The sequence below is a fragment of the Mesorhizobium sp. WSM4312 genome, from assembly GCF_002294875.1.
GTDB lineage: Bacteria > Pseudomonadota > Alphaproteobacteria > Rhizobiales > Rhizobiaceae > Mesorhizobium.
Genome location: NZ_NSFU01000007.1, coordinates 112,084 through 165,386, shown reverse-complemented (window position 1 = coordinate 165,386; position 53,303 = coordinate 112,084). Strand labels below are relative to the sequence as shown.

65 protein-coding genes and 2 pseudogenes (1 of these 67 running past the window's edge) are annotated in these 53,303 nt (G+C 63.0%); 34 read left to right on the top strand and 33 right to left on the bottom strand.

Translation table 11 applies throughout. The features are described from left to right. Positions 1 to 65, top strand: the final stretch of a protein-coding gene (locus tag CK228_RS13390; RefSeq protein ID WP_095788141.1) for an acyltransferase. Its footprint begins 1,048 nt before the window's first position; 65 of the gene's 1,113 nt are visible here — the last part of the coding sequence; its start codon lies off the left edge, out of view; its stop codon occupies positions 63 to 65. Positions 66 to 161: 96 nt separating this feature from the next. Here the strand turns inward: CK228_RS13390 and CK228_RS13385 are convergent, their stop codons facing one another. The 4 genes from CK228_RS13385 to CK228_RS35270 form a co-directional block, all read right to left on the bottom strand. After that, the gene (locus CK228_RS13385; protein WP_095788140.1) at positions 162 to 683 is read right to left on the bottom strand and encodes a hypothetical protein; all 522 of its coding nucleotides are present in this window, start codon (positions 681 to 683) and stop codon (positions 162 to 164) included. A 43-nt stretch (positions 684 to 726) separates the two neighbouring features. Next, positions 727 to 1,698: a DUF3592 domain-containing protein gene (locus CK228_RS13380; RefSeq protein ID WP_179295897.1), complete on the bottom strand. Its 972-nt coding sequence runs from the start codon at positions 1,696 to 1,698 to the stop codon at positions 727 to 729. Between the two features lie 145 nt (positions 1,699 to 1,843). Then, positions 1,844 to 2,452, bottom strand: a complete 609-nt coding sequence (locus CK228_RS13375; RefSeq protein ID WP_095788266.1) for a methyltransferase — start codon at positions 2,450 to 2,452, stop codon at positions 1,844 to 1,846. Positions 2,453 to 2,492: 40 nt separating this feature from the next. Further along, positions 2,493 to 2,660 (bottom strand): hypothetical protein, encoded by a 168-nt coding sequence (locus CK228_RS35270; RefSeq protein WP_179295896.1) that lies wholly within the window; start codon positions 2,658 to 2,660, stop codon positions 2,493 to 2,495. 104 nt (positions 2,661 to 2,764) lie between these two features. Here CK228_RS35270 and CK228_RS13370 point away from each other — a divergent pair, with 104 nt between their 5' ends. The 3 genes from CK228_RS13370 (at position 2,765) to CK228_RS13360 (ending at position 4,684) form a co-directional block, all read left to right on the top strand. Next, positions 2,765 to 3,676: a LysR substrate-binding domain-containing protein gene (locus tag CK228_RS13370; RefSeq protein WP_095788139.1), complete on the top strand. Its 912-nt coding sequence runs from the start codon at positions 2,765 to 2,767 to the stop codon at positions 3,674 to 3,676. A gap of 32 nt (positions 3,677 to 3,708) precedes the next feature. Beyond that, positions 3,709 to 4,116, top strand: coding sequence for a VOC family protein (locus CK228_RS13365; RefSeq protein ID WP_095788138.1), 408 nt, complete (start codon positions 3,709 to 3,711; stop codon positions 4,114 to 4,116). A 379-nt stretch (positions 4,117 to 4,495) separates the two neighbouring features. Next, a complete protein-coding gene (locus CK228_RS13360) occupies positions 4,496 to 4,684 on the top strand; it encodes a hypothetical protein (RefSeq protein WP_095770320.1) in 189 nt (62 codons plus the stop codon). A 33-nt stretch (positions 4,685 to 4,717) separates the two neighbouring features. Here the strand turns inward: CK228_RS13360 and CK228_RS13355 are convergent, their stop codons facing one another. Next, entirely contained in the window at positions 4,718 to 5,791 is a 1,074-nt protein-coding gene (locus CK228_RS13355; RefSeq protein WP_095770321.1) for a GH25 family lysozyme, read from the bottom strand. Between the two features lie 240 nt (positions 5,792 to 6,031). Here CK228_RS13355 and CK228_RS13350 point away from each other — a divergent pair. Both CK228_RS13350 and CK228_RS13345 read left to right on the top strand, forming a co-directional pair. Then, a pseudogene (locus tag CK228_RS13350) lies at positions 6,032 to 6,127 on the top strand (DUF1402 family protein); the annotation flags it as partial. 25 nt (positions 6,128 to 6,152) lie between these two features. After that, positions 6,153 to 6,782 (top strand): DedA family protein, encoded by a 630-nt coding sequence (locus CK228_RS13345; RefSeq protein ID WP_095788137.1) that lies wholly within the window; start codon positions 6,153 to 6,155, stop codon positions 6,780 to 6,782. Here CK228_RS13345 and CK228_RS13340 read toward each other — a convergent pair. From CK228_RS13340 to CK228_RS13330, 3 genes are all read right to left on the bottom strand, one after another. Then, positions 6,779 to 7,570, bottom strand: a complete 792-nt coding sequence (locus tag CK228_RS13340; RefSeq protein ID WP_095788136.1) for a phosphodiester glycosidase family protein — start codon at positions 7,568 to 7,570, stop codon at positions 6,779 to 6,781. The genes CK228_RS13345 and CK228_RS13340 overlap by 4 nt on opposite strands. 125 nt (positions 7,571 to 7,695) lie before the next feature. Beyond that, entirely contained in the window at positions 7,696 to 8,316 is a 621-nt protein-coding gene (locus CK228_RS13335) for a transglutaminase-like cysteine peptidase (RefSeq protein ID WP_095788135.1), read from the bottom strand. Between the two features lie 134 nt (positions 8,317 to 8,450). Beyond that, positions 8,451 to 9,323: an undecaprenyl-diphosphate phosphatase gene (locus CK228_RS13330; RefSeq protein ID WP_095788134.1), complete on the bottom strand. Its 873-nt coding sequence runs from the start codon at positions 9,321 to 9,323 to the stop codon at positions 8,451 to 8,453. 170 nt (positions 9,324 to 9,493) lie between these two features. On the opposite strand from CK228_RS13330, the gene CK228_RS13325 reads away from it, so the two are divergent. After that, the gene (locus tag CK228_RS13325; RefSeq protein WP_095788133.1) at positions 9,494 to 10,399 is read left to right on the top strand and encodes a hypothetical protein; all 906 of its coding nucleotides are present in this window, start codon (positions 9,494 to 9,496) and stop codon (positions 10,397 to 10,399) included. Between the two features lie 6 nt (positions 10,400 to 10,405). Here CK228_RS13325 and CK228_RS13320 read toward each other — a convergent pair whose 3' ends face one another. Both CK228_RS13320 and CK228_RS13315 read right to left on the bottom strand, forming a co-directional pair. Beyond that, the gene (locus CK228_RS13320; protein WP_095770326.1) at positions 10,406 to 10,618 is read right to left on the bottom strand and encodes a hypothetical protein; all 213 of its coding nucleotides are present in this window, start codon (positions 10,616 to 10,618) and stop codon (positions 10,406 to 10,408) included. A gap of 151 nt (positions 10,619 to 10,769) precedes the next feature. Then, positions 10,770 to 11,168, bottom strand: coding sequence for a GFA family protein (locus CK228_RS13315; protein WP_095788265.1), 399 nt, complete (start codon positions 11,166 to 11,168; stop codon positions 10,770 to 10,772). 108 nt (positions 11,169 to 11,276) lie between these two features. Between CK228_RS13315 and CK228_RS13310 the strand changes: the two genes are divergently transcribed. Then, positions 11,277 to 12,305: a 2OG-Fe(II) oxygenase family protein gene (locus CK228_RS13310; RefSeq protein ID WP_095788132.1), complete on the top strand. Its 1,029-nt coding sequence runs from the start codon at positions 11,277 to 11,279 to the stop codon at positions 12,303 to 12,305. Between the two features lie 34 nt (positions 12,306 to 12,339). Here the strand turns inward: CK228_RS13310 and CK228_RS13305 are convergent, their stop codons facing one another. After that, the gene (locus tag CK228_RS13305) at positions 12,340 to 12,825 is read right to left on the bottom strand and encodes an SRPBCC family protein (RefSeq protein WP_095770328.1); all 486 of its coding nucleotides are present in this window, start codon (positions 12,823 to 12,825) and stop codon (positions 12,340 to 12,342) included. A gap of 119 nt (positions 12,826 to 12,944) precedes the next feature. After that, on the bottom strand, positions 12,945 to 13,193 hold the full coding sequence (locus tag CK228_RS13300; RefSeq protein ID WP_095770329.1) for a ParB N-terminal domain-containing protein: 249 nt from the start codon (positions 13,191 to 13,193) through the stop codon (positions 12,945 to 12,947). Between the two features lie 155 nt (positions 13,194 to 13,348). Between CK228_RS13300 and CK228_RS13295 the strand changes: the two genes are divergently transcribed. From CK228_RS13295 to CK228_RS13275, 5 genes are read left to right on the top strand one after another with little or no spacing between them, the layout of a single operon-like run. Next, a complete protein-coding gene (locus CK228_RS13295; protein ID WP_095788131.1) occupies positions 13,349 to 14,989 on the top strand; it encodes a N,N-dimethylformamidase beta subunit family domain-containing protein in 1,641 nt (546 codons plus the stop codon). A 1-nt stretch (position 14,990) separates the two neighbouring features. Continuing rightward, on the top strand, positions 14,991 to 16,376 hold the full coding sequence (locus CK228_RS13290) for an aspartate aminotransferase family protein (RefSeq protein WP_095788130.1): 1,386 nt from the start codon (positions 14,991 to 14,993) through the stop codon (positions 16,374 to 16,376). Between the two features lie 3 nt (positions 16,377 to 16,379). Then, positions 16,380 to 17,309 carry a 3-keto-5-aminohexanoate cleavage protein gene (locus tag CK228_RS13285; protein WP_095788129.1) on the top strand — a complete coding sequence of 310 codons (930 nt, stop codon included), beginning with the start codon at positions 16,380 to 16,382 and terminating at the stop codon, positions 17,307 to 17,309. A 9-nt stretch (positions 17,310 to 17,318) separates the two neighbouring features. Continuing rightward, on the top strand, positions 17,319 to 17,831 hold the full coding sequence (locus CK228_RS13280; protein WP_095788128.1) for a GNAT family N-acetyltransferase: 513 nt from the start codon (positions 17,319 to 17,321) through the stop codon (positions 17,829 to 17,831). Then, positions 17,828 to 18,856 carry a histone deacetylase family protein gene (locus CK228_RS13275; RefSeq protein WP_095770334.1) on the top strand — a complete coding sequence of 343 codons (1,029 nt, stop codon included), beginning with the start codon at positions 17,828 to 17,830 and terminating at the stop codon, positions 18,854 to 18,856. Before CK228_RS13280 ends, CK228_RS13275 begins: the two co-directional genes overlap by 4 nt. Positions 18,857 to 18,871: 15 nt before the next feature. Here the strand turns inward: CK228_RS13275 and CK228_RS13270 are convergent, their stop codons facing one another. From CK228_RS13270 to CK228_RS13260, 3 genes are all read right to left on the bottom strand, one after another. After that, entirely contained in the window at positions 18,872 to 20,140 is a 1,269-nt protein-coding gene (locus CK228_RS13270; RefSeq protein ID WP_095770335.1) for a cysteine desulfurase-like protein, read from the bottom strand. A 45-nt stretch (positions 20,141 to 20,185) separates the two neighbouring features. Then, positions 20,186 to 21,253, bottom strand: a complete 1,068-nt coding sequence (locus CK228_RS13265) for an aldo/keto reductase (RefSeq protein WP_095788127.1) — start codon at positions 21,251 to 21,253, stop codon at positions 20,186 to 20,188. 115 nt (positions 21,254 to 21,368) lie between these two features. Beyond that, complete coding sequence (locus tag CK228_RS13260) at positions 21,369 to 21,902, bottom strand: hypothetical protein (RefSeq protein WP_245438020.1); 534 nt, start codon at positions 21,900 to 21,902, stop codon at positions 21,369 to 21,371. 312 nt (positions 21,903 to 22,214) lie between these two features. Between CK228_RS13260 and CK228_RS13255 the strand changes: the two genes are divergently transcribed. Then, a complete protein-coding gene (locus tag CK228_RS13255; protein ID WP_080511763.1) occupies positions 22,215 to 22,379 on the top strand; it encodes a hypothetical protein in 165 nt (54 codons plus the stop codon). Positions 22,380 to 22,434: 55 nt separating this feature from the next. On the opposite strand, the gene CK228_RS13250 is transcribed toward CK228_RS13255, so the two are convergent. Next, on the bottom strand, positions 22,435 to 22,941 hold the full coding sequence (locus CK228_RS13250; protein WP_095770875.1) for a DUF1993 family protein: 507 nt from the start codon (positions 22,939 to 22,941) through the stop codon (positions 22,435 to 22,437). Between the two features lie 140 nt (positions 22,942 to 23,081). Here CK228_RS13250 and CK228_RS13245 point away from each other — a divergent pair, with 140 nt between their 5' ends. Then, positions 23,082 to 24,134: a DUF1176 domain-containing protein gene (locus tag CK228_RS13245; RefSeq protein WP_095788126.1), complete on the top strand. Its 1,053-nt coding sequence runs from the start codon at positions 23,082 to 23,084 to the stop codon at positions 24,132 to 24,134. Positions 24,135 to 24,155: 21 nt separating this feature from the next. Here CK228_RS13245 and CK228_RS13240 read toward each other — a convergent pair whose 3' ends face one another. The 7 genes from CK228_RS13240 to CK228_RS13210 are packed head-to-tail and all read right to left on the bottom strand — an operon-like array spanning position 24,156 to position 30,502. Then, the gene (locus CK228_RS13240; RefSeq protein WP_095770338.1) at positions 24,156 to 25,055 is read right to left on the bottom strand and encodes a phospholipase; all 900 of its coding nucleotides are present in this window, start codon (positions 25,053 to 25,055) and stop codon (positions 24,156 to 24,158) included. A gap of 32 nt (positions 25,056 to 25,087) precedes the next feature. Further along, positions 25,088 to 26,698: a molybdopterin-binding/glycosyltransferase family 2 protein gene (locus tag CK228_RS13235; RefSeq protein WP_095770339.1), complete on the bottom strand. Its 1,611-nt coding sequence runs from the start codon at positions 26,696 to 26,698 to the stop codon at positions 25,088 to 25,090. After that, positions 26,695 to 27,399, bottom strand: a complete 705-nt coding sequence (locus CK228_RS13230; protein WP_095788125.1) for an XdhC family protein — start codon at positions 27,397 to 27,399, stop codon at positions 26,695 to 26,697. Before CK228_RS13230 ends, CK228_RS13235 begins: the two co-directional genes overlap by 4 nt. 6 nt (positions 27,400 to 27,405) lie before the next feature. Beyond that, complete coding sequence (locus tag CK228_RS13225; RefSeq protein ID WP_095770876.1) at positions 27,406 to 27,744, bottom strand: XdhC family protein; 339 nt, start codon at positions 27,742 to 27,744, stop codon at positions 27,406 to 27,408. Between the two features lie 49 nt (positions 27,745 to 27,793). Continuing rightward, on the bottom strand, positions 27,794 to 29,044 hold the full coding sequence (locus tag CK228_RS13220; RefSeq protein WP_095788124.1) for a VWA domain-containing protein: 1,251 nt from the start codon (positions 29,042 to 29,044) through the stop codon (positions 27,794 to 27,796). 4 nt (positions 29,045 to 29,048) lie between these two features. Then, positions 29,049 to 29,978 carry a MoxR family ATPase gene (locus CK228_RS13215; RefSeq protein ID WP_095770342.1) on the bottom strand — a complete coding sequence of 310 codons (930 nt, stop codon included), beginning with the start codon at positions 29,976 to 29,978 and terminating at the stop codon, positions 29,049 to 29,051. Further along, a complete protein-coding gene (locus tag CK228_RS13210; RefSeq protein WP_095788123.1) occupies positions 29,975 to 30,502 on the bottom strand; it encodes a flavin reductase in 528 nt (175 codons plus the stop codon). Before CK228_RS13210 ends, CK228_RS13215 begins: the two co-directional genes overlap by 4 nt. Positions 30,503 to 30,683: 181 nt before the next feature. On the opposite strand from CK228_RS13210, the gene CK228_RS13205 reads away from it, so the two are divergent. Together CK228_RS13205 and CK228_RS13200 are read left to right on the top strand one after the other, a co-directional pair. After that, positions 30,684 to 31,751 carry an ABC transporter substrate-binding protein gene (locus CK228_RS13205; RefSeq protein ID WP_095788122.1) on the top strand — a complete coding sequence of 356 codons (1,068 nt, stop codon included), beginning with the start codon at positions 30,684 to 30,686 and terminating at the stop codon, positions 31,749 to 31,751. Further along, the gene (locus CK228_RS13200) at positions 31,751 to 32,776 is read left to right on the top strand and encodes a P1 family peptidase (RefSeq protein ID WP_095788121.1); all 1,026 of its coding nucleotides are present in this window, start codon (positions 31,751 to 31,753) and stop codon (positions 32,774 to 32,776) included. Before CK228_RS13205 ends, CK228_RS13200 begins: the two co-directional genes overlap by 1 nt. Before the next feature lie 9 nt (positions 32,777 to 32,785). Here CK228_RS13200 and CK228_RS13195 read toward each other — a convergent pair whose 3' ends face one another. After that, the gene (locus tag CK228_RS13195) at positions 32,786 to 33,040 is read right to left on the bottom strand and encodes a DUF2171 domain-containing protein (protein WP_095788120.1); all 255 of its coding nucleotides are present in this window, start codon (positions 33,038 to 33,040) and stop codon (positions 32,786 to 32,788) included. A 132-nt stretch (positions 33,041 to 33,172) separates the two neighbouring features. Here CK228_RS13195 and CK228_RS13190 point away from each other — a divergent pair, with 132 nt between their 5' ends. From CK228_RS13190 to purB, 3 genes are read left to right on the top strand one after another with little or no spacing between them, the layout of a single operon-like run. Beyond that, entirely contained in the window at positions 33,173 to 33,898 is a 726-nt protein-coding gene (locus CK228_RS13190; protein ID WP_095788119.1) for a DUF2259 domain-containing protein, read from the top strand. Then, entirely contained in the window at positions 33,895 to 34,413 is a 519-nt protein-coding gene (locus CK228_RS13185) for a hypothetical protein (protein ID WP_095788118.1), read from the top strand. Before CK228_RS13190 ends, CK228_RS13185 begins: the two co-directional genes overlap by 4 nt. A 59-nt stretch (positions 34,414 to 34,472) precedes the next feature. Beyond that, positions 34,473 to 35,780 (top strand): adenylosuccinate lyase, encoded by a 1,308-nt coding sequence (gene purB / locus CK228_RS13180; RefSeq protein WP_038646437.1) that lies wholly within the window; start codon positions 34,473 to 34,475, stop codon positions 35,778 to 35,780. A gap of 47 nt (positions 35,781 to 35,827) precedes the next feature. Here purB and CK228_RS13175 read toward each other — a convergent pair whose 3' ends face one another. Further along, positions 35,828 to 36,640 (bottom strand): VOC family protein, encoded by an 813-nt coding sequence (locus CK228_RS13175; RefSeq protein ID WP_095788263.1) that lies wholly within the window; start codon positions 36,638 to 36,640, stop codon positions 35,828 to 35,830. Between the two features lie 245 nt (positions 36,641 to 36,885). Here CK228_RS13175 and CK228_RS13170 point away from each other — a divergent pair, with 245 nt between their 5' ends. Then, positions 36,886 to 37,434, top strand: coding sequence for an alpha/beta hydrolase (locus tag CK228_RS13170; RefSeq protein ID WP_095788117.1), 549 nt, complete (start codon positions 36,886 to 36,888; stop codon positions 37,432 to 37,434). Between the two features lie 124 nt (positions 37,435 to 37,558). Here CK228_RS13170 and CK228_RS13165 read toward each other — a convergent pair whose 3' ends face one another. Beyond that, the gene (locus tag CK228_RS13165; protein WP_095770350.1) at positions 37,559 to 38,332 is read right to left on the bottom strand and encodes an HpcH/HpaI aldolase/citrate lyase family protein; all 774 of its coding nucleotides are present in this window, start codon (positions 38,330 to 38,332) and stop codon (positions 37,559 to 37,561) included. Positions 38,333 to 38,499: 167 nt separating this feature from the next. Then, positions 38,500 to 38,820, bottom strand: a complete 321-nt coding sequence (locus tag CK228_RS13160) for a DUF1476 domain-containing protein (RefSeq protein WP_095770351.1) — start codon at positions 38,818 to 38,820, stop codon at positions 38,500 to 38,502. A gap of 275 nt (positions 38,821 to 39,095) precedes the next feature. Between CK228_RS13160 and purC the strand changes: the two genes are divergently transcribed. From purC to CK228_RS13125, 7 genes are all read left to right on the top strand, one after another. Continuing rightward, entirely contained in the window at positions 39,096 to 39,890 is a 795-nt protein-coding gene (gene purC / locus CK228_RS13155) for a phosphoribosylaminoimidazolesuccinocarboxamide synthase (protein ID WP_010909103.1), read from the top strand. A gap of 43 nt (positions 39,891 to 39,933) precedes the next feature. Beyond that, entirely contained in the window at positions 39,934 to 40,176 is a 243-nt protein-coding gene (purS, locus tag CK228_RS13150; RefSeq protein WP_095788262.1) for a phosphoribosylformylglycinamidine synthase subunit PurS, read from the top strand. A 19-nt stretch (positions 40,177 to 40,195) separates the two neighbouring features. Then, a complete protein-coding gene (locus CK228_RS13145) occupies positions 40,196 to 40,450 on the top strand; it encodes a hypothetical protein (RefSeq protein ID WP_095770880.1) in 255 nt (84 codons plus the stop codon). After that, positions 40,447 to 41,115: a phosphoribosylformylglycinamidine synthase subunit PurQ gene (gene purQ / locus CK228_RS13140; protein WP_032930048.1), complete on the top strand. Its 669-nt coding sequence runs from the start codon at positions 40,447 to 40,449 to the stop codon at positions 41,113 to 41,115. The genes CK228_RS13145 and purQ overlap by 4 nt, the downstream gene beginning before the upstream one ends. Positions 41,116 to 41,185: 70 nt before the next feature. After that, entirely contained in the window at positions 41,186 to 41,851 is a 666-nt protein-coding gene (locus tag CK228_RS13135) for a glutathione S-transferase family protein (protein ID WP_095788116.1), read from the top strand. Then, positions 41,848 to 42,255 carry a hypothetical protein gene (locus CK228_RS13130; RefSeq protein ID WP_095788115.1) on the top strand — a complete coding sequence of 136 codons (408 nt, stop codon included), beginning with the start codon at positions 41,848 to 41,850 and terminating at the stop codon, positions 42,253 to 42,255. Before CK228_RS13135 ends, CK228_RS13130 begins: the two co-directional genes overlap by 4 nt. Before the next feature lies 1 nt (position 42,256). Beyond that, positions 42,257 to 42,898, top strand: coding sequence for a Pr6Pr family membrane protein (locus CK228_RS13125; protein WP_095770355.1), 642 nt, complete (start codon positions 42,257 to 42,259; stop codon positions 42,896 to 42,898). Between the two features lie 9 nt (positions 42,899 to 42,907). Here the strand turns inward: CK228_RS13125 and CK228_RS13120 are convergent, their stop codons facing one another. Further along, the gene (locus CK228_RS13120; RefSeq protein ID WP_095788114.1) at positions 42,908 to 43,159 is read right to left on the bottom strand and encodes a DUF1127 domain-containing protein; all 252 of its coding nucleotides are present in this window, start codon (positions 43,157 to 43,159) and stop codon (positions 42,908 to 42,910) included. Positions 43,160 to 43,252: 93 nt separating this feature from the next. Here CK228_RS13120 and CK228_RS13115 point away from each other — a divergent pair, with 93 nt between their 5' ends. Beyond that, entirely contained in the window at positions 43,253 to 44,665 is a 1,413-nt protein-coding gene (locus CK228_RS13115) for a PLP-dependent aminotransferase family protein (RefSeq protein WP_095770357.1), read from the top strand. Positions 44,666 to 44,680: 15 nt separating this feature from the next. Here CK228_RS13115 and CK228_RS35265 read toward each other — a convergent pair whose 3' ends face one another. Beyond that, entirely contained in the window at positions 44,681 to 44,845 is a 165-nt protein-coding gene (locus CK228_RS35265) for a hypothetical protein (protein WP_179295895.1), read from the bottom strand. Between the two features lie 253 nt (positions 44,846 to 45,098). Between CK228_RS35265 and purL the strand changes: the two genes are divergently transcribed. From purL to CK228_RS13090, 5 genes are all read left to right on the top strand, one after another. After that, complete coding sequence (gene purL / locus CK228_RS13110; RefSeq protein ID WP_095788113.1) at positions 45,099 to 47,330, top strand: phosphoribosylformylglycinamidine synthase subunit PurL; 2,232 nt, start codon at positions 45,099 to 45,101, stop codon at positions 47,328 to 47,330. 47 nt (positions 47,331 to 47,377) lie between these two features. Beyond that, positions 47,378 to 47,911 carry a hypothetical protein gene (locus CK228_RS13105; protein WP_095788112.1) on the top strand — a complete coding sequence of 178 codons (534 nt, stop codon included), beginning with the start codon at positions 47,378 to 47,380 and terminating at the stop codon, positions 47,909 to 47,911. A gap of 122 nt (positions 47,912 to 48,033) precedes the next feature. Then, positions 48,034 to 48,267 carry a BolA family transcriptional regulator gene (locus tag CK228_RS13100; protein WP_010909092.1) on the top strand — a complete coding sequence of 78 codons (234 nt, stop codon included), beginning with the start codon at positions 48,034 to 48,036 and terminating at the stop codon, positions 48,265 to 48,267. Between the two features lie 153 nt (positions 48,268 to 48,420). Further along, entirely contained in the window at positions 48,421 to 48,756 is a 336-nt protein-coding gene (grxD, locus tag CK228_RS13095; RefSeq protein ID WP_010909091.1) for a Grx4 family monothiol glutaredoxin, read from the top strand. 143 nt (positions 48,757 to 48,899) lie between these two features. Next, the gene (locus CK228_RS13090) at positions 48,900 to 50,168 is read left to right on the top strand and encodes a multidrug effflux MFS transporter (RefSeq protein WP_095788111.1); all 1,269 of its coding nucleotides are present in this window, start codon (positions 48,900 to 48,902) and stop codon (positions 50,166 to 50,168) included. 10 nt (positions 50,169 to 50,178) lie between these two features. On the opposite strand, the gene CK228_RS35730 is transcribed toward CK228_RS13090, so the two are convergent. The 4 genes and pseudogenes from CK228_RS35730 to rpsD all read right to left on the bottom strand — a co-directional run bounded on the left by CK228_RS35730 (position 50,179) and on the right by rpsD (position 53,006). After that, complete coding sequence (locus CK228_RS35730; RefSeq protein WP_245437693.1) at positions 50,179 to 50,412, bottom strand: hypothetical protein; 234 nt, start codon at positions 50,410 to 50,412, stop codon at positions 50,179 to 50,181. 228 nt (positions 50,413 to 50,640) lie between these two features. After that, positions 50,641 to 51,378, bottom strand: a pseudogene (locus CK228_RS13080) (inositol monophosphatase family protein); the annotation flags it as partial. Next, positions 51,368 to 52,255: a tRNA 2-thiocytidine(32) synthetase TtcA gene (gene ttcA / locus CK228_RS13075; RefSeq protein WP_095788261.1), complete on the bottom strand. Its 888-nt coding sequence runs from the start codon at positions 52,253 to 52,255 to the stop codon at positions 51,368 to 51,370. The pseudogene CK228_RS13080 and the gene ttcA, both read right to left, overlap by 11 nt. Positions 52,256 to 52,388: 133 nt before the next feature. Continuing rightward, positions 52,389 to 53,006, bottom strand: coding sequence for a 30S ribosomal protein S4 (rpsD, locus tag CK228_RS13070; protein ID WP_010909086.1), 618 nt, complete (start codon positions 53,004 to 53,006; stop codon positions 52,389 to 52,391). Positions 53,007 to 53,303 lie beyond the last annotated feature (297 nt).

The following is a 53,303-nucleotide window of genomic DNA, read 5'->3' as shown; positions in this document are numbered from 1 at the left end:
TCGATCACATCGCATCAGCAGGATCCGCGCACGCGAGAAGGAACCGCCCAGTGGCGCGGACTTAGCGTAACCTTCGCAGGCGAGACAGGAGGTGGGTCGGCAGCGGCAGGAGCACTGGTCTAGGCGCCTGCACGCAACGCAACCTGATCGATCTCACGACGCTAGTCATCGCTGCACCCTGTCAGAATGAAGGCATCCCAGGCCGAGCCGTCCGGATTGGCGTTGGCGAAATCGGCCCATTCGGTGAAAGCCACACCGAAATCGGGCAACAGCAGCCCTTTCGGCGCCGGCGTCGCTTCGCGCGAATTCAACTGTTCGGCCCCGCCGCCGGTCAAGGCATAGACCTGACCGTCCCATATCCTGCACAGTCCGCTGCTATCCTGCAGGCCCGCTTCGCGATCATCGTCGGTGCAGGCGTGGCGGATGGTGCCAAGCGGAAAGGAATTCTTGCCGTTGGTCCAAGTGATATCGGCCGGCAGGTTTTTATCGGTGTTTGGCACGCTCAGCGAGAACACCTGCGCCGTCAGCGCCGCCGGCTCATTGTCCAGCGGCCGGAATTGCAGAACCGCGCCTGAGCGCGGCTCGCGGTAGGTGGCGTGGCTCAGCAGGCATTCCTTGGCATTCGTCACCTGGATCGGGCCGAGCAGGCCCAAGAAAACGCAAGCCAGTTTGCGAACGATCACTGGATGTCTCCGGGAAAGCGTTGTCGAAGCCAAAAATTCGCCCTCACACCAGCCCGACCAGAAAGGCGGCGCCGCCGAGAAATCCTGCCGAACAGACCCACAGCAGCCAGAGCCCGCGCACCCGGCATTCGAGCACCGCCGAGCCAGGGTTGGCGGGATCATAGTGCACGTCGACCTTGCTGCCCTCGGCATAGCTTCGTGCCTGGCCGCTGACGAGGCCGGGCAGCGAAGCCGTGACCGTGGCGCCGAAGGTGACGCGGTCGGCGCTGTAGCGCTGGCCAGCGACGCCATAGCTGTAGACGATGCGGGATTTGAAAACCGAGCGCCAGGGTTGATAGCTTGAATGGGTCCGCAGCGCCTGCAGGCCTGAGGCATCGATGCGGCCGGCGGCGACCGGCCATTTTGCCGCCTGCTCGGCAAGCGACTTCTGGGCAAAGCCCATGCGCAGAGCGAACAGGCCCATGAACAGCAGCAATGCGCCGGCGCCGAGGTTTTGCGGCTTGGGCAGATGCGGCCGGATCGCCTCAAGCACGCCGCCGATGGAAAACACCAGAACCGCCGTGCCGATCGCCAACCCGGCCGAGAGCTGGAACATGAACTTGAAGGCGCCGTCCGGCATGGTGCGCTCGATCACGGCCTTGCTCGGATCGGCCGGATTGTAAAAGACGGTCACCTCCGCATCGCGGGGAAACTGCGCAAGGGTTTCGCGGACTTCAAAGTTCCCCAAATTTTCCTTCACGCTGTAGCGCGAGCTTTGAAATTTCTTGCCGCCGACCTTGTATTCGAAGGTGATGGCCGGGAAATTGCGCATCTCCGTGGTATCGATGCTGTCCGAGCCAGCGCCCGAGCTTCTGACCTCACGCGCCTCGACGCGCGACGAGATGATCTTTCCCGGCGTCGGCAACCAGCGGCTCAGCGCCTGCACCTCCCGCCATTTCACGATAGTGATGAGCGACAGCATGCCGGAGACCGCGCAGGCAAAGCCGACAAGCAGAAATTTGAGTTCCAGCTCCACCCTGATCCCCCCCGGAGTGCAGGAACAGGCACTAGACAGCACTGCGGCGGCAATGTCTCGCTTATTCGCAAAGTCGAGAGATGAGCGGCCGGGCGTAACGCGCGCCCTCTCCTTCTCCCCTTGCAGGAGATGGAAGAAGATCCCTTCACGACGGCCTGACAGCCAGGAAGGTGTTCCATTCCTCGCTGTTGCGGCCCACGTTGAAATCGTCCCTGAGAAGGACCAGCCCGGCGGCTTCGAGACGGGCCGCGAAGTCGTCCCGACGCCACAAGACCGTATGATAGCTGCTGTCCGTCTCGCCATCGCCGTTGCGCATCGATACGAGGAAGGCGCCGCCTGGCCGCAGCGACCGAGCTATCCTGGCAAGCACCTGGTCGGTCTGGTCGCGCGGCACATGGATCAGGACGGCGAGCGCCAGGACGGCGTCATAGGGGCCGCCGAGATCGTCGGTGAGGAGATCGAGAAGCTCACCATGCTTGCCGCGCGTGGCCTGCAGCTCGAGAAACCGTTTTGTCGCGTCGGTGCGGCGAACCTTGACACCCAGGCCCTCCAGAAAGTCCGCATCGTAGCCCGCTCCCGACCCGACTTCCAGAATCCGGCCTGACGTGCCAGCAATCGCCGCAAGGCGCTTCAGCGATGCCTGCTCTCTGTCGTTGGGAACATGCCGCACGATGGCATCGTAGTGATCCGCATAATCCTCGTAGGCACTAATCGTTTGACGGCTCTTCGCCAGGGCCTGCGACAACACATCCATCTTGCCCTCCCTTGTATCCATGTGCGCCAAAAAAGCTTCTTCAGCGAATGGTGCCGGGAGGCACGTGTCCGTCGAGGACGCCGATGTCGCGCAGGAAATGGTCCGACAGCGAACGCTGGTCAAGCAGGCCGCGCCTGCGGGGCCTGAACGGAGCGGTGAAGAGATCGAGCATCGGGCGACGAAGCGTGTCGTAGAGGGTGGTGGTCATTGCCCTGTCCTTTCGTGTTGGAGTTGATGACCAGAGCATGCCTGTTCGCGGCCTTGGCTTCCAATCGAACGTCGCGTACCATGCATCAGGAGGACTGATGCGTCATGAGTTGGGAACTACCACCATTGGGGGCTATCAGGGTGTTTGAAGCCGCCGCGCGGCTGGGCAGTTTCACCAAGGCGGCCGAAGAACTCGGCATGACCCAATCGGCGGCCAGCTATCAGATCAAGGTTCTGGAGGAGCGCGCCGGAACGCCACTTTTCATAAGAAAAACAAGGCAGATTGCCTTGACCGTGGCCGGACAACAGCTGGCGCCGCATGCATCCGGCGCGTTCTCGGCCCTGGCCGATGCGTGGGTCGCCACAAAGGGCGGAGCGACCGGAGTGCTGTCGGTGACGACCATGGAAACCTTCGCGACGAACTGGCTGGCCGTGTGGCTTGGAACATTCCAGCTGATGCATCCAGACCTTGCCGTGAAGGTCAATACATCGCCCCGGCTGGTCGATTTCACACGCGAGGACATGGACATCGGGATCCGGACAGGCGCCGGAAATTGGCCCGGTCTGACCGCGCACTATCTGTTCAAGGCCGACTACACGCCCATGCTCAGCCCAAGACTGGCCGAAAGCGTGGGCGGCATCCGCCAGCCCGAAGATCTCTACAAGGTGCCGCTGTGCTGCGCCGACGATCCTTGGTGGAAGATCTGGTTCGAAGCCGCCGGCCTACCCTTCGAGCCCGATCGCGTCATCGCAGGTCCGATGCTGGGGTCGCAGGCCTACGACGCAATGGCGGCTTTGACCGATCGGGGCGCGGCCATCCTCACCCGCAATATCTACAGCGCCCTGCTGGCGAAGGGCCAGTTGATACAGCCCTTCGAAGTCCTCGGATCCGACGGCGACGGTTATTGGCTGGCGCACCTGGAAAGCCGACGCAACGTGCCGAAGATCAAGGTGTTCCGGGATTGGGTGCTGGCCCAGACCGCCGAGATTCGGGCGCAAGAAGAGCGCCAGACTTAGGCTTATAAGGTTCGCTCGCAACAGAGGACCAGATGATCGATCACATAACCATCGAAGTGTCCGACCTGGAGAAGAGCAAGCTCTTCTACGAACGCGCTTTCGCGCCCCTGGGCTATTGCCTGTCCTTCGGCAAGGAGGGCGTGTTCTGGGCTTTCGACGTCGGCAGTGGCTGCCTGTTCGAGATCCAGCGAACAGGCGAGGCGCCGCCGCTCACCCATCTGCATGTTGCCTTCCGCGTCCGCAGCAAGGCAGAGGTCGATGCGTTCCACCAGTCGGCGCTGGCAGCCGGCGCCCAAGACAATGGCGCGCCCGGCCCGCGTCCCGATTATGCGGAGAATTACTACGCCTGCTTCGTACTCGACCCCGATGGCTACAACATCGAGGCAATGATCAACGAGACCGCGGCTTCATCCAAGGGCGCCAATACGAGTCGGGGATGACGGGCATAATGAATCTCGCCTCTCTGCGCCCTCGGCCACGGTCACCCCCTGCTGTGCACGGCATCTGCCGATCGGTTGATCCAGATCAACGCGGATGCATCGCCCGTGCGGTCTCCTTGCTCCTTGGCCATCATCCCAGGGAGAACGAACGTGTCGACTTACGACCTCATGGTTATCGCCGCAGTCCTGTTCAGCTTCGCATCATTTTCCGCGGTTCTGGCTTTTGCCACCTTCGACGAATCGCGTCGCCGTCGTCCAAAATAAGGCGGTCCGACCGGTTGGATGGGCGACCATTCACACGACGAAGTGATATAGGTGCAATTTGACGACGGATCGGATCGAATGAGAACGTTTGGAAGATAACAACCGGAAAACGGACATGAGCGACGAAAACGAGGACGACACCGACATCGTCAACCAGCTCGCCTATGTCAGAGCCGATCCCACCCAGCACGATACGATTACGCTTCTCACCATGATCGATGCCGCGATTGCCGAGATCATGGCGTTGCGGAGAAAGCTGCGGCTGAGCGAGGACAGGAATGGCGGGAGCAACCAGCTCCAATAGACGGCAGGACCTGAACGAATGGCGACGCGAACCCTAATCCGCGTCGGCCATCATCTGACGGCCGCCGCCGCCGGCCCAGGCGCGCCATTGCCGCTCGTCGCCATGGAAGACGTTGAGGTCGACGCGGCCGGTCACGCCGTGCGACAGGCCAGATCCGGAATACTGCCAGAACAGCCATTTGCGGCCGGGATAGACCTTTGACGGGTGCCGCGCCACCGCGCGCAGCCAGAACGGGTAGTCGAGGAAAGCGCCCTGGAGGTTGTCGCGATAGAAATCGGGGGCGGTGTATATGATCGGGCGCTGACCGTAGTGACGTTCAAGCTTGTCCATGAACACCTGCATCTTCTCCAGCACCTTTTCACGTGACGGGCGCCGCTTGCAGCTGGAGTCGCCGTTCCATTCGACGTCGATCACCGGCGGCAGGGCGCCATCGACCTTCGGCACGTTGCGGATGAACCAGTCGGCCTGCTCGCCGGCGGTGCGGCACCAGTAGAAGAAATGATAGGCGCCGCGCTTCAGCCCGGCGGCATCGGCATTGCGCCAGTTCCTCATGAACATCGGATCGAGATGGTCGCCGCCGTCGGTTGCCTTGATGTAGGCGAAGTTGGCGCCCTGGGCGCGCAGCTTTTCCCAGTTCACGTCGCCTTGCCAGCGCGACACGTCAACCCCGTGCACGGCAAGGTGCCGGGGCGAGGCCCGGCCGAAATTGATGGGCTTGGCATCGCGAAAACCGTAGCGCGTGACGGGGCCGGCAAGCATCGCCGGTGCGGCACGCGACAAAAGTTTCGGTGGCGAGACCAGGGCCGCGGGCTCGACGGGCGGATCGACATTGTCCGGCAATTCGGGCGCCGAAAGCGCCACGGTTTCTTCCTCCGCCAGCCCAAAGGGCCGATCAGGAGCGTCCTCGGGCGCGGCCTCGGCCAGCTTGCGAGCATTGCTGGCCTTGCTCACTGGAACGGATGTGATCGGTGCGCTTGGCCGCACCACCGAACTGGTGGTTTCATTCGACGGCTTCTGCATGTCGAGCGCGTCCATGCCCGATGTCGAAGAGCAGCCGGCGAGGCACAGCGATGCGATCACGAAACTGATGGCGCCTGGTAACCGCATCTGGACCTGTACTCAAAACACAACAGACCGAAGGCAACGACCGACGGACAACAGCGCCAGTTATGAACGAGAAATTACCAATAAAGTTTGAATCAAGTTTTTTACCATGACTATGACCCGTTTCAGACATTCCCCGGCGACGCGGCCGGGCCAGCCTTGACAGTGCCATGATGTGGCTGTTGAGACGGGAGGCTGCGTTTGCCGCAGGCATTTCCCACGATTTCTTCAAAGGCGTCCGATGGCAAGGGCCGCAAGTTGCCGGTCGAGAATTATTACGGCTGGCTCGTCGACGACAAGCTCGACGAACTCAGAAGCCTGCTCGACAGCGGCAGCTGAGAAACGCTTTTAAACAGGAGCTTGCGTGCAGGCGTTCATCGACCAGAGCGTTTGTTTCATCGAGAACCATCAGGCGTGGGCCGGGATCATGGTCGGGCTGCTGGCCTTCGGCGAGTCGCTCGTGCTGGTCGGCATCCTCTTGCCCGGCACCACGGTGCTCATAATCGTCGGCGGCCTGGTCGGGGCCGGCATCGTACAGCCTTTGCCCGTCCTTCTGGCCGCGATGATCGGGGCGGCGCTCGGCGATACCATCTCCTACTTTCTCGGCAGATGGCTGGGGCGCGGCGTCGTCCATAAATGGCCGCTGAACCGTTACGGCCGCGAGGTCGCCAGGGCGCGGCTGTTCTTCCATCGTTATGGCTTCGCAGCGGTTTTCGTCGGCCGTTTCTTCGGCCCCGTCCGCGCCACCGTGCCGCTGGTCGTCGGCATGATGGGCATGCACCGGCGCCGCTTCCAGGTCGCCAACATCCTGTCAGCGATCATCTGGGCGCCGGTCGTGCTGTCGCCGGGTTGGCTGGTGGCCAAGGGCGCCGGCAGCATCCCCGAGCTCGACGTGACCAGCCTGTTCGGGCTGGCGGCGATCGGTGTGGCAGCCCTGATCATCGTAACAGTGATCGCGCTCAAGCTCCGGAGCAGGCGAGCCGCCCGCGTCTAGCCGCGCTTCCTGAACACGCCGATCATCGGCCCCAGATTCCAGTAATCTTCGTTGCGGCCGATGGCAGGCGCGAACAGGCTCGATATCGTGCCGTCGAGAAACAGCGCATTGTCGCAGCCGAGCGCATCGCGGAACAGCCGGGCAAATGCATGGAAATTCACCGTGCCGTTCGAAATGGCAAAGACCGCGACGCCGTCCTTGCGCACCCCGACGCCGTCGCGGGTCTTGCGTGAGGTGCCATCGGACTGAAATTTCGGATGAAGCTGGCCGTCGACCACCAGCATCGGTCCCGATTGCGTGGCATAGTCGGTGGACGGCCGCTTCCTGACGAAGTCCCTGGTCGCGCGGACCGCTGCCATGCCGCCGCTGATGTAGAAGATGCCATTCGGCTGCAGCGAAAAATTGCCGCTTCCCGATCCCGTCTTCACGCCGGCCATTTCCTGGCCACGCTCGACATAGAGGCCGACCGGCCTGAGGTCCGGATGATACATGCCGGCGTTGACGGCGAACAGCATGGTGCGGCCGGCCGCGCGCTGGGCAGCATCGAGATTGTGCAGCGACTGAAATGGCTTGCCGGCCGGATCCTTCCAGAACAGTTCGATCGAATACAGTTTCGGATCGACCTCGCAGACGAGATAGCTGGTCGCCTCGAAAGCAAAGTCGCGGCATGGCGGCAGCGAACCGAACCATTGGCTGAATGCCATCGTGCCGGCGACGGCCTGCGGCACCCCGGCTTTGACCAGGCCCAGCAGCAGGGGCGCCGAGTTCAGAAGTGTCAGAAAGTCCATGTGCCCTGCGGATGCCAGCTTCAATCAGTTGTGGTGGTTATCACCACTTGCCGGCACCATGGAAGACCGGCACGAAAGGATCGGATCGAAGAGGTTCATGCTCGGACGCGGCGGAGCCGACCCGACTATTTGACGGCGCTGACCAGCTGTTCGTCGCCACCCAGAATCGAGACCCAGTGACCGGTGTTGTCGCTCGCCTGCCGCTTCAGGTAGCGATAGCTCGTCTGGTTCCAGAGGCGGACCTTGTCGGTCAGATTGTCGAGGATGAAGTCGCCCTTGTCGGTGCGCACCGTCAGCACGGCGTGACCCTCGCCATCAGGCTTGCGAACCACCGTCATCAAAAGATTGGCTATGGCAATGCCCAGGCTGTTGAGCTCACGCCGCTTTTCCAGCGCGTAATCCTCGCAGTCGCCAAGACCGTTTTCCGGATAGGCCCACCACTCGTCCTTGCCGTAATTATCCATGTCGCTCATCGGCTTGACGCGCGTGTTGACGGAGAGGTTCACAGCCGAGATATCGTGCAGCAGCTTGCTGGTCAGGCGTTCCGGCACGCTGTCGGGCGAGCGGATCGAACATTCGGCGACATGGATCCTGCAAAAATCATAGTGGCCGATCGGCTGGGAGGTCGAGCCGCCGACAACCATGGAGGCAGGCGCGGCAAAGGCCGACCCCACCACCGAACCGAAGACGGTCACGGCAACCGCCAGCCCCTTCGCCTTGCGGCGCCAACCCATCGAGGATGCCATCCGGCCCCACCCACCTGTTTTGTTAACAGAATGTTAAGGGCGGTTACATTCCGAAGTCAATCAACCCTAGCGATCACATCTCCTAGGGAGCGACTCATGCGCCCAACTGGTGCCGACAGGCAACACTGGGCCCGCTAAGCCAGCCATCCCATCGCAAGGCCGAGCAACAGGACGACGCCGAGCAGGCCGCGATAGATGACGAAAGGCCAGGCGGAGAAGCGTTCCAGCACCCGCATCAGGCCCCAAATGGCAAAAAAGGCGGAGATCGAGGCGACGACCAGTCCGGTGGCAAGAACCGACCAGCCATGGGCGTCAAGATGAACCTTGTGTAGTTCCCACAGTTCCTTGAGGCCGGCAAGCGCGATCGCAGGCAGCCCGAGCAGGAACGAGAAGCGCGCCGCCTCGGCCCGCTTGAAGCCGAGCCCCAGCGCCGCCGTCAGGGTCGAGCCCGAGCGCGAGACGCCGGGGATCAGCGCGCCGATCTGGGCGACGCCGACAAGCAGCGCATCGGCGAGCGACGCTTCTGCGATGGTGCGCTTGTGGCGGGCGAAAATCTCGGCCAGAGCCAGCAGGATCGCCATGGCGATGCACGACCAGCCGATCACGCTCAGGCTGCGCAGCGGCGAATTGCAGGCATTGAGAACGCCCGATAGCGCGACGCCTGCAATGACGATCGGGATCGTCGCCAGCACGATCCAGGACGCCAGCCGGAAATGCCGGTCGGAAAAATCGCGGCGCGCGAGCGCGTCTAGCGAGCCGAACAGGAGATCTCTGACATCGCCCCAGAAATAGCTGATCACGGCCGCAAGCGCGGCAAGCTGCATGGCGGCGGAGAAGGCGGAGCCCGGGTCTTGCCAGCCGAGTACCGCCGGCACGATGCGCATATGGGCGGTCGAGGAAATCGGCAGCAACTCGGTGATGCCTTGGACCAAGCCGAGAAAGGCGACCTTGGCATATCCCAGGCCGACAAAGCCCGTATCCACGCCCTGGGTGCAGATGTCAGCCATGTCGAGCCTTTCCGTCGGAGAATCTTGAAGAGCGATCCGCGCGAGCAATAGACGCGCGATGCGCGGAATCCAATTTACCGATTTGTAAGGCGTCTCCCCGGTTGACAAGTCGCGCATCGACATTATTATCTGCTAACCTTACATTGTAAGTTTGGTGATGGAGGAGCGCCATGCAGACCGCCCTGTCAGAATTGCAAGCGCCAGCCGAACCCCGCCCGCCAGCCATCGCGATCGAGAATGTCTCGCGCGACCTCAGCCGTATCATCGAGCGCGCCGAGGTGAACGCCTGGCTCGACCTCTATGCCGCAGCACCCGCCGATTTCGCCGCAAGGCAAGGCCTTTCAATAGCGGGAGAAGGCGACCTCGCATGGACCACCTGCACGACGATCCCGTTCGTCCATTTCAATTGCGTGAAGAATTTCGGCGTCGACAGCCCGGCCTCGGAAAGCCAGCTCGACGCACTGCTGGCGCACTACCGCGCCGCCGGCATTTCGCGGCCATGGTTCTATGTCAATCCACACACCGAACCATCTCGCCTCAGATGCTGGCTCGAGGCGCGCGGCCTGCAGCGCCAGGGCGGCTGGGAGCGGATTTATCGCGAGGCCGACCCGCTGTCGTCGGAGCTGCTTTTCACGATTGATGGGGTTTCGGTCGAACGCGTGACGAAGGCATCGGCAAGCGAATGGGCCGGCTTCATCGACAAAAGCTACCGGCTGCCCACCTCACCCTGGCTGCTGGCTCTGGTCGGCCGACAGGGCTGGCATCACTATATGGCCAAGCGGGACGGCGCCGTGGCGGCGGTGCGCTCGTTGTTCATCGGTACCGACGGCGCGGCCTGGAGCGGCATCGAAGCACCGGTGCCGGGCATCATGGCGCCGAGCTTCGATCTCGACGCGGTACTTGGCGAAGCTTTGGTGCGCGACGGGATTGCGGCCGGCGCCAAACTGTTTGTCGCCGACATCGAGGCGCCGCACGAGCAGCGCGACGGCCCGGCCTATCGCAACTATGCGCGTCTCGGCTTCAGGATTGCCTATTTCCGCAGCCACTACAGCTATCTGCCGGCCAGTTCCAACTGACCGCGCCTAACTGCGCAGCCATTGCTGGAAACAACTTCTGGCCACTATATGGGCCGGCGGAACGACCGGCTGATCGGCGCGTGCGTCATCGGGCGCGCGGCTGCGAACCCGTTCGAGCAGCATGCGCACCTGTTCCGGGCGCACACGGTCGCGCTCCATGACAAGCAGGACCATCGGATCGCTCAAAAGCTCGTCCAGGGTGCTGATGCTGTCGTTCATCCGTCGTCTCCTCGAATGCCGGCCCGCGCAGCATAGATAGGAGGACAATGATGGCCCGCCAATGACGTTTTGCCGGCTATCGCGTGATGATTTGGATTAATTTTCGGTCATGGTCGTGCGCTTTCCTTCTCCCTTGTGGGAGAAGGAAGACCTAGCCCGGCGGCGGAGCGCCCTCATGTTGCGGCAGGCCGTCATCGAGCACCACCCAAGGCTGTTTCGAGGCGGTGAAGATATGCATCTGCGGCCTGAAGACCGTGGGATCGTCAAGCGAGCCGGTGGTGATGCCGATGATGCCGACGGAGTCGCGGCGCGAAAACATCGTCGTGCCACAGCTCGGGCAAAAGCCGCGCTTGAGATCGGGCGACGTGTTCACGGTCGCCAGCGGCCCCTCGATGGTCACATCATCGATGCGAAACAGCATGCGCGCGTTGAAGGCGGCGCCGATCGCCTTCTGGCAAAGCCGGCAGTGGCAGATGCGTTCGTTGATGGGCGCCGCGTCGGCGCTGTAGCGCACCGCCCCGCACAGGCACCCGCCCTGATGTCTAGCCATATCACCGTGATCCATGATGAGAGTGTGCGGCCGAGGTAAATGGCAGGACTGATTGGGTCAATTGAAAAGCTTTGATACTGTTTCATCGATTACCGTGATGGGGGAGCCGTGACGCAAGACATCGAAACCATCGGCATCGCGGACCTGTTCGGGCCGCCCTCGCCCGGCCGCGACCGCGCCGACGCCCGCATCATGGCCGCCGCGTCGGGAATAGGCTTGATGGCGGTTCGGGATTTTCCCGGAGACGCTTGGCTGACGCCGGAAAGCCGGGCGCAATTGCTGCGCATCTTCGCCCTTCCCGACACCGAGAAGCAGAAATTGCTGCGCTGGAATTTCGACCGGACCAGGAAGAATGTCTATCGCGGCTGGTTTCCGCTGCAGCCCACGGCCGTTTCCTATAAGGAAGGCATCGACATGGGGCCGGATATCGCCGCGGCGGCGCGTGCTTTGCCATCAGACGATCCGCTGTGTGAGCCGACGCCTTTGCCGACCGAAGGCGCCCTGCCCGGCTGGCGCGCGGCAGCGGCGAACTACTACCGCGCGATGGAGACGATCGGCAACGCGCTGATGCGGTCGATCGCGCGCGGGCTTGGCCTGCCGGAAACGATCTTCGATCCGTATTTCGAGCATGGCATCTCGACGCTGCGCCTGATCCGCTATCCCCTGCGCGACGCCAATGCCGGCATCGATATCAGCGGGCCTGACTTCTCGGTTCTCCACAAGGGGGAGACGCGCACCATCATAGGCCGCGAGCATGCCGATTCCGGTTTCGTCACCTTGCTGGCGCAGGACGGCGTCGAGGGCTTGCAGGCCAAGAACCTCGCCGGCGAATGGATCGACGTGCCGCCCGCCGACGGCACGCTGGCGGTCAATTTCGGCCAGTTGCTGGAGCGCTGGACCGGCGGGCGTGTGCGGGCGACGCGGCATCGGGTGATCGCACCGAAGACGGCGCGGTTCTCGATCCCTTTTTTCTATGAACCGCGTGTCGACGCCGAGATCGCGCCGCTGTCCCTAAGCGGCGCCGAGCCTTTCGAGCCGTTTTTCTATGGCGACTATCTCTGGGAGGCGGCGACGAATTTCGTCGAGATGAGCGGCATCAAGCATCTCAGGCAGCCGCGCCGCGCCAACGCTTCCTGAGCCTGGACGCGACCGTCGGCGGAGCTGTCCTGTATCAAAGCGTCCTGGCAATCTCTTCGAGCTGGTCGGTGCACTGGCCCCAGCCCGCATCAAAACCCATCTGTTCATGCTGTTCGCGGCCGGCGACACTCCAGTGGCGGACGCGCGCGATGTAGCGGGTCCGGCCCTCGCCTTCGTCCTCAAAGGTCAGCACGACGGTCATGAACGGCTTTTCGGATGGCTCCCACGCCTGCGTGTAGGCATCGGTGAAGACGATCTTCTTGCCGGGAATGACTTCCAGGAAGACGCCCGGGTTGGGGAATTCATTGCCGTCGGGGTCGGCCATGATCACAAGGCTCGACCCGCCCGTGCGCGCATCCATTTCGGCACGCGGCGTCGTCCAAGGTTTCGGAGAGAACCATTGGGTCAAAAGCCTGGTGTCGGTCCAGCAGCGATAGACGTTCTCGCGCGGCGCATCGATGATGCGGGCGAGAACCAGTTCGCGGTCATTGGCGGGGGCGATGTCGAGCTTGGTGGTCAAGGTGGTCTCCTCGGTTTGATCTGGCTTCCGTCCCAAGGACGAGCCGACAGAACGCAACTCGACAAGACCAGTGAAAAAAATACCGGCAGGCTTTCAATAACGCGAGGACGAAGGAGGTGTCAGTGACGCTTGGCTTGCACCAGATAGGCGTCGATCTCGGTCTCGCCGAGCCACTTGGCCGCTTCCAGCCGGTGCAGGCCTTCGACAAGGATATGGCGCTTGCCGTCGTGGCGGACCTGGATCGGCATCTTCATGCCGTTCTCCAATATGTCCTCGGCCAGATGGCGGACGGTCTCAGGGTGCAACGTCTTCTTGCGCGCCGTCGGCACGTAGATCTCGTCGACCTTGACCTTTTGCACTCTCAGCATACTGGCTCCCCAGGCGGAACATACCGCCTCGCCTGAAATAGTCGCTTTGCCGGGTGCGGCCAAGGGCGGCTAAGCAATTGCTGGCCCGATCGTTTCCATTTGACGCTTGGCCGGCAGATGGCCGAAATGGCGGCCTTCGATCCTTTCCGGTGCTCATGACCCATCTGCCGACCGAATTCCCCGATTTCGGGCTGACGCCCGAGCAGCGCCGCCACGCGGTGCGTGGCCATTACTATGAGTGGCCAGGCATGGATGGCGAGCGTGGCGAAATCTGGTGCTACTCGGATCGCTTTTGCTATCGCGTCGGCGAGATGGTGACGCTGCGTGTCAGCTCGACAGCGCCGTCCTTCAGCATGGTAATCATCCGGGACGGTGGAACCGAGACGAAAGTGTTCGAGAAATCCGGCATTGCGGCGTGCTGGCAGGACACGCCCGACCAATGTTCCGCCGAGGGTTGCGGCTGGGAAGCGTCTTTTGAATTCCGTGTCGGGAGCGATTGGCTGTCCGGTGCATATCGGGTAACGCTGACTTCCGTTGGCCATGACGGTAGGCCGATCCATGGCTACCACCTCTTCATCGTCTCGCCCCAAACCGGCAAGAAGCCAGGCCGTGTGCTGCAGGTGGCGGCGACGGGCACCTGGCTTGCCTACAACACTTGGGGCGGCTCCAACCACTATCAGGGCATCACCGGGCCGGACCGCAACCAGTATTCGCCTGTTGTGTCGACGCAACGCCCCTGGTGCCGCGGCTTCGTCGTGCTGCCAAAAGATGCGCCACGCGTGCCGCTCGAGGTCGCCGTGCCGCCGAAGACGGTACCACGCTACCCCCACATGGAATGGGCGCTCGCCACCGGTCATTCGAAGAAATACGCCTCGTCCGGCTGGGCGAGCTATGACAGCCACTTCTTCCGCTTCGCCGAGCGGGCCGGCTATCATGTCGATCTCGCCAGCCAGCACGATCTGCATGTCTCGCCCGACATTCTCGACGGCTACGACTGCGCCGTCTTCGTCGGCCATGACGAGTACTGGACATGGGAAATGCGCGATGCGGTCGACAATTATGTTGAGCGCGGCGGGCATGCGGCGCGTTTCGCCGGCAATTTCATGTGGCAGACGCGGCTCGAGGACGAAGGCCGGCGGCAGGTCTGCTACAAATACCGCGCTCGCGCCGAGGACCCGGCCTATCGCGGCGGCGACGTCACCCGTGCCACCAATTCCTGGGAAGCGCCGGAAATCGGCCGGCCGGGTTCGGCGACCTTTGGCCTCAACGCGACGCGCGGCGTCTATGCCGGCTGGGGCGGCTGCGCGCCGCGTGGTGTACGCGGTTTTCCGGTCTACCGGCCGGAACACTGGGCCTTCGCCGGCACCGGCATCTACTATGGCGACCTGCTCGGCGCCGACAGCCATGTCTATGGCTATGAGGTCGACGGGCTCGACTTCGAGATCCGCGGCGGCCTGCCCTACCCAACAGCGACCAGCGGCGCGCCGGATGGGCTGCAGGTCCTCGCCGTCGGAATGGCATCCCAGGTCGAGGAAAGCGCTGATATCCCGATCGAGGACCAGTTCCTCACCGACGAGGATGGCCGCTTCACCGCCGAGACTTTGTTCGGCGAGGCGAGCGACGCCAATCTGGAAAAAGTCAAACGCGGCAATGGCATGATCGTCAATTTCCCGCGCGGCAAGGGCGAAGTCTTTCATGCCGGAAGCTGCGAATGGGTGGCCGGCCTGCTAAGGCAAGACCCGATGGTCGAACGCGTCACCCGCAATGTCCTCGATCGCTATCTCGGAAAGTCCTGACATGTCGAAAGTCCAGCCTGCCGCTCCAGAGGCCGAAGCCCGCCGCCAGTCGCACCTGTTCTATCTCTCCAGCCTGCGTCGGCCGCTGATCGACCGCGCCGAGGGCATCTATATGTGGACACAGGACGGCCGCCGCTTCATCGATGGCTCGAGCGGACCGATGGTCGCCAATATCGGCCACTCCAACCGCAATGTGCTGGATGCCATGAAGCGGCAGATGGATCGCGCCACCTTCGCCTATCGGCTGCATTTCGAAAACGAACCAGCGGAGGAACTGGCGCGGGAACTGGCCGGCAAACTGCCGGAAGGCATGGACCGCATCTTCTTCGTCTCGGGCGGCTCGGAGGCGACGGAATCCTGCATTAAATTGGCGCGGCAATGGGCCGTTGCCACCGGCCAGGCCAGCCGCTGGAAGGTGATCACGCGCTTCCCCTCCTATCATGGCGGTACGCTGGGTTCGCTCTCGGTCACCGGCGACGACGCCCTGGCAGAGACCTTTGAGCCGATGATGCGGGTGATGCCGACGGTGCCCGCGCCCACCGCCTGGCGCGACCGCGACAATCTTTCAATGGAGCAGCGCGGCGTCCGCTATGCCGACATGCTGGAGGACAAGATCGTGGCCGAAGGGCCGGAAAGTGTCGTTGCCTTCATCATGGAGCCGATCGGCGGCGCCGCGACCTCTGCGCTTGTCGCGCCGGACAGCTACTATGCGCGCATCCGCGAGATCTGCGACCGCTACGGCATCCTGCTGATCCATGACGAAGTGATGAGCGGTGCCGGCCGCACCGGCAAATTTCTCGGCGGCGATCACTGGAACTGCAAGCCCGACATCGTCGCGCTGTCGAAGGGGCTGGGCTCGGGCTATGCGCCGCTCGGTGCACTGGCGGCACCAATGCGGCTGGTCCAGCCGCTGCTGGCCTCCGGGGGCTTCCAGCATGGCCATACCTATGCCGGCAATCCGCTCGCCTGCGCCGCCGGCCTTGCCGTGCTCGGTGAAATGGATCGGCTCGACCTGATCGCCAATGCCGCCGCCATGGGCGACGTGCTGATGGACGGGCTGAAGGGGCTGGCGAAGCGCTTTCCCTTCATCGCCGACGTGCGCGGCAAAGGCCTGCTGACGGGCGCCGAAATGGTCGCCGATCCGGAGACACTGCGGCCGATCGACCAGAGCAAGAAGGCGACGCAGCGCCTGCTCGACCTCGCCTATGAGCGCGGGCTGATCATCTATGGCCGCCGGGTCAAGGGTGGCATCGACGGCGACAATTTCATGGTCGCGCCGCCGATGATCGTCACCAGCGAGCAGGTCGGCGAGATCGTCTCCATCATCGGCGACTCGCTGGAGGTTCTGGCATCGGAGCTCGACCTTCCGGTCGAAGGCCGGGGGTAAAAAATGGCGCCGCGAAAAGTCATCATCACCTGCGCCGTCACCGGCTCGGTGCATACGCCGTCCATGTCGCCCTACCTGCCGGTGACGCCGGACCAGATCGCGACCGATGCCATTGCAGCCGCTGAGGCCGGCGCGTCGATCCTGCATCTGCATGCCCGCGACCCCAAAGACGGCCGGCCGACGGCCGATCCGGAGGTGTTCATGCAGTTCCTGCCGCGCATCAAGCAGGCAACCGACGCGGTGATCAACATCACTACCGGCGGTTCTTCGCTGATGACGCTGGACCAGCGATTGGCAGCGCCGCTGCGCGCCGAGCCCGAAATGTGCTCGCTCAACATGGGCTCGATGAATTTCGCGCTGTTCCCGATGCTCGACAAGCCACGCGAATGGCAGCACGAATGGGAGCCGAAGCTGCTGGAAGCCACGCGCGACACCATCTTCAAGAACACCTTCGCCGATATGGAAGGTGTGGTTGAGAGGCTGGGCAAGGGCTGCGGCACGCGCTTTGAATTCGAATGCTACGATGTCGGCCATCTCTACTCGCTGGCGCATTTCCGCGACCGCGGGCTGGTGTCGGGGCCACTGTTCATCCAGTTCGTGCTGGGTATTCTGGGCGGCATCGGCGCCGATCCGGACAATCTTATCCACATGAAGCGCATCGCCGACAAATTGTTCGGCGACAGCTACCAGTTCTCGGTGCTGGCTGCCGGCCGCCAGCAGATGCCGCTGATCTCGATCGGCGCGGCGATGGGCGGCAATGTCCGTGTCGGCCTAGAAGACAGTCTCTACGACGGCCGCCAGTTGGCGAAATCCAACGCCGACCAGGTGCGCCGCATCCGGGGCATTCTCGACGGCCTGTCGCTGGAGGCTGCCACACCTGCCGAGGCACGTGACATGCTGGCGCTGAAAGGTGGCGACCGGGTGGCGTTTTGAGGCAAGACCGTGACCAAACCCAGTGACGTCCTGATCCGCCCCGGTCGCATCGATGACGCTGAAACGATCCACGCCGCGCTTCTCAAACTCGGCGCCCATATCGGCGCACATCAGGAGATCACCTCAACATCAGATGATCTCCGCCGCTACGGGTTTGGCGAAAAGCCCGCCTTTTCGACGCTGATCGCCGAGGTCGACGGCGAGTTCGCTGGCCTTTGCCTGCATTTTCCGATCTTTTCGACCTGGATGGGGCGGCCCGGCGTCTATGTGCAGGACCTCTATGTCGAGGACCGGTTCCGTGGCCGCAAGATCGGCGAGCGGCTGTTGCGGCGAGTCGCTGCGGAATGCCGCAAAGAAGGTGGCATCTATCTCAGGCTGTCGGTCGACACCGACAATGAAGGCGCCAAGGCCTTCTATGAAAGGCTGGGTATCGCCTGGTCGAGTTACGAACAGACGCAGAAAATCGTCGGCGAAGCCTTTTTTGCCTTCGCCGACGCGCCGGTCAATGGGGAGCAGGAATGAAGGCCTTTTACGCCGAAGAGCAGAAGCGCCACGATCCGAAGGCCTTTCTTTCCAGCGGTGCCGCGCAGCCCAATCCGGAAAAGCCCGAGCGGATCGAAAGATTGTTAGCCGGCGCAAAATCTGCCGGCTGCACGATCGAGCGGCCACGCAATCACGGGCTTGGCCCGGTCTCGGCGGTGCACACGCCCGAATATCTCGACTTCCTCGAACATATTTTCGAGCGCTGGCAGCGCATCGAGGGCGCCTCGGCGGAAGTGATCCCCAACATCCACCCGATCGCGCGCAACGGCTCCTATCCAGCCTCGGCCGTCGGCCAGGCTGGCTATCATATGGCCGATACCGCTTGCCCCATCTCGGGCGAAACCTGGCAAAGCGCGCTGTGGAGTGCCTGGAGTGCGGTCGAGGCGGCGGAAACGGTGATGGCTGGCGCGCCGGCAGCCTATGCGCTGTGCCGTCCACCCGGCCACCATGCCTTTGCCGACGTCGCCGGCGGCTTCTGCTTCATCAACAATTCGGCGGTCGCTGCGCAGGTGCTGCGCAAGCAGGCGGCGCGCGTGGCCATTCTCGACGTCGACCTGCACCACGGCAACGGCACGCAAGGCATCTTCTATGCCCGTCCTGACGTACTCACCGTTTCGCTGCATGCCGACCCGGTGCGCTTCTATCCGTTCTTCTGGGGTCACGCCGACGAGCGCGGCGAAGGCCCCGGCCTCGGCTATAATTTCAACCTCCCGCTGCCGCGCAAATCGGCCGACGCGGCGTTTCTGGAGGCGCTCGAAGTGGCGTTCCAGCGTATCGGCGCCTTTTCGCCGGACGCGCTGGTGGTCGCGCTCGGCCTCGACGCCTTCGAGGGCGATCCGTTCGGCGGGCTTTCGGTGACGACGCCCGGCTTCTCACGTATTGGCGAGGCGATTGCCAAACTCGGCCTGCCGAGCGTCATCGTCCAGGAGGGCGGCTATCTCTGCGACGCACTCGGCGACAATCTCACCGCCTTCCTCACCGGCTTCGACGGCAGGATGCGGTGACGGTTTCTCCTGGCGTCAGGAGCGCTGCTGCCTGAGCATCGCGATGACCCGGTGCACGCTCTCCAGCGTCTCTTCGATTTCGGCCCCAGTGTTGTAATGCGCGATGCCGATGCGCACGACCCCCTGCTCGGCCGGAATGCCGAGCTGGTGGACGATTTCCCAGGCGTAGTTGTGGCCGGACCACAGGAAGATGTTTTCGGCGTTCATCTGCCGCACGATCGTCTCCGGCACGATGCCCTCGACCGTGAAGGAGACCGTCGGCACGCGATCGGCGAGCCGCTTGCGATCGGTGATGCCATGGATGGTCAGGCCCGGAATGTCGGACAGGCCATCGATCAGCCTCTCCGCCAACGGGTTTTCATAGGCGATCGAAACCTCGAAGGCCCTGGCGATCTTCTGCCTGCGCGAACCACTCACACCCGCTGCCGCACCCAACCCGGCAAAGTAGTCGACGGCCGCCGTGAGGCCGGCCATCAGCTCGATCTGCGGCGTGCCAAGCTCGAACCGCTCCGGCAGGCCATTGGACGAACAGCGGCATTTGTAGGGTTTCAGGTCATTGATGATTTCGCGCCGTCCCCACAAAACGCCCATATGTGGACCGAAGAACTTGTAGGCCGAGCAGATCAGGAAATCGCAGCCGAGCTCTTGCACGTCGATCAGGCCATGCGGTGCGAACTGCACGGCATCGACATAGACCAGGGCGCCGGCCCGTTTAGCGATGGCAGTCAGGGACCTGACCCGGTTGATCGAACCCGTCAGGTTCGAGGCATAATTCAACGCGACCAGCCGTGTCTTGTCGGACAGCAGCCCGGCCAGCGCCTCCCCTTCGACCTGCCAGCTCTTTTCATCGAATGGCAGCCAGCGCACCACGAGGCCAAGATCCTCGGCCAGTTGCAGCCAGGGCGACACATTGCCCTCATGGTCCATGCGGGTGAGGATGATCTCGTCACCTGGCTTCAGCGTGCGGCCGAGCGTGCGTGACATGTGATAGGTCAGCGTCGTCATGTTGGCGCCGATGATGATTTCCTCGGGGCTCGCCGCACCAAGGAAATCGGCCATCGCCTGATGCGCCTCGTCGACGACGGATTGAGCCGCGATCGTCGTTTCGAAATAGCCGCCGAGATTGGCGTTGGTCGTGAGCAGGCAGCGCGACACCGCATCGACGACGGCCTGCGGCACCTGCGTGCCTGCGGGATTGTCGAGATAAATGCGACGGCGGCCCTTGTCGGTCAGGGAAAGCGCTGGAAATTGTCCGCGCACGGCCTCGATCGAAAAATCCGCCATTCTCTCCACCCCTTTGTTATTTTATGATAATTCTATCCCCGCCGGTCAGGGACAGGGATTGCCTACCCGCTGATGGATCGCGTCCACCGCCTTCTGCATCTCCTCGGTCCAGACGATGTCCACCGAAGACAACGCCATTTCGAGCTGCGGAATGGTCGTCGCGCCGATGATATTGGAGGTGACGAAGGGCCGGCTCGACACATAGGCATTGGCAAACAACGCCGGCTCCATGCTGAAGGAGCGCGCCAGTTCATTGTATTCGAGCAGCGCTTCGGCTGCATTCGGCGTCTCGTAACGCTGGCCGCGATTGAACAATTGCGAGCGCGAGCCCTGCGGTCGGGCGCCATGGTCGTATTTGCCGGTCAAATAGCCCTGCGCCAGCGGCGAATAAGGCAGCAACGACACCTGTTCGCGCTCGCAGGCCTCGGCAAGGTTCACCTCGAAGGTGCGGTTGACGAGATTGTAGGCGTTCTGGATCGACGCCACGCGCGGGCCAACGCCTTTGTCGGACTCGGCAAGAAACCGCATGAGGCCCCAGGAGCTTTCGTTCGACAGGCCGAAATGGCGGATCTTTCCCGCCTTCACCAGCTCATCGAAGACGCCGAGCGTCTCGGCGATCGGCGTTTCGTCGGCCGGTGCGCCGTCGGCATCGGCCCGCCGCGCCACGGCGCCGATGCGCGTCGGGTTGGCACCCCAGGGGATATCCCGTTCCGGCCAATGGATCTGGTAGAGGTCGAGATAGTCCGTGCCGAGCTTGGCCAGGGATTTGTCGATGGCGTCAAAAATATCGGCGCGCACCAATTGCGACGGCCTGTCGCCGCGAAACCAGGTGTTGGCGGTGCGGCCGACGACCTTGGAGGCAAGGATCACCTTGTCGCGGTTGCCCTTGGTCTTCATCCAGCTGCCGATGATCTTTTCCGTCCGCCCCTGCGTCTCCGCCTTTGGCGGGATCGGGTAGAGCTCGGCTGTGTCGATGAAATTGACGCCGCGCGAAAAAGCCAGATCCAGCTGCGCGTGGCCTTCGGCCTCGGTGTTCTGCTGGCCCCAGGTCATCGAACCAAGGCAGATCTGGGTAACAAGAAGATCGGTCCGACCAAGACGGCGTTTGTGCATGGAATTCTGCTCCGGAGGGAAAGTCTGCGCGGGAGGGAGGCTGCATGTATAGGCAAAGCCATGCCGCTCTCCAAGCCTCGCCAGGCCGACTTTTGCGTGAACCAGCGATGTTGAGCTAGCGGTGGGCGCCGGCCACGGCGCGGCGCTTGGCCTCGTCGATCAGCATGTTGGCCACCTGCATGCGGATCATGGCGCGCTGGCGCAGATGCGGGGCGACGCGATCGGGATGGTTGGTGAAGGCAAAGCTGCGGCGCATGCGGCCGAAATCGGCGGCGCTCTTGGGCTGGTTCAGTCCCAGTTCGGCCGCGATCGATTCCGGATCGATCGGCGGCAGCTTTTCCTCGGGCTTCGGGTCCTCGGCAGCCAGCGCCAGCTTGGCATGTTCGAGTAAGGCCGCGAATTCGCTCGCCAGGTCGGCACCGGCCTCGCGATATTCGGCGGCGGATACCTTGATGCGGCCGGAATGGAGCTCATCGGCGACCGAGAGATAATCGAACGGAATCGACGGACGCGCGCCGGCCTCGTCGCCCCCGCTACCGTCACCCTTGTCGGAGGCAACGAAGAGGTCGTCGAGCAGCGAAGCGAAATCACGCTTGGCGCTGGTAGCGATGTCAGCCTCCCTTGCCTGACTGTCAGGTTTCCGGACCATAGAACCGGCTCGTTAAAAATACATACCACCGATCTTAATGAATTTAGCCATTCGAGGATCGTGGCCGGTCCCTCAAAACAAAAGCCGGACTGCACTTTCATGCAGTCCGGAAATTCGCCAGGAGTGGCGAGGAAAAACTGGCCACGGGCCAGCGTCGAAGCCTACGGTTCGTGCGGCGCGGAAGTTTCAGCGGGCCGCAAAAAAATTCTAGGAAACTTATCCGGACATGGCAGGCATGCAAATGCTGCACTGCACAATTGTCACGATTCGCCTATATTGGCTGGCGTGGAGGACCAACCAGGAGCCTGATTCATGGGTTTCTTCACGGAAATGTTTGCCCGGCCGCGCCCGCAGGAACATCTGCGATATCGCGCGGCGCTCGCATTGCTTCATTCGATGAGCAATGCCGACCGTGCCGATATCGGCATCAAGCCCGCCGATTTTCCGCGCGTCGCCCGCGAAATGTCCATTCGCTAGATGCGTCTCGCGAGATGTCCCGGACGGATCCGGGACATCTCGGAATGCTTGCGCCTTAACGCGATCCCAGGAATGTCGCCTTGCCGAGTGGCACGCCATTGTGGCGAAGAATGTCGTAAGCGGTGGTGAGGTGGAAATAGAAATTGGGCATGGCCACATGCAGCAGATACTGCATGCCAGCCAAAGTCGTTTCGCGTCCGCCGAGTTTCAGTTCGATCACCTTGTTGTCGGAGCCGTCGATCTCGGCGGGCGAGAACGTCGCCAGAAGCGCGAGCGTCTTGGCGATCCGCGCCTCGAGTTCGGCAAAGCTTGCTTCATTGTCCTCGTATTTTGGCACCTCTCGGCCGGCCAGCCGCGACGGCGCGCCCTTGGCGTGGTCGGTGGCGATCTGCACCTGCCGGGTCAAAGCGAACATGTCGGGTGCGAGCCGCGCCGTCAAAAACACCTGCGGGTCGATCTTGCGGTCAAGCGCGTTCTGTTCGGCAGCAGCCAGCACATTGGAAAGTGCTTTCAGCCTGGTTGAAAACACGGGCACGGATGCCTCATACATCGATATCGTCACGTCAGATCTCCTGTCCGGTCGGAACGCCGGCGCAGCGAGGTAGCGCCTGCGCAAACGATTCTTCAAGCGCCGTCGGCTCCGCGTCACCACGCCGCCGCAATCGCCATGGTAGAATTTGCGTTATCGAGCGGAGATTCCCGATGAGATGCGTCCTTCTCGCAGCGACTGCCCTTCTCTCCCTTGCCACATCCGGCCAAGCGGCGCTGGCCGCCGATGACGCGCCCGAAGCACCCTATGTCGACGACCGATCGAGCGCCGAGGCGGTCATTCGCTCGCTCTACAGCGCCATCAACCGGCACGAATTCGCCCGCGCCTGGGGTTACTTCGGCGACACAAAGCCGGCTAAGGATTTCGACAGTTTCGTCAAGGGTTATGACGGCACCGACAAGGTCGAGGTCGCGACCGGTGCCATTTCGGACGACGGTGCCGCCGGCAGCATCTTCTACAATGTCCCGGTCGCCATCCGTGCCACCGACAAGAGCGGCGGCGAAAAGGTCTTTGCCGGCTGCTACACGCTGCGACAGGTCAATGCCCAGATCCAGGCGGCGCCGCCCTTCGATCCGATCCATATCGAAAAAGGCGCGCTGAAACCCTCCACCGCCGATTTCGAAGAGGCGCTGCCGCCAAGCTGCGGAGACGGCCCGCCGCCGCCGAAGAAGGATACGGCACTCGAGCAGGCCAAGAAAGCCTTCCTGGCGACCTATGGCGACCAGTGCGACAAGCAGTTCCTGGCTAATGAGCCGGAGGTGTTTTCGATCAAGTACAAGGACAAGGATGCGCAGCCCGGCGATCCCGACAAGGAAACACGGCTGTTCCATTTCTCCTGTTCGGCCGCGGCCTACAATGAAAGTTCGGTCTACTACATGACCGACGAATTGTCGGCCGTGAAGCAATTGCAGTTCGCCGAACCCAAGATGGACATCCGCTATGAGAACAACAACAGCGACGGCAAATTGCTGGGCATGAGCATCGTCGGCTTCGAGACGACCGGTTGGGCGGTCAATTCCGACTATGACGCGGAAACCCATACGATCACCACCTTCGACAAGTGGCGTGGCGTCGGCGATGCCTCCGATTCGGGAACCTATCTGTTCCGGAACGGCGATTTCTCCCTGGTCCAGTATGACGTCGATGCGTCCTATGACGGCGAGGAGAACCCTCAGACGGTCGTCGACTACAACACCGCGCCCTGAGGGACGTCGGGGCAGCGCCGATCAAGGCGCCTTCGACAGCATCCAGTTCAGCGTGCCACGCCAGTCGACCATGCGGATTGGCGTGCCGTGCGTGCCGGTCTCGAAGCGGACGAAGCGGGTCGGATAGGGATAGGCCTTCGACCTGGCGATGATGGAGCGGAAGAAGGCTTCCTGGTTCGCTACGGGAAATACCACGTCATGGCTGCCCTGGCCGAAGAAGACGGGGACATGGCGCCTGAAGGCGGGACTTGCGAGGAAACTCTCGTCCCATAGCGATCCGAGCAGCAGCAGCCCGTTGATGCGCCGGCCGGTATCGTTGCGCGCGGCAAGCTTCCAGCACAGCGCGCCGCCCATCGAGCCGCAGGCGACGAAGATTTTCGCGCCTGGGGACTGTTCGGCATAATGATCGATCAATGCCGCGACCTGTGCGGCCCCCTTGTCACCGAAATCCGGGAAATCCGGCGAGAGATAAAGCCCGCCATTGCCGGCCATCAGGTTCTTGAGCCGGTTGAAATTGCCGCCGAAAGTGAAATCGTCGACGCCCTGCTTGCGACTGCCGCCCTGCCCGTGCAGGTAGAGCACGATGAGGGCAGCTCCTTGCGTCTTGCCGACGGCGACGTGCCTGACATCGCCGGCGTCCGTCTTCAGCATCAGATCCTGCTGCACCTGGCGCACGCTGGTGTCGGTGTATTGCGGATGCACGCGCTTTTCGGGCACTTCGTCGCGCTTGTTGATATCGCGCATCTCGCGGTAGTCGATGACGGTGTAAGCGCCGCCGTCGCCCGTCGACAAGGTCGCCGGATAGGCGAAGAGATCGTCCTTGAAGGGTTTCAGTTCGAGGGCATCGGCCTGGCCGGCAAGGCCAAGAACAAATAAAGCAGCCAGAAAGGCATGGAGTGGGGAAAGAAAACGAAAGGCCATACCGCAGGCTTGCGTAATTCGGCCCGGGTTTGTCAATCCTGCAGCACGCCGCCTGCACCTTCGAGCGCCTCGCGGGTGTCGACATCGACAGACGCGCCCTCGCCGATCTCGACATCGATGACATCGAGCCCCTCGGCCTCGACCAGATGGCGTGCGCCGGTATCGCCTTCGAGATGGGCGATGGCCGGGAACAGCGCGCGCGGCAGGAGCACCGGGTTGCCGCGCTTGCCCTGATGCGAGGCGCGGACCACGGAATTGCCTCCGGCCTTGCGGAAGGCATCGATCAGCCGGTCGAGATCGCCTGATACGACGCCAGGCATATCTCCCAGAACGATCATCACGCCGGCGGTGTCCTCGGGCAGATAGGCAATGCCGGCCTTCAGCGAGGTCGACAGGCCATCGGCGAAATCGGGATTGTCGGCGAAGGTCACATCCAGCCCCGCCAGCGCCGCACGCACGCGCTCGCGCTGATGGCCGGTGACGACGATCGTGCCCGAAGCCTTCGAGCCGAGCGCGCGCTCCGCGGTGCGGCGCACCAGCGGCTTGCCGTCGAACAGCGCCATGAGCTTGTTCGGGCCGCCCATGCGGCTTGACCGACCAGCCGCCAGAAGCACTATGGCGACCTTGAGCCGGCTCTTGGCCGGCAGCGGTTCGCGCGGCTGCGGCCGCGTCGGGATTTCCATCAGCAGCCCGCCGACCCCCATGCCGGCGATATCCTTCGCGGTGACGTCGAGGCCGGCAACCAGGCGGTCGAGCACCCAGTCGAAGCCGTTTTCCTTGGGACTGCGGGCGCAGCCGGGCGCGCCGATGACTCGCTTGCCGCCGAGTGTACCGAGCACCAGCAGATTGCCGGGATCGACCGGCATGCCGGCGCGGACAACGGTTCCGCCGGCCCTCTCGATCGCCGCGGGAACGACATCGGCGAAATCGCTCATCGCCGAGGCGCCGAAGATCACCACCAGGTCATTGTCGCGCGCCAGCGAGGCGGCGGCCTCCGCCACGGGCGCGATCTCGTGCGGCGTGCGGCGCTCCGCCGTCAACCTGCCGCCCGAACGCGCCAGCCGCGCTTCGGTGACGCGCAGCGTCTTGTCGAGCACGCTGGGCTTGATGCCCGGCAGGACCGTCTGGATGACGCCGACGCGCACCGGCTGATAGGCGTTGACGGCAAAGATCTCGCCGCCGGCGCAGATCTTCATCACGGTGTCGACCAAGGTCGAAGCAACCGCGAAGGGGATGATCTTCACCGTCGCCACCATCTGGCCTTTTTCGACCGGAGCATGCTGCGCCAGCGTGGCAATGGTGATGGCGGGATCGACGGCGTTGATGGCGTCGATCATTGCCGCGCTGACCGTGAAGATGCCGGATGCCTTGGCGTGGAGATTGACCCGGCCAGTGGCCGCCGGCCTCACCTCGATGCCGCTGAACCTCATGCTCTCGGCAATTCTTTGCGCCGCGGCGTCCTCGCCGAGATCATCCGAGGCCAGCACCGCCGCAACGACCTGCGAGACGCCAGCCCGCTTGAGTACGGAAACATCTTCGGCGCTCAGCCTGTGCGCCTTGCGAAAGCGCTTTTCACCAGCGGTGGTGGCATGCGCCAGCACCGCGCCTTCTGCCTCTTCAATCGCAATCGGACCGAATTTCACGCTACCGCGCCTTTGGCATCGAGGCCGCGCGAGCGGAATGCGTGGATGGTCTGCGCGAGAACGGCTACCGCGATCTCGGCGGGGCTCGCGGCACCAATATCGAGCCCGATCGGCGCATGGATACGGGCGATCTGGTCGGCAGTTGCGCCCAGCGCCAGCAGGCGCTCGACGCGCTTGGCGTGCGTCTTGCGGCTGCCAAGCGCACCGACATAGAAGCAATTGGCGTCTAGCGCGGCCTTCAGCGCGAAATCGTCGATCTTCGGGTCATGGGTGACGGCGGCAAGTGCGGTATAGCTGTCGAGCGGCTGGCGTTTCAGTACATCTTCCGGCCACTCGGCATGCAGAGCGACATCGGGAAAGCGGTCCGGCGTGGCAAAAGCGGTGCGCGGATCGATGATCTCGACGGGATAGCCGGCGATTTTCGCCATCGGCGCCAGCGCCTGGCTGATATGAACGGCGCCGATCACCACGAGGCGCGGCTGCGGCAGATGCGCGTTGAGAAAGAAGGTCCGCCCTTCGGCCTCGACCGAACCGGAATTGCCCGATCGAAAGGCCTTGGCGATCGCGGCTCCGAGATCCCCGGCGACCTGATCGCCCTCACGTACGATGCGGTCGCGGCCATCACCGAGATCGGTGACGAGGATCGCCGCACGGCGGGCGCGGCGCTCGGCATTCAAGGCTTTCAGCGCGTATGGATCCATCTGAGATCAGCCCAACCGCTCGACATACACCTTGATGCGGCCGCCGCAGGACAGGCCGACCTGCCAGGCGGTTTCGTCGGCGACGCCGAATTCGAGCATCCTGGCCTTGCCGGAGCCGATGACGTCGATCGCCTCGGTCACCACCGCGCCCTCGACGCAGCCGCCCGAGACCGAGCCGTGAAAATTGCCTTCGGCGTCGATGACCAGATGGCTGCCGACAGGCCTCGGCGCCGAACCCCAGGTCTCGACCACGGTGGCAATGGCGACATCCTTGCCATCCTTCATCCAACCTTCCGCGATGATCAGCGGATCGCGGGCCTCATCGAGATAATGACTGTCGTTCATCGTTGCTTCTCTCAGGGTCTGTTTTTCCAGGGGGCCGGGAAACATATGGCTATGCGGCGTGCCTCGCGCCAGCTTCCATCCATCGCCGCGGATGGACGGACTGTGCCGACTTCTTGTCCAGCGACGCGCAGAGGTCGGCGAGCGCATCGAGATTGTGTACCGAGCGGAATTCATCGACATGCGGCAGCATCGCCTTGACGCCGCGAGCACGTGCCTGAAAACCGTCGAAGCGCAGCAACGGGTTCAACCAGATCAGCCGCCGGCAGGATTTATGCAGCCGCTCCATCTCCTGCGAAAGGCCGGCGACATCGTCGCGCTCCAGCCCGTCGGTGATCAGAAGCACGACCGCGCCCTGTCCCAGCACGCGCCGCGACCATATCAGGTTGAACTCGGCCAGTGTGTCGCCAATGCGTGTGCCGCCGGACCAGTCCTTGACCGCCGCCGAACAATCGGCAAGGGCGGCATCGGGATCGCGGTGGCGCATCTGCCGGGTCAGATTGGTCAGCCGCGTGCCGAAGACGAAGGTGTGGACGCGGCGGCGTTTTTCCGTCAGCGCGTGCAGGAAATGCAGGAAGATGCGCGTGTACTGGCTCATCGAGCCGGAAATGTCGGCCAGCACCACCAGCGGCGGGTGGACTTCACGGGCCGAGCGGAATTTCGGCAGGATCAATTCGCCGCCGGTGCGCGCGGCCGAGCGCATCATGGCGCGCGGGTCGATGCGGCGGCCACGCGCATCCGCCTTGAAGCGCCGGGTCCGCACCATGTCGAAAGGCAGCCGCAGCTCGGCGATCGCCTTCTTCGCGTCCGCCATTTCGGTAGCGTTCATCTGGGCAAAGTCCTTGTCCCGCAACACCTCGTTGCCGGAAAAGGTGAAGCGGGCATCGACCTCGATCTCAGGGACCTCCTGCGGTGGCTGGTTTTTCTGATGGCCTTCGAACATTGCCTGGCTGACGCGGTTCTCGGCCGCGCGCGGCTTCTGCTTCTCCCTGACGTCGGGCGCCACGGGCGAAAACATCGCCAGCAGTTTCTCGATCAGTTCGCGCGATTTCCAGAACAGGCGGAAGGCCTCGTCGAAGACCGGGTGATCCTCGTGCCTGGACACCAGCACGGCATGCAGCGTCCAGTAGAAATCGTCGCGCGAGCCGATGCCGGCGGCCAGCACCGCCTCGATGGCGTCCTTGACCGAGGCCGGCCCGACCCGCATGCCAGCCTTGCGCAAGGTGCGGGCGAAATAGACGATGTTGTCGGCGATGCGTCCGCCCGCCGTCGCCTCTTTGGGGTCGGAACGCGGCGCCTTCATCGCGTTACTCCGCCGCCGCGAGTTCGGCCTTGACCTCGTCGAGGATGCGCCGGCCCTCGCCCGTGCCGATGCGGGCAATGTCGTCCTGGTATTTCAACAGCACTCCGATCGTGTCGGACACGGTTTCCGGGTCGAGCGCCACCTTGTCGAGTTCGGTCAGCGCGCCGGCCCAGTCTATGGTCTCGGCGACTCCCGGCACCTTGAACAATTCGATCTGGCGCAGCTTCTGGATGAAGGAGACCACCTCCGCCGAAAGCCGCTGGTTGGCCCGCGGCACCTTGCGGCGCACGATCTCCAATTCGCGCTCGGCATTGGGATAATCGACCCAGTGATACAGGCAGCGCCGCTTCAGCGCGTCGTGGATCTCGCGGGTGCGGTTGGTGGTGATGATGACGATCGGCGGTTCTTCCGCCTTGATGGTGCCGAGTTCGGGCACCGTCACCTGGTAGTCGGAGAGGATTTCGAGCAGGAACGCTTCGAAGGCTTCGTCGGTGCGGTCAAGTTCGTCGATCAGGAAGACCGGGGCCGCTCCCGTCTTGCCAGTCAACGCATCGAGCACCGGTCGGCGGATCAGGTATTTTTCCGAGAAGACGTTGCGCTCCATGGCGGAGCGGTCGACCTTGCCGGCCGCCTCCTCCATGCGGATCTCGATCATCTGCGCGGCGTAATTCCACTCGTAGACAGCAGACGAAACGTCAAGCCCTTCATAGCACTGCAGGCGGATCAGCCGGCGGCCAAGCGCCTGCGCCAACACCTTGGCGATCTCGGTCTTGCCGACGCCGGCCTCGCCCTCGAGGAACAATGGCCGGTTCATGCGCAACGACAGGAAAAGCACAGTCGCCAGCGATCGATCCGCCACATAGTCCGCGCCGGTCAGGAGATCGAGCGTCTCGTCGATCGTCCGCGGTACGGGGCGCGGTTTCAGTTCGGTCATTCTTTCTCCGTGAACGCCGTCGCTCCGCTGTCCAGGACATGGTAGCCGCGGGCGTGATAGATCAGCGGCCGCAAATTATCGCCCATGCGAAGGCCTGTCACCTTGCCAAAAAGCACACGATGCGTGGCCAGGTCCTTGGTGTCGATCAGTTCGCAGTCGAAAACGGCCAGCGCCCCCTTCAGCGTCGGTGCGCCGGTGGAGATCACGTCCCATTCGCCGAGCGCGAAACGCTCCTCGACCGGCAGGCCGGTGATGCCGGAAAAGCCGACCGACAGCGGTTCCTGATGCGAAGCCAGCGTGTTCAGGGCAAACCGGCCGTTTTTCACGAACAGCTCATTGTTGGCGTTTTCGCGGTTGAGACAGACCAGGATGGTCGGCGGCGTGTCCGACACCGAGCAGGCAGCGATTACCGTCGTGCCGCGCTTGCCGGCGGGCCCGTCGGTGGTGACCACGTGAACGTGGCCGGCAAAATGGCTCATCGCGTCGCGATAGGCCTGCGGTCCAATGTCATTCTTCTTCAGCACCGGAAATTGTCCATAGCCAGACCCCTACCGCTATATATGGCCAGACATGACATGCCACAAGCGAAGTGCTTGGCCCATATCCCGAATTCGCGTGTTGCACCAAGGCCGGGCAGCCTTTAGGTCTTGGCGAGAATTGGCGCTCGCGCTGTTATCGCGGGCTTGGGAGGAACTCTTCGGCAGGATGCGACCCGGGGCAACGATATCCGCCGCGCTGGCCTGGCTGTTCTTGGCCGGCGCCGCCAGCGCCCAGACGCTGACGATCGGCGTTGCTGCTCCGTTGTCGGGACCGTCGGCCATCCTCGGCAAGCAGATCGGGGTCGGTGCCGGGCTCGCGGCGCAAGCAAACGGCGTCGAACTCAAGACCGAGGACGATGCCTGCACCGCCGATGGCGGTGCAGCCGCGGCCAGGGCTCTTGCCGCGGCCAGGGTCAGTGTCGTCATCGGCTTCCTATGCACCGAAGCCATCGAGGCGGCGATGCCGATCCTCAAGGACGCCAATATCCCGGTCATCACCGTCGGCGTGCGCACCGAAAGCCTTACCGATCGCCGCGCCAAAACCGGCTGGCCGGTCTATCGCCTGGGGCCTCGCGGCGACGATGAGCGCAACGCCGTTGCCTCCACCCTCACCCGTCTGTGGCAGAACGAACTGTTCGCCATTATCGACGACGGCACCATCTATGGCCGCGAGATGGCCGAAACATTTCGCGCGGCGGCCGAGCAAGCGGCGCTGAAGCCGGTGTTCGTCGACACGTTCCGGCCGCAACTCGATAACCAGATAGGAATGATCGGTCGACTGAAGAAGGCCGGCGCCACGCATGTCTTTGCCGGCGGCGACGGCGACGACGTCGCCATTATGGGTCGCGATGCCGCACAGCTACAGGCCGGCATGGTCTTTGCCGGCGGCGAAAATCTGCGCACGCCGCCCGGAGACTTGGCCTATGCGACGGGCACGCTGATGATCGCGCCGCCCGAATGGGCCGATGTCGCCGACGCAAAGGTACTGGAAAGCTTCTCCGCGCAAAAGATCGTGCCGGAAGGCTACACGCTGCCGGCCTATGCGGCGGTGGAGATCGCCAAGGCCGCATCGACCTTGTTCCAAGGCAAGCCGCTGACCGAGGTGCTGAGCGGGCATGATTTCACCACGGCGATCGGCCCCGTCCGCTTCGACGCCAAGGGCGACCTCAGCCAGAGCCCCTACCGCGTCTTCCGCTTCGACGGCGCGCGCTTCGTGCCTTTGGAAAGCAATTGATGTTCCGCACCGGTCCTCGCAATCTGATCACCGACGTTGCCGGCCTGCGCGTCGGCAATGCATCCGACGCCCGGCTGAAATCCGGCGTGACGACGATCCTTTGCGACGAACCGGCGGTGGCCGGTGTCCAGATCCTGGGCGGTGCGCCAGGCACGCGCGAGACGGACCTGCTCGAACCGCACAATTCGATAGAGGCGATCCACGCCGTGGTGCTGTCGGGCGGTTCGGCTTTCGGCCTCGATGCCGCGTCCGGCGTGCAGGCGGCGTTGCGCGAGCGCGGCATCGGCTTCGAGGTGGGCGGATTTCGCGTGCCGATCGTGCCGGCGGCGATCCTGTTCGACCTGCGCAATGGTGGGGACAAGGAATGGGGCCGTTACCCCCCATATCGCGATCTCGGCTATGAGGCAGCACAATCCGCCGCCACCGATTTCCAGCTCGGCACGGTCGGTGCCGGCACAGGTGCGCTGACCGCCGGGCTGAAGGGCGGCCTGGGCTCCGCTTCGACGCTGCTGGACAGTGGCGTTACAATCGGTGCGCTGGCCGCCGTCAATCCGACCGGATCGGTGACCGTCGGGCGCACCCGCCATTTCTGGGCGGCGCCCTTCGAAATCGGCGACGAATTCGGCGGGCTCGGCTATCCCTCGCCCATGCCGGGCGATGCGAAGGAGATTTTGCTGAAATACCGCGACAAGCATGTAGGCACGCGGATGGAGACCGTCGGCAACACCACCATCGCGGTCATCGCGACGGATGCGGTTCTCACCAAGGCCGCAGCGAAACGCCTGGCAATGTCGGCGCATGACGGCTTCGTGCGCGCCATCTGGCCGACGCACACGCCCGCCGATGGTGACCTGGTGTTCGCACTGGCGACGGGAACGAGCGGCATCCGGCTCGAGGCCGATGCGGCAATCGACCTCTATGCCGCGGCCGGGGCCACCATGGCGCGCGCCATCAGCCGTGGCGTGTTTGCCGCGACGCCAGCCGACAACGATCTGTTTCCCGTCTGGTCGTCGCGTTTGGGCTGAATCGATCGATCAGACCGGATCGGATTTTTCTTCCTCGAACGTCACCGCCACATCGGAATTCGCTGACAGCCACACCTTCTTGCCATCGACTTCTGCAACCAGGGCCAGAGGAATGTAGTGGTGATGACCTCTGTGAGCGCCCTCGCCGCTGTCGGCCTTGGTCAGCTTGATGCGCTGGCCGTCGATCTTGTCGACAGTGCCGAGATGCACGCCATCGGCGCCGACGACTTCCATATGCTCACGAATTTTGCTGGTGTCGGTCATGGTGGTTCTCCATTGGGACTGCCGACAATAACAACTGACGAGCCGATTGGATGCATCGGCTTTCGGCCCGCACGACGTTTTGATTTCGTCGTGCTAGGGATTGCAACGATCACGGCTGCCGGAGTGAAAAAGATGCGAGTGCTTTTCCTGTTTGCCGTTTGCCTGGCCGCGCAGCTCGGCGCGTCGATCGCCGTCCAGGCCGGCGATGTCGCCGATCTTGAAATCCTTGGCTTCAGCAAGGATGGCGGCGTGTTCGCCTTCGAGGAATACGGCGTCCAGGACGGGTCGGGCTTCCCCTATGCCAACCGCTATTACATCGACACCAGCACCGACAGTTTTCTCAAGGGCACGCCGATCAGGGTCCGGCTCGACGACGAGAATGCCAAGCCGGACGCGGCGCGCCTTCAGGCCCGGCAACGGGGCGAGGCCATTGTCAGCCAAGCCGAGCTGAGCGCCAATCGCGGCATCACCGCCGGTTTCAACCCGGTGACCGAGCTTTCGGCCGATCCGCACCGCATGGCGGTCAATCCGCGGCCGATCTTCTCTCCGGTCGACCAACCGCTCGAGTTCCGGCTGGACGAGATCGGCATGAACAGCACCGAAGGCTGCGACAGCCAGGGCGAGATCAATGGCTTCCGGCTGCTGCGCGTCGCGGCGCAGGATGGCGGCACCACCAAATTGCTGCACGAGGACAAGTCGATCCCCAAAAGCCGCGGCTGCCCGAACGGTTACCGCATCGGTGCGGTCCAGACATTCTCCATGGATAGCCTCAGCGCCTATGCTGTCCTGATCGCGGTGCGCCAATATGGCTTCGAGGGTCCGGACTTCCGCTGGATCGCCGTGACCGGCCGCCTGTGAGTACGCACGTCGCCATACTCAGCCGCAACCTGAACTTCATCCGCCGCGCCTTGCCAGGGTGGCGCGCGACGCTTTTCGGCTCGTTCTTGTGGGCCGCAACCATGGGCACGAGCGCGCTCATCAACCTGTTGCTGGACGATTGGGTGACGCCGGAGAAAATCCGCACCGTATCGCTGCTGTTTGCGGGCGGCGGCGCCCTCGCCTTTCCGGTCGGCCTGTTCGTGGCACGGCTGGTCTCACTGGGAAGGCGCCGGGAGGCAGCCTTCGCGGCGACAATGGTATGCCTTGCCGCCGCGACGATCGGGCTGACCGACGGGCTCTATGCCTTGCAGTACCGGTCATACTATGCCGAATGGCATGCACCGGTCTTCACCCTCACCTGGGGGTTTCAACTCGCCTTCACGATGGCGGTGGCGTCCTACCAGTTCATGGTGCTGGGCATCAGGCTCTATTTTCCGCTTGGGTTCATCGCCTTGTTTGCCGCCAGTCTCTGGTTTGCACAGCAGCAGCGTTGAGCATTTTGTCTGTCTCTGTTAGGAGGCGGGCTAACCCTCCGACACATCAGGACTGACCGATGATCCCTCGCTATTCCCGGCCGGAAATGGTTGCCATCTGGTCGCCCGAAACCCGGTTTCGCATCTGGTTCGAAATCGAGGCCCATGCCTGCGACGCGCTGGCCGAACTCGGCGTCATCCCGAAGGAAGCGGCAAAGACCATCTGGGAAAAGGGCGGTGCCGCGAAATTCGACGTCGAGAAGATCGACGAGATCGAACGCGTCACCAAGCATGACGTCATCGCCTTCCTCACACATCTTGCCGAATTCGTCGGACCGGATGCGCGTTTCATCCACCAGGGCATGACGTCTTCGGATGTCCTGGACACCTGCTTTGCCGTCCAGCTTACCCGCGCCAGCGACATTCTACTCGCCGACATTGACGGCCTGCTTGCCGCGCTCAAGCGCCGCGCCTTCGAACACAAGGACACCGTTACCATCGGCCGCAGCCACGGCATCCATGCCGAGCCGACAACCTTCGGCATCAAGCTGGCGCAGGCCTATGCCGAATTCTCGCGCTGCCGCGAGCGGCTGGTGCACGCACGCGAAGACATCGCCACCTGCGCCATTTCCGGGGCGGTCGGCACCTTCGCCAACATCGAACCCTATGTCGAGGAGCATGTCGCGGCAAAGCTCGGGCTGAAGCCGGAGCCGGTGTCGACGCAAGTGATCCCGCGCGACCGCCACGCCATGTTCTTTGCCACGCTCGGCGTCATCGCCTCGTCGATGGAGCGGCTGGCGACCGAGATCCGGCACCTGCAGCGCACCGAGGTGCTGGAAGCGGAGGAATATTTTTCGCCGGGCCAGAAAGGCTCGTCGGCAATGCCGCACAAGCGCAACCCCGTGCTGACGGAAAACCTCACCGGCCTTGCCCGCATGGTGCGCTCCATGGCGCTGCCGGCGATGGAGGATGTGGCGCTCTGGCACGAGCGCGACATCTCGCACTCCTCCGTCGAGCGCATGATCGGTCCGGACGCCACGGTGACGCTGGATTTCGCGCTGTCACGGCTGACCGGCGTCGTCGACAAGCTGGTCGTCTATCCCGAGAACATGCTGAAGAACATGAACAAGTTCCGCGGCCTGGTGCATTCGCAGCGCGTCATGCTGGCGCTGACGCAGGCAGGCCTGTCGCGCGAGGACTCCTACCGGCTGGTGCAGCGCAACGCCATGAAGGTGTGGGAACAAGGCGCTGATTTTCTTGAGGAACTTTTGGCCGACAAGGAAGTCACCGCTGCCCTGCCGGAGGCGGAAATCCGTGAGAAATTCGACCTGGGCTACCACACCAAGCATGTCGACACGATCTTCAGGCGGGTGTTTGGAGAGGCTTGAGCTTCCTTCACCCCGTAGACGGGAGAAAGAAGCCGTGCCGACGCCGATCACGCCTTTCCGGGAACGGTCCTGATCACCGTGCCCCAGGGATCCTCACGGGTCGTTTCGCCGGTCACATTGTCCGAACGCATCTCGACCCAGGCGAGGCCCGAGCGCGACGGGTCGCGACGGCCGGCGCCGGCGCTCTGCCAGGCATTGGCGCCGATGTGATGATGGTAATGGCCTGACGACAGGAACACTGCCTGACCGCCATATCTGGCCACCGTGTCGAAGCCGAATTCCTGGTTCCACCAGGCTTCCGCCTCTTCCGGCCTGCCGACACGCAGATGGACATGGCCGACAATGCTGTTTTCCGGCGCGCCTCGCCACCCCGCATCGCCGGCCGGCACTTCGCCGACGACAGCCGGAATGTTGAGCCGCTCGGTCGCCATGGCGATCTTGTCGCCGTTCCATTTCCAGTCCTGCGGCCGGCGGTCGGCATAGATCTCGATGCCGTTGCCTTCGGGGTCGGTCAGGTAAAGCGCTTCGCTGACCAGATGGTCGGACGCGCCCTCGATGGCGATCTTGTCTGATATGGCGTGGTTGATCCAGCGGCCGAGATCGGCACGGCTGGGCAGCAGGAAAGCCGTGTGGAACAGGCCGGCGCTGCGCGGATCGTCCGGCTTGGCCGAAGCATCCGGCTCGAGGACCAGCAACGGACGGCTGCCGGCGCCGAGCGTGATCGCGCCATCGGCACGGCTCAATTCCTGCAGGCCGACAACCCGGCGATAATAGGTAGCGAGGCTCTCAGCATCGCGCGCCTTCAGCCCGACGCGGGCAACGCTCACCGGCGTGGTGGCGGCAAATGGCAGTTCGCTCATCATGGTCTCCATCGCGGCGACGCTTGATGAAGCTCCCAATGCCAGGGGCTCGGCGCCGCCGATTATTGTACGTCGTGTCAGCGCCAAAATCCCGGTCCTCCACGGCTGTTTCTCTCCTAACGACAGATCGTCGATCGCGATCGTTCACACAAGACAGCGAAAAGCGAACATGGTGTTCACCATTACGAGCAGAAGCGCGTCCATCAACGGTTGCATGAGGCAATCACGCTCGCTATCTCAGCTCCATGAAAGTCAAAGATGCAGATATCCTGATCGTCCCGGGCTACACCAACTCCGGACCCGAGCACTGGCAAACCCGCTGGCAATCGAAACTGTCGACGGCGCGGCGGGTCGAGCAGGCTGAATGGTCGAAGCCGGTCCGCGAGGACTGGACGGCGAGCGTGGCCAAAGCGGTCAACGAGGCCGAGAGGCCTGTGGTCATCGTCGCGCACTCGTTAGGGGTGGCTGCGGCCGTGCAGGCCATCCCGCAATTCGTCAGACCGGTCGCCGGCGCCTTCTTCGTGGCGCCGCCCGATGTTGCCAACCCTAGGATCAAGCCGAAGCACCTGATGACCTTCGGACCCTACCCGCGCGAGCCGCTGCCCTTTCCGTCGGTCGTGATCGCCAGCCGCAACGACCCGTTCTGTGCCTTCGGTGTCGCCGAGGACATAGCCGGCGCCTGGGGTTCGCTGTTCATCGATGCCGGCGAGACCGGCCATCTCAACCAGGATTCTGGCTTCGGCCCCTGGCCCGAAGGCTCGATGACCTTCGCCAAGTTCCTGACGGATCTGTGATTGAGACCCAAAGTCGGCGCACAGAGTCCCGAAGAAACCGCCGAGCTCCAATAAACAATAATCTAAGGTGGCTCGCGAGCGCCTAACCGCCCGGCGCCGTGACGGCAGTTCCTCCGGTTCGGGTTCAGACTCCGATCGAATCCTTGATATCTTTCAGCAGGGTCCTTGCCCCCAACGAAATCAACGCGTGCTCGGAACCGGTGGCGAGCAGGCGATAGCCCATCGAGACGACCCGGCCGGCAATTGCTGGTTCGACGACATAGATCGCAGCATGTTTTCCGGCCTTGCGGGTGCGCTCGGCCACCGACGCCACCGTCTCCATCATGCTCTCCAGCGTCGAACTGACCGTGGCGCCATTGGTCCAGGCAATCGAGAAATCCGACGGCCCGAGGAAGATGCCGTCAATGCCGGGCGTGTCGAGAATGCCGTCGAGCGCGTCGAGCGCGGCGCGCGTCTCGACCATGGCAAAGGCCATGGTGCGCTGATTGGTGTCGCGCAGCCATTCGGCATAGTCGCCCTTGCCGTGGCGCGGAAAGGCATAGGTGGGGCCCCACGAGCGCTCGCCGAGCGGTGGATATTTCATCGCCGCGGCGAACAGCTTTGCATCGGCCACCGAATTCACCATCGGCGCGATCACCGCCTCGGCGCCGAAATCGAGCGCCCGGCTTGCCATGTCGAAACGGCCGACGGGGATGCGCACCAGCGCCGGCTTGTTTGCGGCAAGCACGGGCAAGAGACCGCGCAGCACGCTGTCCTCGTGATGACCGCCATGCTGCATGTCGAGCGTGATGGCATCGAAGCCCTGTTTGGCGAGGATCTCGACGGTCAGGGCATCCGGCACGCCGGACCAAGCGGTGACCAGCGTTTCATCGGCGGCAAGGCGGGACTTCAGGGACATCTAGTCTTCTTCCTCGTTAATGTCGGCAGTTTCAGCCGGAAACCACGCCAAAGGCAAAGAAAAACCGCCCGGCTTGGCCGGGCGGTCGATTGGTCCAGTCATTCATTTTTGCCGCAGGTTCCGTCGCAAAACCGGGACACTCTTGCGAAACCCTGCGTCGGCCCGGATCAGGTGTTCTTGATCTGCTCGATCGCCTGCGCCATCAGTTCGTCCATGGTGCGGCGGATCTGATGGTCCGACTGGTCGACGCCGGCGGCATCGAAATCCTTACGGATCTTGCGGAACACGTCGTGATCGCCGGCTTCCTCGATGTCGGAAACAACGACTTCCTTGGCATAGGTATCGGCGTCGGCACCCGACTTTCCGAGCTTTTCGGCGGCCCACAGGCCGAGCGCCTTGTTGCGGCGCGCCGACGCCTTGAACCGAAGCTCTTCGTCGAACACAAATTTGCGCTCGAAGCCTTCTTCGCGATCTTTCATGCTGCTCATGGCGTCCCTCCGGGTCAAATGCGATTCGTTGGCAGAGATATGTGTGTTGCCAAAGCACAAACCAAAACGTCGCGAGCCGGTCAATACGCTTCGTCATATGCTGCGCTGCGGCATTTCAGTCCGGAAAGCGGTTGATTGGACGGATTTGCCGATTGAGCAAACGGTGTGATTGGGATAGACCCGGCATTGAACCCAACCGTCGCCGCAACTAATATAGGCAGACGGACAGGAACTGGTCGCTTGCCGCCTGCCCGCAAATCCAGAGAAAAAATCAGATGAAAAATCGCCGCCGCATTTATGAAGGCAAGGCCAAGATCCTCTATGAGGGACCGGAGCCGGGTACGCTCATCCAGTTCTTCAAGGATGACGCGACCGCTTTCAACAAGAAGAAACACGAGGTCGTCGACGGCAAGGGCGTGCTCAACAACCGCATTTCCGAGCACATCTTCAACCACTTGAACCGCATGGGCATCCCGACCCACTTCATCCGCCGGCTCAACATGCGCGAGCAGCTGATCAAGGAAGTCGAGATCATCCCGCTCGAAGTGGTGGTGCGCAACGTCGCCGCAGGTTCGCTGTCGAAGCGCCTCGGCATCGAGGAAGGCACCGTCCTGCCGCGCTCGATCATCGAATTCTACTACAAGGCCGACGCGCTCGACGATCCGATGGTGTCGGAAGAGCACATCACCGCCTTCGGCTGGGCAAGCCCGCAGGAGATCGACGACGTGATGGCGCTCGCCATCCGTGTCAACGATTTCCTCTCCGGCCTGTTCATGGGCGTCGGCATCCAGCTCGTCGACTTCAAGATCGAATGCGGCCGCCTGTTCGAGGGCGACATGATGCGCATCGTCGTCGCCGACGAGATCTCGCCGGACTCCTGCCGCCTGTGGGACGTGGCAACGCAGGACAAGCTCGACAAGGACCGTTTCCGCCGCGACATGGGCGGCCTCGTCGAGGCCTACCAGGAAGTCGCCCGCCGCCTCGGCATCATGAACGAGAACGAGCCACCGCGCCCGACCGGCCCGGTGCTTGTCGCCTCGACCGACGTCGTCAAAGGCAAGCCGCACTGATAGCGGTTCGCGATCCGATACTTAGAACAGGAGCATGTCCAGCGTGATCAAGGCCCGCATTACCGTCACCCTCAAGAACGGCGTCCTCGACCCGCAAGGCAAGGCGATCGAACACGCGCTGTCCGGTCTGGGCTTCGACGGCGTCGGCGCGGTACGGCAGGGCAAGGTGTTTGACGTCGAACTGGCGGAAAGCGACAAGGCCAAGGCCGAAGCCGATCTGAAAGCTATGTGCGACAAGCTGCTGGCGAATACGGTGATTGAGAATTATAGTGTGGCCATAACCTGAGGTTGTGTCGGAGGGGTTGGTGGCCGAGATCGATGGCAGCTTGATATTTGAAACCCTCAAGTCCATCCAGTCTCGGTTAGACAGGATGGACTTGACGCTCGGAGAGGTGAAATCCGAGCTTGGTTCCATTCGAGGTCATCTCATAGCCACTGAAAGTGACGTGAAAAACATCTATGGTGTGCTCGCTCGCCAGGATGATCGGCTCGAACATATCGAACGCCGTCTCGACCTGCGCGAACTAGCCGAAGCCCAGAGGCCTTACGAACCAAAATGAAATCTGCCGTCGTCCTCCTGCCTGGCCTCAACCGCGACCGCGACATGATCGCGGCGCTGACCAAGATTTCGGGAAAACCGCCGGTTACCGTCTGGCAGACCGACACTGAAATCCCTGACGTCGACCTGATCGCCATTCCAGGCGGCTTCTCCTTCGGCGACTATCTGCGCTGCGGCGCGATCGCGGCGCGCATGCCGGTGATGCGGGCCGTCGCCGAAAAGGCCGCCAAGGGCGTCACGGTCATCGGCGTCTGCAACGGTTTTCAGATCCTGGTCGAGGCCGGCCTGCTGCCGGGGGCGCTCATGCGCAACACCTCGCTGAAGTTCGTCTGCCGGCAGATCAAGCTCGAGATCACCAACGCCAACACCATGTTCACCCGCCGTTACCAGCCGGGCCAGATCATCCGCTCGCCGGTGGCGCATCATGACGGCAATTACTTCGCCGACGCCGAAACCCTTGCCCGCCTCGAAGGCGAAGGCCAGGTGGTGTTCCGCTATGCCGAGGGTACCAACCCCAATGGCTCGATCAACGACATTGCCGGCATCATCAACGAACAAGGCAATGTGCTTGGCCTGATGCCGCATCCGGAAAACCTGATCGAAGCCGCCCATGGCGGCAGCGACGGCCGGGCGCTGTTCGAAGGCGCGCTCGGTATCGCCGCTTGACGATCTCGGCGGCGAACGCGGTTAAATTCATAGGGACATCGGGTCCATTGCTCTGGGGAGAGAGACGGTCATGAAACTCTATTCGCGGCCGTTGTCGCCCTATTCGTCGATCGTGCGGGCGCTTGCCTATTTCAAGGACGTGCCGCTCAAGATCATCGCGCCGCCGCCGGGTTTTCCAATCCCCGAAGCGTTTCGCGCCATTTCGCCACTGAACCGGATTCCGGTGCTGATCACCGGCTCGGGCGAGACGATCCTCGAATCGGTGGTCATCGCCGAATATCTCGAGGAGCGGTTCCCGGAGCCAGCGCTGCTGCCGCCTGACTCCAAGGATCGCGCGCTGGTGCGCATGTTCGCCCGCATCACCGATCTCGACGTGCTGACGCCGACCATGAAGCTTTTCGAGCTTCATTTCGTGCCGAAGCGCAACAATGCCGAGATCGATGCCCAGTTCGCCCGTCTGCATCACGGACTGGCGGCGATCGAGGCGCGCATGGCGCAAGGCCCCTTCGCGCTCGGCAACGACATCAGCTTTGCCGACGCCTGGCTGACGCCGACCCGGTTCATCTTCAACAATTTCCGCGCCATGACGGGCCGCCACGACTTGCTCGACGCCTATCCCAAATTCGATGCCTATGAGCAGATCGCCTCGCAGCATCCGGCCTTGTCGCGGGTCTGGGGCGAGATGACCGACGGCTTGAAGATCTTTCTGTCCGAACTCGAGATGGGTGCCGCTTGATCAAGAGCAAGACGATCGTTCTCGTCGCAGCCGCAGGCTTAGCCCTGGCGTCCTGCCAGTCGAGCCCGAAGAGCACGCCTGTGCCGTCGGGCAAAAGTGCGGCGCTGCTGGCCATGGAACAAGTGGCGATCGCAGCCCACAAATGCTGGATCGCCAGCAAGGACCCGGCCTTCAAGCAATATCAGATGGCCAATGAACTGAACTCGTTCAGCGGCACGCCGCGTTTCCTTTTGGTGCCGGCCAAGCATTATGGCGGCAAGCCGCTGCTGGTCGTGCAGGCGCAAGGCAATTCGAGCCGTGTCGACGTGTTCGGACCGCTGATGAACAACCCGCTCGGCGCACGCATCGGCTCGGACATTGCCCGCTGGCAGACGGGCAATCCGGCCTGCGCCGCGACCGCCTGACATGGGCCGCTTCCTGCAGGTGGTGGGTCTGGCCATCGGCCTGGCCGGCCTCGTCCTGCAGTTCTGCATCACCGTTCCGGCATCGATGGAGGCCGGCCGCAGCCTGCTCGGCTCTATCGTGTTCTACTTCAGCTTCTTCACCATCCTGACCAACGTTGGCGCCGTGCTGGTGTACACATCCCTGCTGTCATCCACCGGCTATGCCTGGCTGCCGGCCTTCGCCGTGCCGCAGATGCGTGCGGGTGTTGCGGTTTCGATCACCGTCGTCTTCATGGTCTATGCCACCGTTCTGGCACGGCTCTGGCAGCCGCAAGGCCTGTTCCTGCTCTGCGATGTGCTGCTGCACTATGTGACGCCAGTGCTGTTCGTGCTGTGGTGGCTGGCAGCAGGGGCCGACGGCAGAACGAGGTGGAGCGACATTTCCTGGTGGATGCTCTATCCCATCGCCTATCTCGCCTATGCGCTGGTACGGGCACCGATCGCGGGCGAAGTGCCCTACCCCTTCCTCGATGTCGCCAAGAACGGCGCCGCCAGCGTCGCCATTGCGGCCTTGGCCATCACCGCGCTGTTCCTGGTGATCTCGATCATTGCCGCTTTTATCGATCGCGGCATCGGCCATCGCGAGGCCAAACCGGTCCGTTAAGAATGGCCTCTATTCCCAAAAGCGCCTGATGCCCTCGCGGTGGGCATCGCAGCGGGAGATACCGATATCCTTGAGCTGATCGTCGGTCATCTCCAGCAAAGCCAGCCGGCCGCGCCGGCGCTCCAGCAAATGGTCGATCCATCGTGCCAGCGAGCTGACCAGGCGCGCCAGACGGCCGACAAAGCCTTGCTGGCCTGACGGGCCTAGCGCCTCGCCTGGAAATGCGGCTCTGGGATGACGGATTGTCGCGATTGTATCCATTTTCTTTCTGCCAAGACTCTCAATTGCACCCCTTTTGGCGCCCGATTGATATGTATTGACTCATAATTCGGTGCAATATAGAAAATTGTCACCATGACAAATTGGCTTCCAGATCTGACCGGCGGCGCCGGACCCCTCTATCAACGCCTCGCGGACTCCGTTGAGGCGGGCATCGACCAGGGCGTGATCGGCGCCGGAACAAAACTGCCACCCCAGCGCGACCTCGCCTATGACATCGGCACCACGGTCGGCACGGTCGGCCGGGCCTACCAGTTGCTGCGTGAGCGAGGGCTGGTGAGCGGCGAAGTCGGGCGTGGAACCTATGTGCTTGGCCGGCGCGCCGAAGGCGTGAAACCGGAGGCGCCCGACGTCAGCGTGGAAGGCACGCGCTATGTCGATGCGCCTCAGGACAAACTGCGTTTCGACAGCACGGCGGCACCCGATGTCGGCCAGGGCACTGATATCGCCGATGTGCTGTCGCGCACCGCGCAGGATCATCCCCATGAAATCTCGAGCTACACGCGTGATTTTCCTGGCCGCTGGTACGAAGCCGGCGCCCGCTGGCTGTCGAGAAACACCTTCCGCCCGGCCGCCGACAGCATCGTTCCGACGCTCGGCACCCATGCCGCGGTGATGGCGGCGATCGCCGCACTCACCACGCCGGGCGACTATGTCGCCTTCGAACACCTCACCTATTCGCAGATCTCGCGCAGCGCCGGGCTGATCGGCCGGCGCACGGCACTGGTGGCCTCGGATGACGAAGGCCTCGACCCTGCCGATTTCGAGCGCGTCTGCGCGCAAAAGCATCCGAGGATGATCTTCCTGATGCCGACGGCGCAGAATCCGACCTTGACGACACTGTCGGCAGCGCGCCGCGAGGCGATCGCGCGTGTCGCGCGCGAATACAACGTCATCCTGATCGAGGATGATCTTTACGGCCACCTGACGGACGATCCGACACCGTTGCTTGCTGAATATGCCCCAGAGAGAACCATCGTCGCCGGCGGTCTGTCGAAATCGGTAGCGGCCGGTATCCGCGGCGGCTGGCTCTCCTGCCCTCCCGCCTATCGCCACCGGATCCGTGTCGCCCACAAGATGATCACCGGCGGCATGCCCTTCCTGCTGGCGGAGGTGAATACGAGGCTGGTGCTCTCCGGTCAGGCCAGCGATATCCGCAAGCGCAGCATCGCCGAAATCAGCGCCCGTATCGCGATCGTGCGCGAAACCTTGGCCGGCTTCGCGTTCAAGTCACATGACAAGGTGCCCTTTGTCTGGCTGACTTTGCCCGACCCATGGCTTTCCGGCACATTCAAGAATGCCTGTCTCGAACACGGCGTGCTGATCGACGACGAGGACGAGTTCAAGGCCGGCCGCTCCGAACAGGTCTTTCACGGTGTCCGCTTCGGCACCTCGCAGCCGAGGCAGCGCAGCGATGTCGCCGACGGCGTTGCCGTCATCCGCCGTCTCCTCGACGAAGGCCGCGCCGGCTACGACAGCTTTTCGTGAGAAACCTGAATCAGATCAGCCCTCGGCCTTGAAGTTTTTGGCTTCCTCCTTGGCCTTGTCCTTGCCGTGCTTCTCGGCCATTTCCTTCGCCTGTCCGGGCGAAACGTCTGTGGTTTCGGCGAGATGAAGAGCCTCCTTGTCCGAGAGGCGATTGTCTTTCTTGTTCTGCTTGGTAGCCATGGTCCTGATCTCCTGAAGGGTTGGAACCCAACGGCCGGGATGCCATAGCGTTCCCATGCGGCTTTGCATTCCTCACGGTGACCTCGCGGATCACCGCTGGCGCGACGGGCGCCTGAAAGCTCCCGGTGCGGACTACGCCGGCCGTCACCTTGTTGCTTTCTGTCTTTTTCGCTCATCGACGGGTGTATCGGCCGCAAAGCTTGCGATAAGAGGGGACTCAAAATCCCCGCTCCATGGACATAAATCACCGCCCATGACCATTTCCAATTCCGTGCCGATCACCCCACAGCTCATCGCCGCGCATGGGCTGAAGCCAGACGAATATCAGCGCATCCTGGACCTCGTCGGGCGCGAACCGAGCTTTACCGAGCTCGGCATCTTCTCGGCGATGTGGAACGAGCACTGCTCCTACAAATCCTCGAAGAAGTGGCTGCGCACGCTGCCCACCACCGGACCGCAGGTCATCCAGGGGCCAGGCGAGAATGCCGGCGCGGTCGACATCGGGGACGGCGACTGCGTCGTCTTCAAGATGGAAAGCCACAACCACCCCTCTTTCATCGAGCCCTACCAGGGCGCGGCGACCGGCGTCGGCGGCATTTTGCGCGACGTCTTCACCATGGGCGCACGGCCGATCGCGGCGATGAATGCACTGCGCTTCGGCGCGCCCGATCACCCCAAGACCAGGCATCTCGTCGCCGGCGTGGTTTCGGGCGTCGGCGGCTACGGCAATTCCTTCGGCGTGCCGACAGTCGGCGGTGAGGTCAATTTCGACGCCCGCTACAACGGCAACATCCTGGTCAACGCCTTTGCCGCCGGCCTCGCCAAGACCAATGCCATCTTCCTGTCGGAGGCCAAGGGCGTCGGCCTGCCGGTCGTTTATCTCGGCGCCAAGACCGGCCGCGACGGCGTCGGCGGCGCCACCATGGCCTCGGCCGAATTCGACGACAAGATCGACGAGAAGCGCCCGACCGTGCAGGTCGGCGATCCCTTCACCGAAAAGTGCCTGCTCGAAGCCTGCCTCGAACTGATGGCCTCGGGCGCCGTCATCGCCATCCAGGACATGGGTGCGGCCGGCCTCACCTGTTCGGCGGTCGAGATGGGCGCCAAGGGCGACCTCGGCATCGAGCTCGATCTCGACAAGGTGCCGGTGCGCGAGGAGCGCATGAGCGCCTATGAGATGATGCTGTCGGAAAGCCAGGAGCGCATGCTGATGGTGCTGCGGCCCGAGAAGGAAAAGGAGGCCAAGGCGATCTTCCACAAATGGGGCCTCGACTTTGCCATTGTCGGCAAGACCACCGACGATCTGCGCTTCCGCGTGCTGCATCAGGGCGACCAGGTCGCCGATCTGCCGATCAAGGATCTCGGCGACAAGGCGCCGGAATATGACCGCCCCTGGATCGAGCCGAAGAAGCCCGCACCGCTCGCCGCCAACGACATTCCGCAGGCCGATGTTGCCGATGCGCTGCTGAAGCTGCTCGGCGGGCCGGACCTGTCGTCGCGCCGCTGGGTCTGGGAACAGTATGACACGCTGATCCAGGGCAATTCACTGCAGCTTCCCGGCGGCGATGCCGGCGTGGTGCGGGTGGAAGGCCATGCGACCAAGGCGCTCGCCTTTTCGTCCGACGTGACGCCGCGCTATTGCGAAGCCGATCCCTATGAGGGCGGCAAGCAGGCCGTGGCCGAGTGCTGGCGCAACCTGACCGCCACCGGCGCACTGCCGCTGGCGGCCACCGACAACCTCAATTTCGGCAACCCGGAACGGCCCGAGATCATGGGCCAGTTGGTCGGCGCGGTGAAGGGCATTGGCGACGCCTGCCGCGCGCTCGGCTTCCCGATCGTGTCGGGCAATGTCTCGCTCTACAACGAGACCAACGGCCAGGGCATCCTGCCGACACCGACTATCGGCGGCGTCGGCCTCATCGCCGACTGGTCGAAGATGGTGCGCACCGGCTTTGCGGCCGAGGGCCAAATGATCCTGCTGGTCGGCGCGCCCGCCTCCTGGGGCACGCATCTTGGCCAGTCCGTCTACCTCAGGGACATCCATGGCCGCACCGACGGGCCGCCGCCGCCAGTCGATCTCGCGCATGAGCAGCGCGTCGGCGACCATGTGCGCTCGCTGATCGCCTCCGGCATCGTCACCGCCGCGCATGACGTTTCCGATGGCGGCATCGCCGTGGCGCTGGCCGAAATGGCGATGGCGTCGGGCATCGGCGCGACCGTTCCCGGCCTTGTCGGCACCGATCCGATCCCGGTCTGGTTCGGCGAGGATCAGGGCCGGTATCTGCTGACGCTGTCGATCGACCCGCATGGCGAGGAATGGGACGCCATCCGCAAGCAGCAGGGCGAACTCGGCATCTTCGCGCCATGGATCGGCTCGACCGGCGGCGATGCGCTGAAGCTCGGCGATGCCAGGACGATTCCGGTCAGCGACCTGAAGGCCGCCCATGAAGGCTGGTTCCCCCGCTTCATGGACCAGGCCAGTTGAGCAGAGCATGATCCCGAAAAGTGGGAACCGGTTTTCGGAAAAGATTCATGTTCAATCACAGGAAACTGGCTGCCCGGGTGCTGCTTGCAGTCGTTTTCTGGCCGTCGCTGTTCTTCTTCTGGTTCCTCGGGCCGTTCGTTTTTTTCCTGCTGTCGACGACCTCGAGCGAGGTTTGCCCGAGGCTGGATACGCGTGCCGAGTTCCTTGACGCGGCCAATGGCGGGCTGCCGATGCTGGTGCTGCAGAACCTCATCTATGCAGTTCCGATAGTCTGTTTGGTGCTCTGGAACCGGCTTCTGCCGGAGCCGGCGCGGGCAATGCAGATCGTCACCTGCATCAAGCTTTTCGCCGTCGCGGCCGTCCTGGGGGCCTTGTGGGAGTATGGCTCTTCGCTTGTCTGCGACGGCTATGGCCAACCGTTCTTCTCGCCCGCCTGGCGGATGACCAGCTACCTGCCGATCGCCAACCTGGCGGTCAACATCCCTCTCTATGGTCTGGTTTTCAGCCTTGGCCGCGCCTTCTCGATGCGCGAAGACGACCCAGCGGCCGATGCCGTCGATCCGGACAGGAATGCGTCCTAGGCGACAATCACGCTGGTGCTGGACGGAACGGCTTCAATCGAGGCCGGAAAGGCTTTAGGTTTACCCCGACTCTCATCGCACGGGCGGCCACGCTACCGCTCGCCCGAAACAGGAATTGTGCAATGGCAATGGACGCCCACGACATCGAAAAACTGATCAAGGACGGCATCCCGGACGCCAAGGTGACGATCCGCGACCTCGCCGGCGACGGCGACCACTATGCGGCTGAAGTCGTCGCCGAGAGCTTCCGGGGAAAAAGTCGCGTCCAGCAGCACCAGATGGTCTATGACGCGCTGAAGGGCAATATGGGCGGCGTGCTGCACGCCCTTGCGCTGCAGACCAGCGTTCCCGACTGAGGCCGTTCCGGCCAACACCCGCTTGGCCCAAACCCGCCCATCCTTTGCGCCATTTCGGCCATGGCGCGGCTAATGTCTTGTTTCGGGCAACCTATGGGTTTATTTGAGAGACATGTTTCGAGCCTGACTCCCACAGGCGTGAAAGGATATTCCATGAGCGGCATCAACGACTACATCGACAATGAAGTGAAGGGCAACGACGTCGTCCTTTTCATGAAGGGCACGCCCGGTTTTCCGCAGTGCGGTTTTTCCGGCCAGGTCGTCCAGATCCTCGACTATATCGGCGCCGACTACAAAGGCGTGAATGTCCTGGATTCGGCTGAACTGCGCCAAGGCATCAAGGACTATTCCAACTGGCCGACAATCCCCCAGCTTTACGTCAAGGGCGAATTCGTCGGCGGCTGCGATATTGTCCGCGAGATGTTCCAGGCCGGCGAGTTGCAGACCTTCCTGGTCGAAAAGGGCGTCAGCGTCAAAGGCGCCGCCTGATTTCGGTTTTGGGCATGTCGTAACGACTGCACTGAACACCGGGGCAGCTCCACCTCGGCAATTTTTATGTCCCGATATCGGGACCAAGACGAGCCAATGCGCCGGCCCGCCGGCGCGTTTTCGTTTGAGAGATCGGACTTGCCGTGGATCAGCAATCGACAGCGCCGCAATCGGCAAGCAAACTGCCTATTCCGCGCTGGGAGTTCATTGCGCTGTGCGCGGCGCTGATGGCGCTGAATTCGCTGGCCATCGACATCATGCTACCGGCACTGCAGCAGATCGGCGCCTCGCTCGGCGTCGAGAATGAAAACCACCGGCAGTATGTGATCACCGCCTATATTCTGGGTTTTGGTGGCGGCCAGCTGTTCTTCGGGCCGATCTCGGACCGTTTCGGCCGCCGCTCGCCGCTCGTCGCCGGGCTGATCATCTATGTGGCGGCTGCCGCCGCCGCCGCCATCGCGCCAAGCTTTGAAACGCTGCTGATATGCCGCGCCGTGCAAGGCATCGGCGCGGCGGCCACGCGCGTCATCGCGGTCTCGATCGTGCGCGATACGTTCGAAGGCCGGCGCATGGCGGAGGTGATGTCGCTGATCTTCATGGTTTTCATGGCGATACCGGTCATTGCGCCGGGCATCGGCCAGTTCATCATGCTGTTCGCCACCTGGCACTATATCTTCGTCACCATGGCCGTCGGCGCGCTGATCGTGTCGGCGTGGTCGCTGCTGCGCCTGCCTGAAACGCTGCGCCCCGAATATCGCCGGCAATTGACGGTTTCCTCGGTCCTCGGCGGATTCGGCATCGTGCTCACCAACCGCATCGCGCTCTGCTACGCCTTTGCCAGCACCTTCATCTTCGCCGCCATGTTCGGCTTCATCGCCTCGGCGCAGCAGATCTATGTCGACATCTTCAACGTCGGCGAGATGTTCCCCGTCATCTTCGCCGGGGTCGCCGGCGTGCTGGCTTTTTCCAATTTTCTGAATTCGCGGCTTGTCGGCCGCATCGGCATGCGCCGTCTGTCGCAGAGCGCGCTGCTTTTGTTTCTGGTCATCAGCCTGTCCTGGCTGGTCGTTTCGCTGGAAATCAAGATGCCGCTCTGGCTGTTCATCACTTTCTTTGCCAGCGCCATGCTTCCCTTCGGTGCGCTTGGCGCCAATTTCAACGCATTGGCGATGGAGCCGCTCGGCCAGCTGGCCGGCACGGCGTCGTCCATCCTTGGCTTCATGCAGACGTTTCTCGGCGGCATTCTCGGCACGCTGATCGGCCAGGCTTTCAACGGCACGGTGACGCCGCTTGCCGCCGGCTTCTGCAGCGTCTCGGTCGCGGCGCTGCTGATGATCCTCATCGCCGAGCGCGGCAAGATGTTCCAGCCGCATAACCCACCCATTTCAGGGCATATTACCGACCTGCATTAGACGAGGTGCGTCAGGAGGCACCTTCAACCGCCGCCGTGAAGCGGGGCGCAAGCATGCGCCCGGCGATTGCTCCGCCCATGCTGTCCGAAAAAGGCAAAGGCAGCGCGTCGTCGAGGGCCTTGAGGATGGATGCCACGAAGGCCCGGCTGAGCTGCGGATCGGCGCCGAGATCCGAATAGGTGGCGCGAGGCTTGCCGATCAGCGTGCCGTTGCGGCGCAGCGAGAACTGCAGCGTCAACGACATGCCCGCGGTCCCCGCTGGCGGCCTCCAGCAGGCATAGATAGCCTCCGACATCTCCTTGAGGGTGTCGACAGGTTCGGAGCTGTGGCAGGGGCGCTCTTGCGCGATTGCCGCGGTGGCGTTTGCAAGCAAGATGGCAGCAAGAGCCGCCGCAAGAATTGCGCGCCGAGATTTCATTCGAGAGAACCCCGCGAAAGCGCCAATTCTTCGGCCGCACAAAACCGGCAGTCAGGCCGTGCCATCGAAGCGCGCGGCATGGCCGCCGGCCTCCGCATGGATCAGCACGCCGGCCAGATGGTCCCAGGGCATCAACTTGTTGTAGACGACGAAATGGCCATGGCCGCTCGCCAGCAAGCGATATTCGTGGGCGGCGCAGCGGTAGTTGAACTGCGACAGCGTTTTGGTCTGGTTGCAGGCCAGCCGCGTGCGGTCGGGCTCGGCCATATACTGCCAGGAAACCGCGCCGGTCATCCCGGAGATCGGCGCGCTAGCCGCAACCCGCACTGTCTCCAGTGTACCATGCGCATGGCGGATATGGCTGCCGGCACCCTTGGCACCGATCAGCCAGTCCTTGCCGACCGGATCATGGATGATGCCGGCGACCGTCTCGCCCTTGACCACGACGCCGAGCATGACGCCGAACAGCGGCACGCCGGAGGCGAAATTGAAGGTGCCGTCGACCGGGTCGATGACGAAAGCCAGATCGGCGTCGCCCAGGCCATCGAGCAGCGCCGGGTCGTCGGAACAGGCTTCCTCGCCGACGACCATGGCCGAGGGATAACGCTGGCGCAGCCTGGCGGTGATCAGCCGCTCGGCGTTGACGTCGGCTTCCGTCACCAGATCTGCGGCCGAGGTCTTCTGCCTGATGTCGCCATCGCCCAGCCGGCGAAAGCGGGGCATGATTTCGGTGTCGGCGGCCTCGGCCAGCAGGCTGGCCAGCCAGTCGATCGCGTTGTCGTCAAATGTCATCGGATGCGTCTTGTCCTGTGATGAGGGTCTGGTTCAGGGCGGCGAAATCGAACAGCTTCCTGTCGAGCAGATGCGACGGCCGGGTGTTGGACAGCGCGCGGATCATGGTGTCCTTGCGGCCGGGCATGCGCCTTTCGATGTCTTCCAGCATCGCCTTCATGGCGTTGCGCTGGAGACCTTCCTGGCTGCCGCAGAGGTCGCAAGGAATGATCGAGAACCGCATCGCCGCGGCGAATTTTTCGAGGTCGATCTCGGCGCAATAGCTCAGCGGCCGCAGCACCATGACGTCGCCTTCGTCGTTGAGCAGCTTTGGCGGCATGGCGGCGAGACGGCCGCCATGGAACAAGTTCATGAAAAAGGTTTCGAGAATGTCCTCGCGATGATGGCCGAGCACCAGCGCCGAGCACCCCTCCTCGCGCGCGATGCGGTAGAGATGGCCGCGCCGCAGCCGCGAGCAGAGCGAGCAATAGGTGCTGCCTTGCGGCAGCTTGTCGGTGACCACCGAATAGGTGTCCTGATACTCGATGCGGTGGGCAATGCCGTTGGCGTTGAGATAGTCGGGCAGGATGTGCTTGGGGAAATTCGGCTGGCCCTGATCGAGATTGCAGGCCAGCAACTCGACCGGCAGCAGCCCGCGCCATTTGAGGTCGAGCATCAAGGCAAGCAGGCCGTAGGAATCCTTGCCGCCCGACAGCGCGACCAGCCAGCGCTGTCCCGGCTCCACCATCGAGAAATCCTCGATCGCCTGGCGGGTCAGCCGCAGCAGCCGCTTGCGCAATTTGTTGAACTCGACCGAGGACGGCACATCGGCGAACAGCGGATGGGAGCCGCCTTCGGCGGCCGGCTCAAGCGTCTCGATGTCTGGCAGCATATTCATGGCGCGGCGGCCCCAGGATGTGATGTCCGTCCGGATTAGCGCATCGGCCGCAAAATCGAAACGGCAAAGCCGATGCGCCAAACAAAAAGGCCGCCTCGAGGGCGGCCTTTCGGTATCGCTAAAAGGCGTTCGCTTAGCGCGAATAGAATTCGACGACCAGGTTCGGCTCCATCTGCACGGCGAACGGAACGTCCGCCAGGCCAGGGATGCGCGAGAAGGTCGCAACCATCTTGTTGTGGTCGGCTTCGATGTAGTCCGGCACGTCGCGCTCGGCGAGGCCGACCGATTCCAGGACGATGACCAGCTGTTTCGATTTTTCGCGCACTTCGATGACGTCGCCCGGCTTGCAGCGGTACGAGCCGATGTTGACGCGCTTGCCGTTGACGTTGACGTGGCCGTGGTTGACGAACTGACGGGCGGCGAAAATGGTCGGCACGAACTTGGCGCGGTAGACGACCGCGTCGAGACGCGATTCGAGCAGGCCGATCAGGTTCTCCGAAGTGTCGCCCTTGCGGCGGTCGGCCTCTTCATAGACCTTGCGGAACTGCTTTTCCGAAACGTCGCCATAGTGACCCTTCAGCTTCTGCTTGGCGCGCAGCTGCAGGCCGAAATCGGAAAGCTTGCCCTTGCGGCGCTGGCCGTGCTGGCCGGGGCCGTATTCACGCTTGTTGACCGGGGACTTCGGGCGGCCCCAGATATTTTCGCCGAGACGGCGGTCGATCTTGTATTTCGCGGATTCGCGCTTGCTCATCGCATTCCCTTTTCAAAACAACACACCCGCAACCTCATGGTCCGGGTGAAGGAAACGCGCCCTCCTCTGGCCTCCGTTTTCGAGACCTGACAGGGTTTTCCCACGCAACGCGGCGGAAAACCCACGGGACACGTCAGTTCAAACAAAACCAGAAACCAAGGCAACCGGTCCTGCGCATACAAAACAAACACCGGACATCGCTGCCCGGCGTTGGCGGCTGGTTAAACCGAGATTTAACCGGTGTCAAGCTTGTGAGTGGCGCGGCGCAACGCAACCCTATAGCGTCCCAGCGTTGAG

Excerpts from the sequence above, each read along its gene's own strand:
- ttcA (WP_095788261.1), bottom strand. The coding sequence starts at position 52,255 with ATGAATATGCTGCCAGACATCGAGACGCTTGAGCCGGCCGCCGAAGGC.
- purB (WP_038646437.1), top strand. The coding sequence starts at position 34,473 with ATGATCCCTCGCTATTCCCGGCCGGAAATGGTTGCCATCTGGTCGCCC.
- CK228_RS13135 (WP_095788116.1), top strand. The coding sequence starts at position 41,186 with ATGAAACTCTATTCGCGGCCGTTGTCGCCCTATTCGTCGATCGTGCGG.
- CK228_RS13200 (WP_095788121.1), top strand. The coding sequence starts at position 31,751 with ATGTTCCGCACCGGTCCTCGCAATCTGATCACCGACGTTGCCGGCCTG.
- CK228_RS13315 (WP_095788265.1), bottom strand. The coding sequence starts at position 11,168 with ATGGCTAGACATCAGGGCGGGTGCCTGTGCGGGGCGGTGCGCTACAGC.
- CK228_RS13290 (WP_095788130.1), top strand. The coding sequence starts at position 14,991 with ATGTCGAAAGTCCAGCCTGCCGCTCCAGAGGCCGAAGCCCGCCGCCAG.
- CK228_RS13265 (WP_095788127.1), bottom strand. The coding sequence starts at position 21,253 with ATGCACAAACGCCGTCTTGGTCGGACCGATCTTCTTGTTACCCAGATC.
- CK228_RS13285 (WP_095788129.1), top strand. The coding sequence starts at position 16,380 with ATGGCGCCGCGAAAAGTCATCATCACCTGCGCCGTCACCGGCTCGGTG.
- CK228_RS13275 (WP_095770334.1), top strand. The coding sequence starts at position 17,828 with ATGAAGGCCTTTTACGCCGAAGAGCAGAAGCGCCACGATCCGAAGGCC.
- CK228_RS13270 (WP_095770335.1), bottom strand. The coding sequence starts at position 20,140 with ATGGCGGATTTTTCGATCGAGGCCGTGCGCGGACAATTTCCAGCGCTT.
- CK228_RS13190 (WP_095788119.1), top strand. The coding sequence starts at position 33,173 with ATGCGAGTGCTTTTCCTGTTTGCCGTTTGCCTGGCCGCGCAGCTCGGC.
- CK228_RS13255 (WP_080511763.1), top strand. The coding sequence starts at position 22,215 with ATGGGTTTCTTCACGGAAATGTTTGCCCGGCCGCGCCCGCAGGAACAT.
- CK228_RS35270 (WP_179295896.1), bottom strand. The coding sequence starts at position 2,660 with ATGACCACCACCCTCTACGACACGCTTCGTCGCCCGATGCTCGATCTC.
- purC (WP_010909103.1), top strand. The coding sequence starts at position 39,096 with ATGAAAAATCGCCGCCGCATTTATGAAGGCAAGGCCAAGATCCTCTAT.
- CK228_RS13160 (WP_095770351.1), bottom strand. The coding sequence starts at position 38,820 with ATGAGCAGCATGAAAGATCGCGAAGAAGGCTTCGAGCGCAAATTTGTG.
- CK228_RS13260 (WP_245438020.1), bottom strand. The coding sequence starts at position 21,902 with ATGGTCCGGAAACCTGACAGTCAGGCAAGGGAGGCTGACATCGCTACC.
- CK228_RS13330 (WP_095788134.1), bottom strand. The coding sequence starts at position 9,323 with ATGGCTGACATCTGCACCCAGGGCGTGGATACGGGCTTTGTCGGCCTG.
- CK228_RS13175 (WP_095788263.1), bottom strand. The coding sequence starts at position 36,640 with ATGAGCGAACTGCCATTTGCCGCCACCACGCCGGTGAGCGTTGCCCGC.
- CK228_RS13120 (WP_095788114.1), bottom strand. The coding sequence starts at position 43,159 with ATGGATACAATCGCGACAATCCGTCATCCCAGAGCCGCATTTCCAGGC.
- CK228_RS13295 (WP_095788131.1), top strand. The coding sequence starts at position 13,349 with ATGACCCATCTGCCGACCGAATTCCCCGATTTCGGGCTGACGCCCGAG.
- CK228_RS13370 (WP_095788139.1), top strand. The coding sequence starts at position 2,765 with ATGAGTTGGGAACTACCACCATTGGGGGCTATCAGGGTGTTTGAAGCC.
- CK228_RS13100 (WP_010909092.1), top strand. The coding sequence starts at position 48,034 with ATGGCAATGGACGCCCACGACATCGAAAAACTGATCAAGGACGGCATC.
- CK228_RS13335 (WP_095788135.1), bottom strand. The coding sequence starts at position 8,316 with ATGGCATCCTCGATGGGTTGGCGCCGCAAGGCGAAGGGGCTGGCGGTT.
- CK228_RS13195 (WP_095788120.1), bottom strand. The coding sequence starts at position 33,040 with ATGACCGACACCAGCAAAATTCGTGAGCATATGGAAGTCGTCGGCGCC.
- purL (WP_095788113.1), top strand. The coding sequence starts at position 45,099 with ATGACCATTTCCAATTCCGTGCCGATCACCCCACAGCTCATCGCCGCG.
- CK228_RS13230 (WP_095788125.1), bottom strand. The coding sequence starts at position 27,399 with ATGGATCCATACGCGCTGAAAGCCTTGAATGCCGAGCGCCGCGCCCGC.
- CK228_RS35730 (WP_245437693.1), bottom strand. The coding sequence starts at position 50,412 with ATGTCGTTGACGCTGCAGTTCTCGCTGCGCCGCAACGGCACGCTGATC.
- CK228_RS13375 (WP_095788266.1), bottom strand. The coding sequence starts at position 2,452 with ATGGATGTGTTGTCGCAGGCCCTGGCGAAGAGCCGTCAAACGATTAGT.
- CK228_RS13220 (WP_095788124.1), bottom strand. The coding sequence starts at position 29,044 with ATGAAGGCGCCGCGTTCCGACCCCAAAGAGGCGACGGCGGGCGGACGC.
- CK228_RS13360 (WP_095770320.1), top strand. The coding sequence starts at position 4,496 with ATGAGCGACGAAAACGAGGACGACACCGACATCGTCAACCAGCTCGCC.
- CK228_RS13125 (WP_095770355.1), top strand. The coding sequence starts at position 42,257 with ATGGGCCGCTTCCTGCAGGTGGTGGGTCTGGCCATCGGCCTGGCCGGC.
- CK228_RS13245 (WP_095788126.1), top strand. The coding sequence starts at position 23,082 with ATGAGATGCGTCCTTCTCGCAGCGACTGCCCTTCTCTCCCTTGCCACA.
- CK228_RS13240 (WP_095770338.1), bottom strand. The coding sequence starts at position 25,055 with ATGGCCTTTCGTTTTCTTTCCCCACTCCATGCCTTTCTGGCTGCTTTA.
- CK228_RS13300 (WP_095770329.1), bottom strand. The coding sequence starts at position 13,193 with ATGCTGAGAGTGCAAAAGGTCAAGGTCGACGAGATCTACGTGCCGACG.
- CK228_RS13355 (WP_095770321.1), bottom strand. The coding sequence starts at position 5,791 with ATGCGGTTACCAGGCGCCATCAGTTTCGTGATCGCATCGCTGTGCCTC.
- CK228_RS13340 (WP_095788136.1), bottom strand. The coding sequence starts at position 7,570 with ATGGACTTTCTGACACTTCTGAACTCGGCGCCCCTGCTGCTGGGCCTG.
- CK228_RS13115 (WP_095770357.1), top strand. The coding sequence starts at position 43,253 with ATGACAAATTGGCTTCCAGATCTGACCGGCGGCGCCGGACCCCTCTAT.
- CK228_RS35265 (WP_179295895.1), bottom strand. The coding sequence starts at position 44,845 with ATGGCTACCAAGCAGAACAAGAAAGACAATCGCCTCTCGGACAAGGAG.
- CK228_RS13225 (WP_095770876.1), bottom strand. The coding sequence starts at position 27,744 with ATGAACGACAGTCATTATCTCGATGAGGCCCGCGATCCGCTGATCATC.
- CK228_RS13170 (WP_095788117.1), top strand. The coding sequence starts at position 36,886 with ATGAAAGTCAAAGATGCAGATATCCTGATCGTCCCGGGCTACACCAAC.
- CK228_RS13205 (WP_095788122.1), top strand. The coding sequence starts at position 30,684 with ATGCGACCCGGGGCAACGATATCCGCCGCGCTGGCCTGGCTGTTCTTG.
- CK228_RS13365 (WP_095788138.1), top strand. The coding sequence starts at position 3,709 with ATGATCGATCACATAACCATCGAAGTGTCCGACCTGGAGAAGAGCAAG.
- CK228_RS13105 (WP_095788112.1), top strand. The coding sequence starts at position 47,378 with ATGTTCAATCACAGGAAACTGGCTGCCCGGGTGCTGCTTGCAGTCGTT.
- CK228_RS13320 (WP_095770326.1), bottom strand. The coding sequence starts at position 10,618 with ATGAACGACAGCATCAGCACCCTGGACGAGCTTTTGAGCGATCCGATG.
- grxD (WP_010909091.1), top strand. The coding sequence starts at position 48,421 with ATGAGCGGCATCAACGACTACATCGACAATGAAGTGAAGGGCAACGAC.
- purQ (WP_032930048.1), top strand. The coding sequence starts at position 40,447 with ATGAAATCTGCCGTCGTCCTCCTGCCTGGCCTCAACCGCGACCGCGAC.
- CK228_RS13165 (WP_095770350.1), bottom strand. The coding sequence starts at position 38,332 with ATGTCCCTGAAGTCCCGCCTTGCCGCCGATGAAACGCTGGTCACCGCT.
- rpsD (WP_010909086.1), bottom strand. The coding sequence starts at position 53,006 with ATGAGCAAGCGCGAATCCGCGAAATACAAGATCGACCGCCGTCTCGGC.
- CK228_RS13325 (WP_095788133.1), top strand. The coding sequence starts at position 9,494 with ATGCAGACCGCCCTGTCAGAATTGCAAGCGCCAGCCGAACCCCGCCCG.
- CK228_RS13215 (WP_095770342.1), bottom strand. The coding sequence starts at position 29,978 with ATGACCGAACTGAAACCGCGCCCCGTACCGCGGACGATCGACGAGACG.